This is a genomic window from Pseudomonas sp. C8002, assembly GCF_013385765.1.
Classification (GTDB): domain Bacteria; phylum Pseudomonadota; class Gammaproteobacteria; order Pseudomonadales; family Pseudomonadaceae; genus Aquipseudomonas.
This window is the reverse complement of sequence record NZ_JACAPJ010000002.1, coordinates 211,366-269,036: the sequence shown is the minus strand read 5'-3', so window position 1 is coordinate 269,036 and position 57,671 is coordinate 211,366. Positions and strand designations below refer to the sequence as shown.

Genomic DNA, 57,671 nt, shown 5'->3' with positions numbered 1-57,671 from the left:
GCATCGCGAGGAGATCTACCAACGTATCCAGGCGGGCCTGACGGCTCCGGATAAAAACCAGACACCTTGAAGCGCCTCCAGTAGCCAGCCCTTTCGTTCACTGTAACGGCTGGCGAAAACCTCTTTCAGCCTGCTCGCGGCTTCCCGCGGCCAGCGCGCCCTATTCCCTTGTTCCAGCGTCAGGCCAGCGTCATCCCAGGCCGACACCGCGTGCCATGCCACTCGCTGCAATCATCATCAGCACCAGCAGTAACGCCTGCACATGGCTGATGCGCGCAAAAAGACCTGCCTGGTGCAAATCGAGGCGCGTGCCACGCGCCAACGCGATGCGCCATTTGATAAAGCGAATCATCGGCGCGAGCTCCAGTAACAAAATTAATACAAGCAGCGTCATCTTCACGTGAAACAACGGCTGGTGCAGGTAATAATCACTGCCCTTTTCGTAGCCGCCGAAGGCCCGCAGGCCACCGGTTACCAATAACACCAGGGCACTGATTCCCCAGATGTTGTCCGCGATCAATACGCGGCGCAGGGTGGATGGGTCACTATCAGATACACCGCGCAATGCCTTGCCACGCGCAAGCACGGCCGACAAAGCCATGGCGAATGCCAGTAAATGGACTGCTGCAAGAAACCACTGAACCAACATAAGGCGTACTCCCTTTTGTATGACACATGGCAGGAACACTTCTCAGTAATAGTCGCTGGCTGCGTTCAACACATGAAACAGCCTGCAAACAAAGGGAACTTGTGGAGTTTTCCAGGGCCGAATCTCGTGACAAATCCCCTACAGTCTGCAGCGCGCCAAGGAGCACGTTGATGAGGCGTACCGTTAAACAGCCTTACTTATCCAAGTCTTGGTTGATTGTCACGCTGATCAGCGTGGCGTTTGTGGCGCTGGAGTATGGCCTCAAGTTCGAAATCGAAGGCTCCTCCGACAAAGCCTACTCATGGCTGGACCTGACGCTGTTCCTGAGCGCGTACTTGTTTTTCTTCTGCCTCAAGCCCATTCAGGTCGCCGTCCATCGCAGACTGTGCCGACGCGCGCCTCACAGTGATCGCCGCAAAGCCTCATCCTGACGGCTTTGGGTTTCATCTTGAAGTTCGTTGCCCCAGCGCGGTGTATCCCGCAAGCGGGTTGAAACCGCCGCCGCAGTTGCTATCAGATCGCCGGTATTTACAGCTGCGCGACACAACCTATGCTTGGGCATGCACGGTCGGTGAAAGGTTGTAGCGCTGATGGACACACTGAGTAAAAGCGAGATCGAATCAGCACTGGCAGCGCGCCTGCCGAGCTACAAAATCGTCTGCACCCTGCATGCCGATGGCACGCTTTCCGCGATTCTCAGCGGCCCGGAAGCTGATCACTTTGCGGTGACCGGCATCGTCCGCGCACACCATCGAGGGCCGGAGGCGATTGCCAGGCTTGCCAGCGAAATCCTCAAGGAAATGGTCTTGTCCCGCCAGGGGCTCAAGGGCAACCGCCTGCAGACGCTGACTGGAAACAGCTCCAACGTTGAACCGCCCCTTTACGAAGAAGGCCGATCCGGGTAACCGGGTCGGCCTTTTTTTACGCCAGGCGCTGTAGATGCAACAGCCCGGCTTCGTCCCGCTGAACCTGTAGACGCTCATACCCGTCAATCGACGGATGCGCGGTGACCATGGGCACAAGGTGGGTCGACGTCACCACCATCACATCGGCCCCCGCCGCCTCGCCGGCGCGAATCCCGACGCTGGCATCCTCAAACACCAGGCAGTCCTGTACCGGTACTCCCAGCCGTTGCGCACCGAGCACATAACAGGCCGGATCCGGCTTGCCGCTGGCGACATCCTCCGCGGTGACCAGCACCGCCGGCGGGTTGATCCCGGCCGCCTGCATACGGCGCAGAGCCAGTGCCTTGGGGGCAGACGTAACCAGCGCCCATTGATCGCCGGGCAATGCGTTGAGGAATTCCACCGCGCCCGCAATCGCCACCACCCCTTCCACATCCTCAAGTTCAGCCTCGGTAATCCACTGCGCCTCAGCCTGCGCGTCCACACCGGGCAATGCCTGGCGGGTGATGGTATCGATGGCCCGGGCACCATGGATGGTCTTCAGAAAGGCCTCGACATCCAGCCCATGGCGTTCAGCCCAGGTGGCCCATACGCGCTCGGCGGCGGCAATGGAGTTCAGGAGTGTGCCATCCATATCGAACAGAAAGGCGCGGTAACGGTGGGCGAATACAGCTGAATCGCGGGTGGACACTGCTCGGCTTCCTCTTGCTTTCGTCACCCGGTCTTGGGCGCTGACGAACCACTTGCCTGGTGCAATCTACGGATCGGCCCAAACGCTGTAAACCTTCCCGTGGTTTGTATCGGACTGTATGGGAACCCCGCCTGGATACGTGAACCCGCATTTCGCCATGCCTGGGCACACATGGCAGATACACCCCGGCGATTAACTACGACCACCAGCCAATCCGGCTGACTCACGCGTAGGAGCCTCATCATGTTCAATCTCTCGAAAGCTTCGTCCCTGGTACTCGGCCTGACTGTCATCGCGGGCCTCGGGCTGTCATCCATGGCGTCGGCCGACACCGACGCTGGCGCGGTCAAAGACCAGTCATCCCACCTGCTCGCCGAGGGCGGCGCAGATCGCCTGCACGAACGCGGCCTGGCGGAAGGCGGCGCTGAACGCCTGCAAGCAACCCGTACTGTCTGATGGGTCACCGTCCAACCAGGGCAGCCTTCCGGCTGCCCATTGCATTACAAACTTGTCATCAAGCTGTCAGTGTTGCCCGCACCCTCACTTCATACAGTGAAGTCGTCAGTCACCCACAGCGGGTGACCCAACTTCCCACTGAAAATGAAGCGAGCCCGCTCATGAAACCTGCAAGCAAACTCTGCCTGATCGCCGCCAGCCTGTTGATGCTGGGGACCGGCGCCGCCGTGGCCGGCCCGATTGCACCGGTGAAAGCCAATAACGTAGTGCTGGTACACGGCTCCTGGGCCGACGGTTCCAGTTGGTCCGAAGTGATTACCCGCCTGCAGGCCGCCGGCTTGCATGTAACCGCCGTGCAAAACCCGCTGACCTCGGTGGCGGATGACGTCGCTGCCACCAATCGCGTACTCGATCAACAGGACGGCCCTACCGTGCTGGTCGGCCATTCCTACGCCGGCACCGTGGTCAGCGACGCCGGGGCCAACCCCAAGGTCAGCTCCCTGGTATACGTCGCCGCCCGCGCTCCGGACGCCAACGAAGACTTCGTCGCCCTGTCCGCCAAGTACCCAAGCACACCCGTGCGGGCCGGTGTGGTGGAGCACGACGGTTACCTGACCCTGAACCAGGACGCCTTCCTCAAGTACTTTGCCGCCGATGTACCCCACGCCAAGGCCATGGAGCTGTACGCCGTGCAACAACCGATCGCCAAGACCCTGTTCAGCGGTCGCACCGTCAACGCCGCGTGGCACACCAAGCCGTCCTGGTATGCGGTGTCCAGCAATGACCAGACCATCAACCCCGACCTGGAACGCTTTCTCGCCAAGCGCATGAACGCCACCACCATCGAGCTGCCATCGAGCCACTTGTCCCTGGTTTCCCACGCCAAGGAAATCACCGACCTGATCCTCGAAGCGTCCGGCCGCCAGCCTTAAGCCCTTCATTACGATCTTGTCATCATCCTGTTGGCTGGCTGTTTGTGTCGCCTGGTTACTGTGAACTCACTGCCGGATACCGGCAGCCAACCCTTAAAGAGAGATACCGCCATGAAACTGTTTATCCTCGGCTTTGCTGCCCTCCTCGCCACCGGCTCGGCCTTTGCCGATACCACCGCCACCACCTCGGTGATCCATGACACCCCCGGCCTCTTCATGCACATGGACGTGGCCAAAGTACTGTCGAGCACCGATACCTACGGCCAGTGCGGCATTGTCCCTGCGCGCCTCGACTACCTCGACAGCCAGGGCCGCGAACACGTGCTGGACTATCAAGTACAGGGCATCGGCTGCCCCAATGACAATTGATCGGGCTACACTTGCGCCACGCAAGAACTGCACATCACCAGGGCGAATCCCATGAATATCCTCGTAGTCGAAGACGAGCCCAAGGCGGGCAACTACCTGCTTAACGGCCTGCAGGAACTGGGTTACTCCGTGAGCCTTGCCCGCGATGGCGTGGACGGGTTGCACCAGGCCCTGGAAACCCCGTTCGACGTGATCGTGCTGGACGTGATGATGCCGAAGATGGACGGCTGGGAAGTGCTGCGTCGCCTGCGCAAGGAAGCCGACACGCCGGTGCTGTTCCTGACCGCCCGGGACGATATTGCCGACCGCATCAAGGGCCTGGAACTGGGCGCCGACGATTACCTGATCAAACCGTTTTCCTTCGCCGAACTGGTGGCGCGCCTGCGCACCCTGACCCGGCGCGGGCCAAGCCGTGAAGAAGAACACTTGCAGATCGCCGACCTGCAGATCGACGTGCTCAAGCGCCGCGTCAGCCGTGGCGGCGTGCGCATCACCCTGACCAACAAGGAGTTCGCCTTGTTGCACTTGTTCGCCACCCATCAGGACCAGGTACTCTCGCGCTCGCTGATCGCCTCAAGGGTGTGGGACATGAATTTCGACAGCGACACCAATGTGGTCGACGTGGCCGTGCGCCGCCTGCGCCTGAAAATCGACGACCCGTTCCAGCTCAAGCTGATCCATAGCGTGCGCGGCATCGGCTATCGCTTCGATACGCAACCATGAGCAAGCCCCGGCATTACTCCCTGACGCTGCGCCTGGCGCTGATCTTCGCCCTGCTGGCGTTCGCCCTGCTGGCAACCCTCGGCGTGGCGCTGTACCGCGACCTTGAGCGCGAACTGATCCACCGTGACGACGCTGCGCTGATCTACCGCGTCGACCAACTGCGCAACCTGCTGAACGACAGCAACACCCTGGACCTGATCAAGACCAAGCCCGAACTGTTCCAGAACATGCTGGGCAACCGCGAATCGGTGCTGAGCATCGCCGCACCCGGGCAGAAACCGCTGCTGGAAGTGAACCCCGGCAACATCGACATGCCCGACGTTGCACCGGTGCCCCGGGACCACCCCCTGGAATTCGCCGACGTGCAGCATTTACCCGGCGTCAATGGCGTCCCCTTCTCCACCCTCGCCGCCACCATCGATTCAGGCGACCTGGGCAGCCTGCAAGTCACTACCGGGCGGTTGATGACCGAGCGCACCGCAGTGCTCGCCAGCTACCGGCTGAGTGTCTATATCCTCGCCAGCATCGCGGCATTGGTGCTGGCGGTGGTCGGTTACCTGATGGTGCATCGCGGCCTGCTGCCATTGCGGCGCCTGGCCGTGCATGCCCAGGGCATCGGCGTCGGCAACCTCGCCGCGCGCCTCGACAGCCACGGCGCCCCCAAAGAACTGCTGCCGATGATTGATTCGTTCAACACCATGCTCGAACGCCTGGCCAAGGGTTTTGTGCAACTGGGCCAGGTCTCCACCGACATGGCCCACGAACTGCGCACGCCGATCAATAACTTGCTCGGGGAAACCCAGGTGGCGCTGCAGCAACACCGTAGCATCGAAGCCTACCAGCAACTGCTGGCCTCCAACGTCGAAGAACTCGAACGCCTAGCGCGCATGCTCGACAACATGCTGTTCCTGGCCCGCACCGACCCGGCCAGTGCACTGCGCCAGCGCCAGGAACTGGACGCGGCCGATGAAGTGGAACGCATGGCCGACTACTTCGAAGGCCTGGCGGGCGATGTCGACATCAGCATCCTCGCCCAGGGCGCCGGTGTGATCTGGGCCGAGCCGATGCTGCTGCGCCGTGCCCTGGCCAACCTGTGCGCCAACGCCATCAAATATGGTGCGCCCGCCTCTGAACTGCTGATCCAGGCCACACCCTGCGCCGAAGGCATCAACCTGACAGTGACCAACCACGGCGCGACCATCCCGGCGGAGCACTTGCCCAGGTTGTTCGAGCGGTTTTATCGCGTGGATGAATCACGGGAGCGTTCGGCGCATTCCAATGGATTGGGGCTGTCGATTGTCGCGACCATCATGCAGTTGCATAACGGCCGATACAGCGTGAGCAGCGAGAACGGTGTGACCTGCTTCGCGTTGTTTTTCCCGGGACGCGAAGCCGAAAACCTCAGCTGACTTGCCCACCCGTTTCAGTGATATCCACCAGGGTATTCCAGGCCGTCAGCAGCGCAATCCGCAAGCCCTCGACCTGCATCGGCAACGCCATCGAGGCCGGCTCGGGTATTCGGCCCACCACCTGCTCGGGCAGCCACGGCACATGGATGAAACCGCTGCGTACCCCTGACCCGGCGAGCGCGTGCTGCAACAGATAGAACACCTGGTTGCACACGAAAGTGCCGGCGGTTTGCGACACGCTGGCCCCAATGCCGGCCTCGCGCACGGCCCTTACCATGGCCTTGCTCGGCAAGGTGCCGAAGTAGGCCGCAGGGCCGCCGGGCAGCACTTCCGTGTCGACAGGTTGCTCACCCAGGTTGTCCGGAATCCGCGCGTCATTGAGGTTGATCGCGACCCGCTCGATGGAAATATCACTGCGCCCGGGGCCCAGCCCGACAGCAATGACCATCTGCGGGCGGTGTTCGGCCAACAGCTGAGCCAGGCGCTCGCCCGCCGTGGCAAAGGCACAGGGTAACTGCCGCGCGACAATCCGCACATCAGCGCCCAGCTGCACACCCTCCAACAGGCGTACCGCCTCCCAGGACGGGTTGACAAGGTCTTGGTCAAACGGTTCGAAACCCGTCAGCAATACAGTGCGCATTACAGCCTCACATCAGCAGGTAGAGCAGGACAATATTGACCACCAGCATCATCAACGCGGTCGGCATCTGTGCCTTGATGACCGCGTTTTTATCCGGCAGCTCCAGCAACGCCGCCGGGACAATATTGAAGTTGGCCGCCATGGGTGTCATCAGCGTACCGCAGTAACCGGAGAACATGCCGATGGCAGCCATCACCGCCGGGTTGCCGCCGTAGATGCCCACCAGCACCGGTACGCCAACGCCGCCGGTCATCACCGGGAAGGCGGCAAAGCCATTGCCCATGATCACGGTAAACAGTGCCATGCCCAACACATACACCATCACCGCTACCAGCTTGTAATCCAGGTTGATATAGGTGGTGGTGATGTGCGCCACCGCTGTGCCCACGCCCGCTTCGTTGAACAACAGCCCGAGCATCGCCAGCATCTGCGGCAGCACCATCGCCCAGCCCAGCGCTTCGGTGAGGCGCCGGGATTCGCGAAGGGCTTGCACCGGGGTGTCCCGCGTCAGCCAGCAGGCCAGCGCCAGTGCAATCAGGCAGCCGATACCCAGGGAAACAAAGGTGGTGTTCTTCGGGTCCAGCAGCGGCACGCCGCCGATCTCGGTGTGTTTGAGCAATACCGAGCCGATCACCGTGGTCAACGGAATGGCCAATGCCGGGATAAACAGTTTATGCCCCAGGCGACCTGCGCTGGCCCGTGCGGCCTTGTCATGCAACTGGGCATGCGCGCCGCGGCCTACGCCGCCCAGGCCCGCGATGAGTGCCATCACCACCACGCCCACGCCGACCACCACCGAGGGCAGGCGCTCCCCCACCAGGAACGGAATGGCAAACAGCAGCCAGAACAACGAACTCGACCAGCGCTTGGGGTGGGTGCGATCCATCAGGATCATCCCGGCGGTGATCACCAGCAGAACGCCGGCCAGCCAGTACAGGTATTGAATGGAAATGATCATTGCGCCGCCTCCGCTGTGTTGGCCGGCAACAGCTCTCGGGTCAGCATTCGGTCAAAGCGGTGCAAGCGGATGGCGTGAATGATGAAGGCGCAGATCGCCGTCGGGATGCCCCAGACCGCAATGTGCAGAGGCTCGACATCAATCCCCGAACCCAGCAGGAAGGTGTGCATCAACGCAATCGCACCAAAGGCGACGAAGATATCCTCGCCAAAAAACAGCCCCACGTTGTCGGTCGCGGCACACATGGCCAGGACCTTGTGGCGAAGCTTGTCGGGGAGTTTGCCATAGCGTTTTTCCGCCGCGCCTTCCGCCATCGGCGCCAGCAACGGGCGCACCATCTGCGGGTGCCCGCCCAGGCTCGTCAGGCCCATGGCCGCTGTGGATTCACGCACAAACAGATAGATGATCAGCAAGCGCCCAACCGTGGCCCGCTCAAAGCGCGCGATCCAGTTTTGCGCATGCAGGCGCAAGCCATGGCGCTCCAGCAAGCCGATGACAGCCAGGGGCAACAACAGGATCAATTGCAAGGCGCGAGTCTGGAGAAAGCCGTCGCCCATGGTGGCGAGGATCTTTTCCAGTGGAAAGTGGGCGGCAAACCCGGTGGCAATCGCTGCCGCCGTGACGACCAGCAGCGGATTGAAGCGCAACACAAAGCCGACCACGATGACGAGTACGCCAATCAGCGGCCATAGGTTCACAACAGTTTGCATGGTGGTGAGGTCCTTAAGTGCGCGCTGCGGCGCCAGTAAAGCAGGTAGTGAACAAAGGGTTCACTGCAAGAAAACGGCGTGCAGCCCGGCTCGATTTTTTATTGTTGACCTGGAAGGTCGAGCGTCAGTGGCCGCATCTTTGCTGCTTGGGGAGGGAGGTGTCCAACAAGAAAAATTGTTGCTGCAATCCAATAAAGTTTGTGGGTGTTTGAAGCGTTAGAGGGCATTTGTCGGCCCGTTTGAAGAGAAGGCCCAGGCGCAGAACGTGCTCAGGTACTTGAAGTCCGATCAGGGCCTCGACGGCTTGGTCACGTGGTGAACGGTGACCCGCCAGCCCTCAGCCCAGGTGCTTCTGGAAAAAGTGGCGCGTGTGTCCTGGCGGGTACTCGGCAATATGCCCGAACTCGCTGAAACCCAGCTTCCGGTAGAACCCGGGCGCCTGGAAGCTGAAGGTGTCCAGCCAGATCCCCGCACACCCTTTCTCCCGTGCCAGCTCCTCAGCCGCGAGCATCAGCCGCGAGCCCATGCCTTGAGTGCGCATTGACTCAGGCACGCTCAACAGCTCAATGAACATCCAGCCATAGGAAATTTTCCCGTACAGGCCGCCCACCACTTCCTGGCTGGCGGGATCACGCAGTAACAGCCCAAACGTTTCGAACGGGTTCTCGCCGCATTGGCTGATGTTGTATGCCCTCAGCGGCTGAAGGATGGCCTGGCGCTCTTGCGCCGTAACTTCAAAAGACAACTCTATCGCTGATGCCATCTCAATCTTCCTGATGTGAATGCCCAATTCTGCGGACACTACCAGCGATAGCCACCTGTCGCATACAGGACAGTCTTTGCGCCCTCAGCTACACACAGGTCGCAACCGCCCGCGGGCATGCACTTCACCGCCAGTACTATTGGAGCACCACCCGGGAGATTTCCAATGACTCTACGCGCTTGCTTGGCCGCTCTATTGGTACTGACCGCCTCCACCGCCTTTGGCGCTCCCCGCTACGATCACCTCTATGCGTTCGGCGATAGCTACTCCGATAACGGTGCGGGTGAACGCTTCACCAAGACCCTGGCCACTCTGAAGGTCAAGGATGCCCAGGAACTGCCCGGCTCGTTGTACTGGAAGGGCCGCTGGAGCAATGGCCCGACTGCCGTCGAGAACCTGGCCCACGCCTTGAAAACACCCTTGACCGACTACGCAGTGGGCGGCGCCAAGAGTGGCAATGGCAACTACTACGCCTGGATGGAGCCCGCCCGCGACACCGGCGTTTCAGGCCAGATCGCTGACTACCTGAAGTCCGCCAACGCACATAAAGCCGACCCGAAGGCGCTGTATTTCATTTTCATCTCGGCCAACGACTTTTTTGAATGGGCCGACTTCTCGCACCCCGAGTCGGTTGCCGTACTCAGCCAGAACAGCGTGGCAAATATTCAGAAAGCCACCGAGACACTGATTACAGCGGGCGCAAAACACGTGATGGTAGTGGGCACCACGGATTTGAGTCATGTGCCAGCCGTGGTGCAGGGCAATCAAGTCGAGAACGCGAAAAACTACCAGCAGGTACTGGAACAAAAACTGCCGGTTGTGCTGAGCACATTGGCTAAGGCGCATCAGGTCAGCATCAGCTACTTCGACCACGTGGCGTTCAGCGACAAGCTGCGCGCAGCTCCCCAGGTGGCGGGGTTGAAAGACCTGGATATGCCCTGCCAACACACCTATCCGGACGTGAAGCCGGTGTGTGAAAACCCGGATGCGCATTACTACTGGGATGAATGGCATCCGACGCGCAAGGTGCATGCGCTGGCAGCACAGGCGATGCTTGAAACGTTGAAGGCCGGCCAGTGATTACCCAGGTGACGCCGTCCTACTGAGTCAAGGCGAACACCACCGATAACCGCTTCTCTTCTGAACGAATCGGGAGAGCCCCCGGTGCTTTTGTCGGTGACATCCACCACGCAGCCACTCACCGGCACGGACTGGACGACTTGATAAGTCGCACCAACGGCAGGGATAAAACTGACCAGGTTTGCGCAACTGCGAAGAGCGTTGGCGCCCTCCTTGTTGGCGCCACCGCTGCTCATGACATTCACGTAGATCCAATTAGACATCACCGCACACTGGTCGCCTGCCGATACTGGCGCGGCGTAAACCCGGTCAACGCCTTGAACTGCCGGGTAAACGCACTGTGGTCGGTATACCCGCACTGCAACGCCACCTCAGTGATCGGCAGCTCGGTATGCAGCAGCCGGTGCGCATGTTCCAGGCGTACCTTCTGGATCATCTGGCGCGGTGTCAGGTGGAACACGCGCTTGCAGTAGCGCTCCAGCTGCGCCACGGAAATCCCGGCGATCCGCGTCAGTTCACCCAACGTGACCCGCCGATTGAAATGCGCCCGGATGTGCTCGTCCACCGCCGCCAGCCGTTGATAGGCCGGGTGGGTTTCGCTGGCGGTTTGCAGGTCGACCGAGATGCCCGCCAGGCCGATGATTGCAGCGTCGCGGCTGTACAGCGGCCATTTGTGGGTCAGGCACCAACCCGGCTCGCGGGTACCGTACAAATGCAATTCCAACTGGTCTTCGAGGACAAATCCCTGCTCCAGCACCCGCCGATCCTGCTCGGTATAGCCGGGCCCCAACTGCGCGGGAAATACCTCGGCGCTGGTTTTTCCCAACAGCGGTTGCAAGTCCTTCAAGCCGCACCGCTGCACCAGGGTGCGGTTGGCCAATACGTAGCGCGCCTGCACGTCCTTGATAAAGATCGCGGCATTGGGAATCACGTCCAGCATCGGCAACAGCAACCCCACGCCGGCCAGTAATTCTTCGATGGTCTGTGGACGATTCGACCCGCTCCCTTGGCATAGGGTCGCGAACGCGCTCTGCATCATGACGCTCTCTCCTGCATTTTGCGGACAGGCCAGGCGCCCGGCGGGCGGTGCCTGGCGAGCAGATTGCCGCATGGCGGTGGCCCTGTCGAGCACTCGCAATTGTGCTGATTTCGTCATCGCAGCCTGCGCAAAACATCAATCGCGGCGCCGTTGATGGGTTCACTGTATGGCCACTGCATGCCTATCCAATAACCCACAAGAAGGCGCCGCCATGTCAGCCCAAGGCAAGTTCAAGAAACAGCTTTCATTGATCGACCTCACCTTTATCGGACTGGGAGCGATCTTCGGTTCGGGCTGGCTGTTCGCGGCCAGTCACGTCTCCGCCATCGCCGGGCCGGCGGGGATTTTTTCCTGGTTGCTGGGCGGCTTCGCCGTGTTGCTGCTGGGCATTGTGTACTGCGAACTGGGGGCGGCATTGCCCCGCGCCGGCGGCGTGGTGCGCTACCCGGTTTATTCCCACGGCCCGCTGCTGGGCTACCTGATGGGCTTTATCACGCTGATCGCGTTTTCAAGCCTGGTGGCAATTGAAGTGGTCGCCTCGCGCCAATACGCCGCGGCGTGGTTTCCCGAGTTGACGCAGGCGGGTTCCAGCAACCCCACCGTCCTCGGCTGGTTCGTGCAGTTTGCGCTGCTCTCGCTGTTTTTCGCCCTCAACTACCGCAGCGTGAAGACCTTCGCCATGGCCAATAACCTGGTCAGCGTGTTCAAGTTCATCGTGCCGCTGCTGGTGATCGGCGTGCTGTTCACCTTTTTCAAGCCGGAGAATTTCCACGCCCAGGGCTTCGCGCCGTTCGGCCTGTCGGGGATTGAAATGGCCGTGTCTGCCGGCGGGGTGATTTTCGCCTACCTGGGTCTGACGCCGATCATCTCGGTGGCCAGCGAAGTGAAGAACCCGCAACGCACCATTCCAATTGCACTGATCCTGTCGGTGCTGCTCTCCACTGCAATCTACGTGCTGTTGCAGACCGCTTTCCTCGGCGGCATTCCCACCGAAATGCTCGCCAACGGCTGGGCCGGCGTCGCCAAGGAACTGGCCCTGCCGTACCGCGACATCGCGCTCGCCCTGGGCGTGGGCTGGCTGGCGTACCTGGTGGTCGCCGATGCCGTGATCTCCCCCAGCGGCTGCGGCAATATCTACATGAACGCCACGCCACGGGTGATCTACGGCTGGGCGCAAACCGGAACCTTCTTCAAGATCTTCACCCGCATCGATGAAAAGTCCGGCATCCCGCGCCCGGCGCTGTGGCTGACCTTTGGCCTGTCTGTGTTCTGGACCCTGCCCTTCCCGTCGTGGGAAGCGCTGATCAACGTGGTGTCCGCCGCGCTGGTGTTGAGCTACGCCGTGGCGCCGGTATCCGTGGCCGCCCTGCGCCGCAATGCGCCTGACCTGCCGCGCCCGTTCCGGGTCAAGTGGATGGGCTTGCTCGGCCCGCTGTCGTTCATCATCGCCGCGCTGATCGTCTACTGGTCCGGCTGGAGCACCGTGTCGTGGCTGCTCGGCCTGCAAATCCTGATGTTCGTGGTGTACCTGCTGTGCGGGCGCTTTGTGCCGACCCTGCACCTGAGCCTGGGCCGCCAGGTTCGCTCCTCCGCCTGGCTGATCGGCTTCTACGCCGTGACCATCATCCTGTCGAAGCTCGGCAGCTTCGGTGGCCTGGGCATCCTCGGCCATCCCTTCGACACCGTGGTCGTCGCCGCTTGCGCGCTGGGGATTTATTACTGGGGCGCGGCCACCGGCGTGCCGGCGCACCTGGTTCGCCTGGAAACCGAAGACGACGAAAGCGAAGCCCCTGAGCCCGATATCGGCCGGGCACAGCTGGCTTCCTGAGCCTCAGCCAACCACTGAATGGATTGTTCTATGAAACGAGTGCACATCATTGATTCCCACACCGGCGGCGAGCCCACACGCCTGGTGATGACGGGGTTCCCGACGCTGGCCGGCGAGACCATGGTCGACAAACTCGACGACCTGCGCACCCGGCATGACCAATGGCGCAGGGCGTGCCTGCTGGAGCCCCGTGGCAACGATGTTCTGGTGGGCGCACTGTATTGCGCGCCGGTCTCGGCCGATGCCACCTGCGGCGTGATTTTCTTCAATAACGCCGGCTACCTCGGCATGTGCGGCCACGGCACCATCGGCCTGGTTGCCTCGTTGCACCACTTGGGGCAGATCGCGCCGGGGGTGCACAAGATCGACACGCCGGTCGGCCCGGTGAGCGCCACGTTGCACGCCGACGGCGCGGTCACGCTGCGCAATGTGCCCGCCTATCGCTATCGCCAGCATGTCTCGGTGCAAGTGCCTGGACATGGCTTGGTCTACGGCGATATCGCCTGGGGCGGCAATTGGTTCTTCCTGGTTTCCGATCATGGCCAAGCACTGGAAATGGACAACGTCGAAGCCCTGACCGACTACACCTGGACAATGCTCAAGGCCCTCGAAGCCCAGGGCATCCACGGCGAAGACGGCGCCCTGATCGACCATATCGAACTGTTCGCCGACGACCCCCAGGCCGACAGCCGCAACTTTGTCATGTGCCCAGGCAAGGCCTACGACCGCTCGCCCTGCGGCACCGGCACCAGCGCCAAGCTCGCATGCCTGGCGGCCGACGGGAAACTCGCCGCCGGTGAGCCGTGGATACAAGCCAGCATCACCGGCAGCCAATTCGAAGGCAGCTATGAATGGGAGGGCGAACGTGTGCGCCCTTCCATCACCGGCCGCGCCTACATGACCGCCGACAGCACCTTGCTGATCGACGAACAGGACCCCTTCGCGTGGGGCATCTGAACCGCCCCCGCCCCTTCAATCAAACTGGAGCTGAAACAATGAATACCACTATCTTCACCGGTTGCATCCCTGCATTGATGACGCCGTGCACCGCCCAGCGCAAACCGGACTTTGACGCACTGGTCGCCAAGGGCCGCGAACTGATCGATATCGGCATGAGCGCGGTGGTGTACTGCGGCTCCATGGGCGACTGGCCGTTGCTGACCGAGGCCGAGCGCCAGGAAGGCGTGGCGCGCCTGGTGGCCGCCGGTGTGCCGACCATCGTCGGCACCGGCGCGGTCAACAGCCGTGAAGCCGTGGCCCATGCAGCGCATGCGGCGAAGGTCGGCGCCCATGGTTTGATGGTCATCCCGCGGGTGCTGTCCCGTGGCGCATCGGCGACGGCGCAAAAGGATCACTTTGCAGCCATCCTCAAGGCGGCGCCAAACCTGCCGGCGGTGATCTACAACAGCCCTTACTACGGCTTCGCCACCCGCGCCGACCTGTTCTTCGAACTGCGTCGCGAGTACCCGAACCTGATCGGCTTCAAGGAATTCGGCGGTGCTGCAGACCTGCGCTACGCGGCCGAACACATCACCTCCAAGGACGATGACGTGACCTTGATGGTCGGCGTGGATACCCAAGTGGTGCACGGCTTCGTCAACTGCAACGCCACCGGCGCAATCACCGGCATCGGCAATGCACTGCCACGGGAAGTCCTGCAACTGGTGGCCTTGAGCAAGAAAGCCGCCAAGGGCGACGCCACTGCACGTCGCCAGGCGCGGGAGTTGGAGTCGGCGCTGGCGGTGCTGTCGTCCTTCGACGAAGGCTGCGACCTGGTGCTGTTCTACAAACATCTGATGGTGCTCAACGGCGACAAGGAATACACCCTGCACTTCAACGAGACCGATGCCCTCAGCGATGCCCAGCGTCGTTATGCAGAGAACCAGTACGCGCTGTTCCGCCAGTGGTACGCCAACTGGTCGGCCGAGCAGAACGTCGCTTAACACTATTCAAGGCAGCAAAAATCAAATGTGGGAGCTGTCGAGCTCCGGCGAGGCTGCGATGGGATCACTGCGGTGTACCTGCCAGACCGCAGCGCCTGCATCGCAGCCTCGCTGGGGCTCGACAGCTCCCACAGTGGATTCTCTTCGCCAAGCCAATCTTTACTTTCCAGGACTACGCCATGACTCTGACGGGCACCATGCTGATTGGTCAGCACTCCATTCCAGGCAGCCGCGAGGCCATCCGGGCGATCAATCCTGCCACCAACCTTGCGTTGGAACCCGCCTACGCCGGCGGCACCGCCGAACATGTCGAACACGCCTGTGCGTTGGCCTGGAGCGCCTTCGATAGCTATCGCGAAACGCCATTGGCCGCTCGCGCCGAATTCCTTGAAACCATCGCCAACGAAATCGAAGCCCTGGGCGATGAACTGATTCAACGGGCGATGGCCGAGACCGGCCTGCCGCGCCCACGCATCCAGGGCGAACGCGGGCGCACCTGCCAGCAATTGCGCACCTTTGCCCGCACCGTGCGCGCGGGTGAATGGCTGGATGTGCGGGTGGATACTGCACAACCGGAACGCCAGCCGCTGCCTCGCTCGGACCTGCGTCAACGCCACGTACCGCTGGGGCCGGTGGCCGTGTTCGGCGCGAGCAATTTTCCGCTGGCATTCTCGGTGGCGGGCGGTGATACAGCGTCGGCACTGGCGGCCGGTTGCCCGGTGATCGTGAAGGCACACGGCGCGCATCCTGGCACCAGCGAACTGGTGGGCCGCGCGGTGGCCCGGGCCGTTCAGCAATGTGGCCTGCCTGAGGGTGTGTTTTCGCTGTTGTATGGCTCGGGCCGCGAGGTCGGTATCGCGCTGGTGTGCGATCCGCGCATCAAGGCCGTGGGTTTCACCGGCTCGCGCAGCGGCGGTATTGCCTTGTGCCAGGCGGCCCAGGCGCGCCCCGAGCCGATCCCGGTGTATGCAGAGATGAGCTCGATCAATCCGGTCTACCTGTTTCCCGCTGCGTTGAGCGCACGCGGTGAAGCATTGGCACAAGGTTTTGTCGCGTCCCTGACCCAGGGTGCCGGCCAGTTCTGCACCAACCCCGGGCTGGTGATTGCCGTTGCAGGGCAAGCGCTGGACCACTTCGTCGGCACGGCTGCCAACCTGCTTCGATACAGCACTGCCCAGACCATGCTGACACCGGGGATCTTCAAGGCTTACGAATACGGCGTCAGCACCCTGACCCGGCATGCTCAGCTCGCAGGTACCGGTCTGCCGGCCGAAGGGCCGAACCAGGGCCAGGCCCAATTGTTCGTGACCCAGGCCCGGGACTTTCTCGCCAATCACAGCCTGCAAGCCGAGATATTCGGCGCCACGTCATTGATCGTGCAATGTGCCAACGTCGATGAGGTCCGCCAGGTCAGCGAACACCTGGAGGGCCAACTGACCGCAACCCTGCATCTGGATGACGACGACCTGGCAACTGCCCGCGCGCTGCTGCCGACCCTGGAACGCAAGGCCGGCCGCCTGCTGGTCAACGGCTGGCCGACCGGCGTTGAAGTGTGTGATGCGATGGTGCACGGAGGACCATTCCCGGCCACCTCGGACTCACGCACCACCTCGGTGGGCACCGCCGCGATCCTGCGATTCCTGCGGCCGGTGTGCTACCAGGATTTCCCGGATAGCTTGCTGCCGACGGCCCTGCAACACGGCAACCCATTGCTGCTGCGGCGCTTGCTCGACGGTCAGAGGGAAGCCTAGAACATGTCCGATAACGTCATGCCAGACATCGCCGTAGTGGGCGCCGGCATCATCGGCGTCGCCTGCGCGCTGCAACTGGCGCGCCAGGGCCGGCGGGTGGTCATCATCGATCAGCAGGAACCCGGCCACGGCGCCTCGTTCGGCAATGCCGGCCACCTGGCGACCGAGCAAGTGTTCCCCATCGCGGATGCGTCGATCCTGACGCGTTTGCCCGCCATGCTCATGGACCCGATGGGCCCGCTGCGCCTGGACTGGAAATACCTGCCGCGTGCACTGCCGTGGTTTACCCGGCTGCTGCTGAACCTGCGCCCGGCGCCCTTCCAGCGCACCGTCGCCGGGATCCGCGCGCTCAATGAAGGCAGCCTGGGCGCCTGGCACCGGCTGCTGGGCAGCATCGAGCGCCCGCACCTGATGCGCGAAGACGGCTCGTTGCTGGTCTTCGAGCGCGCCGAGTCGCGACAGGCCATTGATGCATTGCAGGCACGCATGAGTCAGCAGGAAGTGCCGGTGGACCACTGGCACGCCAGCGTGGTGCAGGACGCGGCGCCACAACTCAGCGAAGGGATTCAGGGCGGGTTGTTTTTTCCACGCACCGGGCATTTTCTCGATCCCTATGGGGTGGTTTGCGAGCTGATGGAGGCGGCCAAAGCCAGCGGGGTGCAATTTCTCAAGCGTCAGGTCGTGGGCGGGAAGCTGGACGAGCACGGTGTTTCATTGCGGACCGACCAAGGCACCGTGGCCGCGCGCCAGGTGTTGATCGCATGCGGTGCGCACTCAGCCAGCCTGACCGGCGCACTGACTGGCAAAAAGGTCCCGCTGGATACAGAGCGCGGCTATCACCTGATGTTGCCCCATGAGCATGGACGGTTGCCGTTTGCGGTCACGTCATTGGAGCGCAAGTTCATCATGACGCCCATGGACGGCGGATTGCGGCTGGCAGGTACCGTGGAGTTCGCCGGCCTTGATCGCCCACCGAACATGGAACGCGCGTGGCAGTTGCATCGACTGAGCCAGGGGCTGTTTCGTCGTGACTTGAGTGCCGAGGACGCGACGCCGTGGATGGGGTTTCGCCCTTCCCTGCCGGACTCGCTGCCGATTATCGACAAGGTGTGCAAGGGCAAGGTGCTGCTTGCCTTTGGGCATCAGCATCTGGGCCTGACGCAGGCTGCGGTGACGGCGGAGTTGATTGCACGGCTGGCATCGCCTGCGGCCGCGTCCAACAGGCTGCCGGCGCTTGAGCCCTACCGGCTGGATCGTTTCTGAGATCATCGGAAACGTCTTGCTACTGTTTCGCACTTTCGGCGATACAAGGCAGGTCATTATCGTGCATGACCTTACGGTTACGCTCCGTTGAGAACCTGCCTTGAACAACCACACCTGTATGCAGCCCCGTCCATCGATGCGCAGAACGCTCCGAAGCGTTGCTTGCGGCATGCTCGCCCTATTGCTCTGCACGACAGCCCTGGCAGAACCGGGCATGCCGCTTGGCCAGAAGTCATTCGAAGCGTATCGCGCCGCTACCTTGCAATGGCTGCGGGACCATCGTGACTTCCAGGGCACCGACAAGGATGCCGAACTCAACTGGAACGCCCCGCAGGAATGGCGCCCGGCGGGTGCCCCCAAGCGCGGGATCATTCTCGTGCATGGCCTGGGTGACTCACCCTGGTCTTTCCACGATATCGGCAGCGCACTGGCCGCCCGCGGCTTCCTGGTCAGGACCGTGCTGCTGCCCGGCCACGGCACGCAACCGGCTGACATGCTGCAGGTACGCATGGAAGACTGGCGCCGGGTGGTGGACGAACAGGCTGCGATCCTTCGCGCAGAGGTAGGAGAAATCTACCTCGGCGGCTTTTCCACCGGCGCCAACCTGGTACTCGACTACGCCTACAAACACGACGACGTCGCGGGGCTGCTGCTGTTCTCTCCCGCGTTCCAGTCCAGCATGACCTACGACTGGCTGACACCCCTGATCAGTTGGGCGCGCCCCTGGCTGCTGGCGCCAGACGCCAGCCGGCCACAACAGAGCCTGGTGCGCTATATGACAGTGCCCACCAACGGTTTTGCCCAGTTCTACCGCAGCAGCCGGCTAGCCCGCCAGGACCTGGAGCGGCGCCCCTATGACAAGCCGGTATTCATTGCCGTCGCAGCCCACGACTCAGTACTCGATACGCACTACGTGCTGGAGACCTTCCAGCAACGCTTCAGCAACCCCCATAGCCGCCTCGCCTGGTACGGCGCATTGCCAGAGAGCGCCTGGGATACTCGCCGTGTAAAAGCGCGTACCGACTACCTGCCGGAGTTGCGAATCAGCCAGTTCTCCCACATGGGGTTGCTGTTCTCACCCGACAACGCTCTGTATGGCGAACAGGGCAGCCTGCGGTTTTGCTGGAACGGCCAGACGGACGACGCAACCCGCGCCTGCGAACAGGGGGCCGACGTGTGGTATTCGGACTGGGGCTACCGTGAGCCGGGCAAGATGCACGCGCGGTTGACGTTCAATCCGTATTTCACCTGGCAGCTTGGGGTGATTGACGAGGTCCTGGGCAAGCAGGACCTGGCGAGTCATTAAACGGCAAAGCCGGTAAACCGCGTTTATCCCGCGACGCCCAGGAACGGCAGCGCCAGGTACAACTTGATCACGATCGCATTGGTGATATCGATGAAAAAGGCGCCCACCATCGGCACCACCAGAAATGCAATCTGCGATGGCCCGAAACGCTGGGTCACCGCCTGCATGTTCGCAATGGCAGTTGGCGTGGCACCGAGCCCGAAACCGCAGTGCCCCGCCGCCAGGACCGCCGCGTCATAGTTGCTCCCCATCACCCGGAACGTCACGAAAATCGCAAACAGCGCCATCATCAACGCCTGCGCAGCCAGCAGGATGAAAATCGGCAGGGCCAGCGCGGCGAGGTCCCAGAGCTTGAGCGACATCAATGCAATCGCCAGGAACAACGACAGGCTGACATTCCCTAGCACCGAGACTTCGCGCTCGAATACCTGGTGCCAGCCCAGCGCCGACAGACCATTACGCAACACCACACCGACAAACAAGACACACACAAACGTCGGCAGCTCAAAGGCCGTGCCCTGGATAAAACCGCTGAGGAATGTGCCCACTTGCAGGCTGATGGCGAGCAGCGCCAGGGTCTCGATAAACGAGAAGGAGGTGATCATGCGCTCTTGATTCGGCTGCTCGAACCCTTTTGGCCCTAGCGGTTGTACCGGCGCCAGGGCGGGCGTCTGGACGCGCTTGATCAGCAGGCGAGCGACCGGGCCGCCAATCAGGCCGCCGAGCACCAGGCCAAAGGTCGCGGAAGCAATGGCTAGTTCGGACGCCGACGCCACGCCATACTTCTCGCTGAACACCGCGCCCCAGGCCGCGCCGGTCCCGTGCCCACCCGACAGCGTAATGGAGCCCGCCAACAACCCCATCAACGGATCGAGCCCCAGCGCCTTGGCCAGCGCAATCCCCATCGCGTTCTGGACCACCAGGAGCGCCGTCACCACCAGCAGGAAAATCCCCAGCACCCGCCCGCCTTTCTTCAGACTGGCGAAATCCGCATTCAAACCAATGGTGGCAAAGAAAGCCAACATCAGTGGCGTCTGCAGCGACGAATCAAACCGGACCTCAATGCCAGCGAGCATACGCAGGACCAGGAGCAGCACCGCCACCACTAAACCGCCGGCCACCGGCTCCGGAATATTGTAAGTGCGCAGGAAACCGACTCGAGCGACCAGCCCGCGCCCAAGTAAAAGCACCAGGGAGGCGGCGACCAGCGTTGAATAGAAGTCGAGTTGAAGCATGGGGCAGCTCTCTGTAGTTATTTATGACGAATCGGGGCAGGCCTATCGATCCTTCGGAACAACACAGGAAGAGTAGTAGTACGACGCCATCTTTAACCTCGGAAAAGTCCTAACGTTGCCGAACGGAATCCCCAGGACATTCAGGCGAAAGACTTGCGAAGCGCAATCTGAAGGGGCAAGACGAGAAAATCGAGTGCATGACAAGGGCTGCAGAACTGCGTCTGGACGGGCGCTTTACAGGTTCCGCGGCATCCTGCCGACTCAGCGCCCATTCGAATCTGCCCTACCTGGCCGTGCTTCTGTGTTGGCCAATGATTACCAAGGGACAATTGCGGCCGCTCTGTTGCTGGGCGTCGCAACGGCGCTGGCCGCGAACCTATACCCTGGGAATAAATATTCCCAATAAAAAAGCCCGCTCAATGCGGGCTTTTTTTCCATGATTATCCGGAAAAAGGTATGGGTTCAACCATATAGCAATCAACGCAGTCTGAAGTGATGACGTTATCCAGGATCAGAGGGGATTCGGTCGCAGGTCGAAGGAACCCCGTACGAATGGATGCGGTATAGACCCCAACGTTTACTGTATTGAGGCGAGCCCTTGCGTTAATCGACACACAATCAATGCTGTAATTCATCCCCATCCCCAAGCCGCAATTTTCACCACCTGAATTAATCACGCGGGTAGAGTCCTGCCCCTCGATGACGACACCCCAGGCGGTCTGTTCAGGATCGACACCTGGCTCTGTAGCCGTGCAATAACTATCAAGAATGGTGTTGTACTCACCACCGTTGTCCAGCAGCAGCATGCAGCGCCCAGTCCAGTCGACCGACGTGATGTTCTCGATCACACAGTGTTGTGCGTAGTGCAGATGCAGCCCTACCGCAGCGTCCCCGGTGAATTCAAGGTTGCGGATGTACACGTTTTTAATCGGGTCACATAAAGCCACGATTGCGCCCTGGGGATGATCACGTTTGATTACGCGATTAACAATCAATGAGTTAGCCAGCACATAAATAACCTGGCGAACCTCCAGCGGGCCGTCGAGTGGCATCGGGTAGGTTGCAAAATCGGTTGAAGCATCCGAGATGACGATCCAGGAACCGTTTGTGTACGGAGTGGTATCAGCCACGGAGATTTCGGTCGTATTGACGTAGGCCGGCGCGGTCAGATAACTGCCCGGGCGAACATTACCCTGGTAGTCGATGGCGGCATAACTCGGATCTGTTGGGTCCAGCGGGTTACGACCGATCCCTGAAACGTCGATAGTGACCTTATCGATCCCTGGTGCTGGCTCGATGATCTGCCCACTGTAGGGCCAATTGTCATCACGGTTTAGCAGGACTGTTGTCCCGATCGGGCAGTCAGTGCCATTGATTTGAATCCAGCGGTATCCGGCCTTCATCACCGACTGGAGTTGAGGGCCGTTATCCGCAGAGGGATCCGGCGTAAAAACATAAGGGGTATCGCTGTAAATTGACATATGACTTCTCCCGATTTCCCATGGCCATTTTTTGGCGAAAAAAACTGTACATATATACAGCTAAAAATCCTACAAAAGCAGTATTCTCTAGCTCACTTTATTGCCCACCGACACCGCCATACGCATCACACGCGCCGGACGCGTGATCACTCCGTTGTCGCGTTCAGTGAGGCTGATCGGAGACGGGAAAAGAAGATGCCGAAGCACGCTCGAAAGAAGCACAACGGGATAAATCGAAAAGCCAGGGAGGGACGCCGAATTGTCATTTTGAGGAGGTAGGTTGCAAAGGCTTCGCACATCGCAACAAAAAAGGGCCCACCCTTCGGTGAGCCCTTCCAGACCGCCCAGAAGAGCGGATTTTGTTTGGTCGGCGCCATTGGACTCGAGCCAGCGACCCCCACCATTTGAAGGTGATCCCGAGAAATATGTAACCGATTGATCCACAGGGGAAAATTCTCCCTTTTGAAGGCTACGAATTTGCCGTTTCACCCTATAAGAATCAATAACTTAGGGTTGTATATTCCTACAGTAGTCACCCACTCCCAGTGTCCTGCCAACCGAGCAACTCGAAATCCTCTCGCTACACCGAAACACGTCTACAATTTCAGCAATTCGAACGGATCTTCGATTACCGCAATACAAAGGAACCATCATGCCACTTATTAATTTTCGATCACGTTTCGCGCTTTCGGCAAGCTTGCCATGACAAGTTGACTATTCTGGCGCGCAGATGGGCGGCATGACGCTGCCTCAAAAGGCGCTCAAGACAATAAAGAATGCATGAAGTGTGCTTTTTTAAGTTTTGTTACTACAGGGATAGTCGAACATGCTTTTATTTTTATCAGCTGTTTTACTGTGCATTCCACTAAGAATATTCGTGCCTGCTCTTGGCGTTGAAATTGCCCCATCTGACTTTCTATGCCTACTTATCCTCCCTTACATACTAATCATTCACCACAAGATAAATAAGTGGCTGCTACTCAGCATAATTTTCTCTTTCATCTCACTAATATACATACAATTATTTATCCAGCCGGGAAACATCGCCAGATCTATTTTCTCCATAGCGTTTTTCTTCAAGCCATACCTGGTCTATTTGCTGGGTAGAAACATTGGAGAGTCAAGCATTCACCCTGACAGGTTCAACAAGACATTAATCTATCTACTCACGGCAACCGCGCTTGCAGCAACGGTTGACGCGATTTTCATGAAGGGCCACGTTACTATATTTACTGAATTTGAGCGTATCCCAGGCGAAGTCATTTACGGCGCCGTCTTCGACCCTACATTTTTCGGTATGAAATTTCATGGTAGCAATGGAATAAATGGAATAGCTGTATTTTTTTCGACGGCATTCATGATTTGTCTAGCGCTAGGCGTAATCATGAAACCCAAAAAAAGCATACGGATTATTTCGTACACTGGAATGTTGTGCAGCTTGATACTCGTCCTAGGCAGTGGATCTAGACAAGCTGCATTTGGTTTAATCGTTAGTTGCTTATGTTGCTTCTTCGCGGGAAAAATGACAGTCGGCAGGATATTTAGAGCTGCTCTATACATCACGCTTGCCATCGTTACATCTGCAACCATAATAGCGATTTTTTCAGACTACTTTATTGAATTATTCGCCAAAATACTTTTGATGACAGACAACATCTACTCTGGAAATTGGGATGGAGTTTCATCAGGAAGATTAGGCCTGTACATGATAATTATTGATGACTTAATAAGCAGCCCGATATTTGGTACTGGCTTTGGTGGCTATGGGCTTTTTAACTCTGAGCTTGGCTACTTCGATAACGATGTGAGCACATCAGGTTATACGCCACACAATCAATATTTAGGTGCCATTTGGAAAATGGGAGGTCTTGCTGGATTGTTCTATCTGATATTCCTGTGGAGCATCGTAAAACCTTTCTTCAAAATCCCTCAAAGCGATGAATTTCAAAAGAGATTTTACATTGCAATGATGGCAATGGTCATACCATTCTTTACTGTATTCAATGTATTTCAAGATGGTCTTTCTTCCCCATCTACAGGCCCTATATTTCTGCTGATAATGGGTTTCTACTGGCGACGCGCATTCAACTTAAGCTCAAAAAATAATTCAACAATGCCTGCCCAACCTCACGCTGCATTCCATCCGGTCAATTAAATAAAAAGCATAAGCCGCACTAGGCATACGTATCGTTTTTTAGAGCGCCTCGCGAGAGGGAATGATCGCCAGTCCTAGGGAAGCCTTCGGGTTGGGGGCAAGAGAAAGCCATTCAGGGAATATTTCTTGAGCGAAGAAGGCAGAGAGCGCTCTGAAGACACCGCAGATCGAACTCGGCGAATTGAAGCGGGCGTCCACGGAGCCCGGCATTCTCAGCATGAAGCTTGCTGCCGACCAACGCGACTACCTGCTCAGGGAGAACCAGCAACTGCTGACGGAGCTAAAGAAATTCACAACATAGGCAGAATGACACCAGCTTTTGGCTTTACGAGTGCAATCTGTATAGAATTCGCCACAAAATCGAAACATGTCAGAAATAAAAAGGAAAAATCATGCAACGGATCGCTTTTGCGAACGCCTTACGCGGTATCGCAGCCATCTGTGTGGTCATTGCCCACTACATCCTGATGTTCAACTATCTCCGCGGTGAATTCGGCGGCCTTCCGGCACTTGCGGAGAACCCGTTTCCAGGCATGATGATCAGCGTCTTCAACCCGCTCGACAATTTGAACATGGGTGCGTTCGGTGTTGCTTTGTTCTTCCTGATCAGTGGCCTGGTGATTCCAATCTCAGTCGCCAGCCTGCAAGGCAAGCAGCTCGCAAAAACGAAGTTTGTCATAGGTCGGTTGTTCAGGATCTGGCCTACCTACATTGTCGGGCTGCTGATCACGCTTGGTGCGCTGGAGGTTGCTGCGGGCTACATGGGTTACACAACCTCATACACTGCACCACAAGTACTGATGCAGATGTCGTTGTTCCGTGACTGGTTCGGCAGCTCGACACCGTTGGACGGGGTTGTGTGGACGCTTGAAGTGGAAATCAAGTTTTACCTGGTGGTACTTCTGTGTTGGTCGATGATTGGCAGGGGCAAGCTCTTTCCTCTATTCGCCCTGGGTATCGCAACCATCCTGGCCGCGAACCTCTATCCGGGGAATATCTACCAAACGGGACCGCTTGCCGCCTTTGTTTACCCGATCAAATACATCTTCTTCATGCTGATCGGCGTGGCGTTTAATTATCACTTCCGAGGCCTGCTGAGTCTTGAACGGCTGTTTGCCATTTCCGCAGGAATGCTTTGCGTTTTCGGTTACAGCTGTATCACAGAGGGGTGGCAGATCGAGGTTATCGTTTCCTACTGTGCCGCCTTTGCACTGTTCACATCCTTCTACCTACTGGCCCAGGACTGGAGTGGCGGCCCGGTGTTCGACTTCCTGGCGAATATCAGCTACCCCCTGTATGCATGCCATGGTGCCTTTGGCATCGTAGGAATGCGCATCATGATCGACCAAGGTATCAGCGAAATTCCGGCATTGATTATTCAAACAGCTATAACGATCCTGTTATCTTGGTTGATACACAAGGCCATCGAAAACCCGACACATATCCTTGGCAAGAAGATCGCGAGGTCACTCGACGATCCTAAAAACCTGCAGCACGTTCCGCTGTAACATGAAAAAGCCCGCAAAATGCGGGCTTTTTAATGCCTGTTTTTAGGAAAACGGCTGTGGATTAACGATGTAACAATCGACGCTATCATCACTGATGTATGTGTTCAGGGCGAGCGGGCTGCCTACTTTTGGCCTCAAGAATCCGCTACGGATAGATGCAAACGTTACAGCGGCGTTCACCGTATTCAGCCTGGCCCGGGTGTTTACGAACACGGTGTCAATGCTATAGGTCATCGCCGCACCGTTGCCGCACCGCTCGCCGCCAGAGTTAACTATTTTGGTCGAGTCCTGCCCCTCCACCACCACACCCCAGGCATTTTGCTCAGGGCCTACGCCTGCTTCGGTACCGGTACAGTAGCTATTCAGGATCAGGTTGTTCTCACCGCCGTTGTCGAGCAACAGCATGCATCGACCTCTCCAATCCACCGACGTAATGTTTTCAAGTACGCACTGCTGCGCGTAGTGCATATGCAGGCCGACGGTGGCGTTACCGGTGAACTCAAGGTTGCGGATGTATACGTTTTGGATCGGCGTGCACTTGGCGACAATGGCGCCCAGCGGGTGTTCACGCTTGATCACGCGGTTGATGATCAACGATCCAGCCAGAACAAAGATGACCTGGCGGACTTCCATAGGGCCATCGAGTGGCAGCGGCATATTGGGGAAGTCAGTCGACGCGTCGGAAATAACGATCCAGTCGCCGTTGGTGTACTTCGATGAGTCACCGACAAAGATCTGGGTCGTATTCACATGCGCGATGGCGGTCAGGTAGCTGGCCGGACGCACGTTGCCCTGATAGTCGATAGCCGCATAGCTAGGGTTAGACGGCTGATCCGGGTGTCTGCCCACGCCTGTGCAGTCGATTGTCACCTTGTCGATGCCAGGTGCTGGCTCAATGATCTGCCCGCTATACGGCCATTTGTCGTCACGATTCAGAAGAACGGTGGTGCCGATTGGGCATTCGGTGCCGTTGATTTGGAGCCAACGGTAACCGGCTTTCAACAGCGCTTGGATCCGTGGCCCATTATCATTCTCAGGGTCCGGGGTGAAGACGTAAGGGGTATCTCTGTAAATCGGCATGAACTCTCTCTTAATTCTTTTATTGGCGCCAAATCGGCACCGACTAACTGTACATCCATACAGTTATTTTATAAAGGTCTTGCGCAAGCAATTGATAATATTGTTTTTTATCGTGCCTTCTGTGAGAAGGAATCTCTGTCCTGTCAAGACCTACCGTTTATACATTTGATCGCAATCAACGAGCAATCGCTCCGGCGTACGCCTGCCAAGCCGCAGCGCGGTCACGGCGTTCCCCCCATTCGTCGGTGATGGCGATAATTCGTTGAGCATGCGCTGAGTAACGTTTGGCTCAACGGACTGCATGAAATCCTGTTGTCGCTCAGGCAGAAGCGCCGCCCTCAAGATCCCGTTGACCCGCTCTGCCAAAGCATTTTGGTAGCAGTCATAGCCGCCCGTCATGGAACACCGGATGCCGTGTTTCGCGTGCTGTTCCTGGTATATTCCCAAGCGATACTGGCCGGCTCTGTCCGAGTGATGAACCAGTGGCTGCGCGGTTTGATCCTGATTCACGGCTCGACGTAACCTGCACTACCGACTCGGTGTGCAGACTTTCATGGACCTGGTAACCACGACCTTTCGCGAAAAAGCATCCGTCACAAGTCTCAGATAGGCCACACCTTCCTGAACGGGCAGTTAGGTGATGTCAGCTACCCGGATTTTTTCCGGACCGATTGGAACAACCTGATCAGGACCCGGTTTAAGTAGGTGCGGATGGCGCAGAAAGCGATGATGACTGTCGGTCGTCTTGTGCTACGCCCGCTCGCGGACCACCAGTAAACGCCTTCGGTGCAGGATCGAAAACAGCCGATCTCGCCCCACTTGCAGTTCAAGTTGAGGCTGGCAACGCAGCAAGTGGTGCGGCTTTCGGGTACCCAGACGCGGCCGACGCTGACTTTTTTGTTGAACGAAGTCGGCAACTTTCTGATCCAGAACCAGGCGAGTTGCATCGGTGCGATTGCGTTTGCAGTAAGCCTGTCGGCTTATCCCCAAGCACTGGCAAGCCCTGCTGATGCTCAGGTTCTGGATTGGTTTATGCGCGAGGAATTGCCGGGACGCTTTTTTACGACAGAGAGACCGTAGGCGTTTTTCAAGACATCCACGACCGCCTCGAAAAACTGCGCTTTCTGATTGGAAAACGCCAACTGTTCTTCAAGCATCTTTGATGCGTTGCCATGGCGTTAGTGGTCGGTTTCTGTCGGGCACAGACCCAATCCCGGCGAGCCAATCTATGTGCCGGGGCTACACTCTTGCCGACCACGCTTGCGTAACCGCGTCAGAACGGTGGTTTTGCCTTGAATCCGGTAGCGCTCTTGAGCCTATTTACAGCCCAGCTCGCCGTTTCGACTTGGTCGACGACCGACAATTTAAAGGTCAGCGTGTAGTCTCGATGGCTACGCCTTTTTCCTGTCTCCATTACGCCCTCCTGGAAATAGATCAGAAGGTGTAGACCTCATTCAGGACGAAACACAGGCAACAAAAAAGGGCTCACCTTTCGGTGAGCCCTTCTAGACCGCCCAGCAGAGCGGATTTTGTTTGGTAGGCGCGATTGGACTCGAACCAACGACCCCCACCATGTCAAGGTGGTGCTCTAACCAACTGAGCTACGTGCCTGCTGTGAGGCGGCATTCTACGGAATTCCCGAGGGGTGTCAACACCTTTTTTGCAGCTAAGCCTATGAATATGCGAATTTTTTATTTGTGGCCAGCACAACCGTATTTTCCGGCGGCTGGCAGCGGATTTTCAACTCAGGTAGGATCGGCGCACTCGTAAAAAATATAAAACAGAGGTTCCAGGATGGCGAACACCCCCTACCCCCAGTCGTATTACGCCGCGTCTGCGAATGCGGTACCTCCTCGCCCAGAGCTGCAAGGTGAAGTCGAAACCGATGTGTGCGTGATTGGCGCCGGTTATACCGGCCTGTCCAGTGCGCTGTTCCTGCTGGAAAACGGCTTTCGCGTGACAGTGCTGGAAGCTGCCAAGGTAGGCTTTGGCGCGTCGGGCCGCAATGGTGGGCAGATCGTCAACAGCTACAGCCGTGATATCGATGTGATCGAGCGCAGTGTCGGCCCCCAGCAGGCGAAATTACTCGGCGACATGGCATTTGAAGGCGGCAGGATCATTCGGGAGCGGGTGGCCAAGTATCAGATCCAGTGCGATCTGAAGGACGGCGGTGTGTTCGCGGCACTGAACAGCAAGCACATGGGCCACCTGGAGTCGCAGAAGCGCCTGTGGGAGCGCTACGGCCACACTCAGTTGGAGTTGCTGGACGAGCGGCGCATTCGCGAGGTGGTCGCCTGTGACAACTATGTGGGCGGCCTGCTCGACATGAGCGGCGGGCACATTCACCCGCTGAACCTGGCGCTGGGCGAAGCGGCAGCCGTGGAGTCCCTGGGCGGCACGATTTATGAGCAGTCGGCGGCGACTCGCATCGAGCGCGGCGCCAATCCGGTGGTGCATACGGCGCACGGCAAGGTCAGGGCCAAGTTCATTATTGTCGCGGGCAACGCCTATCTGGGGAACCTGGTTCCGGAACTGGCGGCCAAGTCGATGCCGTGTGGTACGCAGGTGATTACCACCGCACCACTGGGCGATGAACTGGCGAAGACGCTGCTGCCACAGGATTACTGCGTCGAGGACTGCAATTACCTGCTGGACTACTACCGCCTGACGAGCGACAAGCGCCTGATCTTCGGCGGTGGCGTGGTGTACGGCGCGCGTGACCCGGCGAATATCGAGGCGATCATCCGGCCGAAGATGCTCAAGGCCTTCCCGCAGCTCAAGGACGTGAAGATCGACTACGCCTGGACCGGCAATTTCCTGCTGACCTTGTCGCGCCTGCCGCAGGTTGGTCGCCTGGGGGATAACATCTACTACTCCCAGGGCTGTAGCGGCCATGGCGTGACGTATACCCACTTGGCGGGCAAGGTACTGGCGGAAGCGCTGAGGGGCCAGGCAGAACGTTTTGATGCGTTTGCCGGCCTGCCGCACTACCCCTTCCCCGGCGGACAACTGTTGCGCACGCCGTTTGCGGCGCTGGGGGCATGGTATTACGGGTTGCGGGACAAGCTGGGATTCTGACCCCGGACCACGGGGCTGGCTTGCCGGCCCCTGTACTTGCCGCGCCGGCACCCAATCGCAGACACAAAAAACCCCGGTCTTTCGACCAGGGTCTTTGCTATCGATCCAACCAAGCCAGCGGCTTGCTTTGGCGTCTCAGGGCGTTCAGTGGGCCCTGGAACAGATATGGCGCAGCGGACGGGACTCGAACCCGCGACCCCCGGCGTGACAGGCCGGTATTCTAACCGACTGAACTACCGCTGCGTATCGCTCAGACTGCTGAAGTGTCACCTTCAACCGCCTTCAAACATCTGACTGACCAGCCTTGGCTGTTCAATCTCAAATCTGAAACATCAGACCTGGAAAATATGGCGCAGCGGACGGGACTCGAACCCGCGACCCCCGGCGTGACAGGCCGGTATTCTAACCGACTGAACTACCGCTGCGCGTCGGTGCAACCTTTAACGTTGCGTCTTGCCCTAGGGCAAAACTCTCAAGAAGTGGTGGGTGATGACGGGATCGAACCGCCGACCCTCTGCTTGTAAGGCAGATGCTCTCCCAGCTGAGCTAATCACCCTTTGCTTCGTTGAGGCCGCGAAATTTACGCAGGTAGCGGACCTAAGTCAATAGCCTGCTTGAAGTTTTTCTGAAAAAGACAAAATGGCTTCAGGACCGCGACCCGCCCTACTCGGTGTAAATCATCTTCTTGCTCATGCCGCCGTCGACGACGAACTCTTGCCCGGTGACAAACCCGGCATTGCGCGACAGCAACCACGCCACCATCGCCGCTACGTCTTCCACAGTGCCTACCCTGCCCGCCGGGTGCTGGGCGTGATCCGCATCCGTCAGCGGCTCGGCACGGCGTGCAGCCGGGTCACGGGCATCGATCCAGCCCGGGCTGACGGCATTGACCCGTACTTCCGGCCCGAGGCTGATAGCCAACGCGTGGGTCAGGGCCAGCAAACCGCCCTTGCTCGCCGCATAGGCTTCGGTGTCCGGTTCCGACTGGCGTGCCCGGGTCGACGCCAGGTTGACGATGGCGCCGCCGTGGGCCCGCAGGTAGGGCGCACAGTGCTTGGCCAGCAACATGGGACCACTGAGGTTCACCGCCAGTACACGATTCCAGTAAACCAGGTCGAGACTTTCCAGGGTGATGTTGCGCGGGCCGGCCACGGCGGCATTGCACACCAGCGCATCCAGGCGCCCGAACTGGCCAAGTACCTCGGCCACGCCCTGGGCAACCTGCCGCTCATCGGCCACGTCCATGGTAATAAACCAGGCGTTGTCGCCGAGCACCTTGGACACCTTGGAACCGCGCTCTCGGTCCAGGTCCGTCAATACCACCTGCCAGCCTTCGCTGATCAACCAGGCGGCAATCCCCAGGCCGATGCCCCGCGCCGCGCCGGTCACCAGCGCGACCCGCCCGTTACTGGCGCTCGCCGCCTCCATGGACCACTCGATCACAGGGCAGCCAACCCACGGGCCAGGTCGGCCTGCAGGTCAGCGACGTCTTCCAGGCCCACGGCAATGCGGATCAGGCTGTCACGAATCCCGGCAGCTTCACGCTCCTGCGGCGCCAGGCGGCCGTGGGAGGTGGTGCTCGGGTGAGTGATAGTGGTCTTGCTGTCACCCAGGTTGGCGGTGATGGAGATCAGGCGAGTCGCATCGATAAAGCGCCAGGCGCCCTCTTTGCCGCCCTTGACCTCGAAACTCACCACGGCGCCGAAACCACGCTGCTGGCGCTGGGCCAACTCGTGTTGCGGGTGGCTCTTGAGGCCGGCGTAGTGGACTTTCTCGATGCCGTCCTGCTGCTCCAGCCACTCGGCCAGGGCCTGGGCGTTGGCACAATGGGCCTTCATCCGCAGGCTCAAGGTCTCCAGGCCTTTAAGGAAGATCCAGGCGTTGAACGGGCTCAGGGTCGGGCCGGCGGTGCGCAAGAAGCCCACCACTTCCTTCATCTGCTCGCTGCGGCCGGCAACCACGCCACCCATGCAACGGCCCTGGCCGTCGATGAACTTGGTGGCCGAGTGCACAACGATGTCTGCGCCCAGCTTCAGCGGCTGCTGCAATGCAGGGGTGCAGAAGCAGTTGTCGACGATCAGCATCGCGCCCTTGGCGTGGGCCACTTCGGACAATGCGGCAATGTCCACCAGCTCGGCCAATGGATTGGACGGCGACTCGACGAACAGCAATTTGGTGTTGGCCTTGATGGCCGCGTCCCAGCCGGACAGGTCCGCCAGCGGCACGTAGTCGACTTCAATACCAAAACGCTTGAAGTACTTTTCGAACAGGCTGATGGTCGAACCAAACACGCTGCGCGATACCAGGACGTGGTCACCGGCACTGCACAGGCTCATGACTACCGCGAGAATCGCGGCCATGCCCGTGGCAGTGGCGACAGCTTGCTCGGCGCCTTCCAGCGCGGCGATACGCTCTTCGAACGCGCGCACGGTCGGGTTGGTGTAACGCGAATAAACGTTGCCCGGTACTTCACCGGCAAAACGCGCAGCGGCGTCGGCCGCAGTGCGGAACACATAGCTGGAGGTAAAGAACATCGGGTCACCGTGCTCACCTTCCGGGGTGCGGTGCTGGCCGGCGCGCACAGCCAGGGTATCGAAAGCTACGCCATCGAGGTCGCTGTCCAAGCGACCGGCATCCCATTCCTGACTCATGCTCTACTCCTCAACTCGAATGCTTTATCAAAGATACAAAACCGGCCCCTCAGGGCCGGTGTCTACTCAGTTGTTGTACAGGTCGATGATCGCGCTGACCGCCTGGGTCTTGATCTTCGAGGAATCGTTACGGGCCTGCTCGATCTTGTTCAGGTAGGCCTCGTCGACATCGCCGGTGACGTACTTGCCGTCGAACACCGCGCAATCGAACTCCTCGATCTTGATCTTGCCACCACCGACGGCTTCGATCAGGTCCGGCAGGTCCTGGTAGATCAGCCAGTCGGCGCCGATCAGGTCCGCAACGTCCTGGGTCGAACGATTGTGGGCGATCAGTTCGTGGGCGCTCGGCATGTCGATGCCGTACACGTTCGGGTAACGCACGGCAGGCGCGGCGGAACAGAAGTAAACGTTCTTCGCACCGGCTTCGCGGGCCATCTGGATGATCTGCTTGCAGGTGGTGCCGCGTACGATGGAGTCATCCACCAGCATCACGTTCTTGCCGCGGAACTCCAGCTCGATCGCGTTGAGCTTCTGGCGCACCGACTTCTTGCGCGCAGCCTGGCCAGGCATGATGAAGGTACGGCCGATGTAACGGTTTTTGACGAAGCCTTCGCGGAATTTCACGCCCAGGTGGTTCGCCAACTCCAGCGCAGCGGTGCGGCTGGTGTCCGGGATCGGGATAACCACGTCGATGTCGTGATCCGGGCGCTCGCGCAGGATCTTGTCCGCCAGCTTCTCGCCCATGCGCAGGCGCGCCTTGTACACCGAAACACCGTCGATGATCGAATCCGGACGCGCCAGGTAGACGTGTTCGAAGATGCACGGGGTGAGTTTCGGGTTCAGTGCGCACTGACGGGTGTGCAGCTTGCCGTCTTCAGTGATGTAGACCGCTTCGCCCGGCGCCAGGTCGCGAATCAGGGTAAAGCCCAGCACGTCCAGGGACACGCTTTCGGAAGCGATCATGTACTCGACGCCTTCGTCGGTATGACGCTGGCCGAACACGATCGGGCGGATGCCGTGGGGGTCGCGGAAACCGACGATACCGTAGCCGGTCACCATCGCCACTACCGCATAGCCACCGACGCAACGGTTGTGCACGTCAGTCACGGCAGCGAACACGTCTTCTTCGGTCGGCTGCAGCTTGCCGCGCTGGGCCAGCTCGTGGGCGAACACGTTCAGCAGTACTTCGGAGTCCGAGTTGGTGTTGACGTGGCGCAGGTCAGATTCGTAAATCTCCTTGGCCAGTTGTTCAACGTTGGTCAGGTTGCCGTTGTGCGCCAGGGTGATGCCATAGGGCGAGTTGACGTAGAACGGCTGGGCTTCGGCCGAGGTCGAGCTGCCCGCTGTCGGGTAGCGCACGTGGCCAATGCCCATGTGCCCGACCAGGCGCTGCATGTGGCGCTGATGGAACACGTCACGCACCAGACCATTGTCCTTGCGCAGGAATAACCGGCCGTCGTGGCTGGTCACAATACCGGCAGCATCCTGGCCGCGGTGCTGGAGGACGGTTAGCGCGTCATACAGCGCCTGATTCACGTTCGACTTACCGACGATACCGACGATGCCACACATGCGACGCAACCCCTACTTAATGAATCTTGACTGAACACAACTTACTGAGGCGTTTTGGCCGGCAAGAGGTGTTCCTTGAACGGAAGATCAGCGGGTACGCTGATCCCGCTGGCCAGCCACTGACTGCTCCACCCCAAAATGAGGTTTTTGGACCAATCTGCAACCAATAGAAATTTTGGCACGAGTACCGACTCCTGCCACCACGAATCCTGCTGTACCGGCCCCAGGCTCAACAGCCCGACCGCCACGACCACCAGCAAGCCGCCACGCGCGGCGCCGAAGGCCATGCCGAGAAATCGATCGGTCCCGGAGAGGCCGGTGACGCGTATCAATTCGCCGATAAGATAATTGACCATTGCCCCCACCAACAACGTGGCGATGAACATGATGGCGCAGCCCGCGATGACGCGAGCCGAAGGTGTCTCGATGTATCCGGCCAGATAGACAGACAATGAACCGCCGAACATCCAGGCTACAACTCCTGCGATGATCCATGTCAGCAGCGACAATGCTTCTTTGACGAAGCCGCGGCTCAGACTGATCAAAGCGGAGATGGCGACGATTGCAACGATCGCCCAATCAACCCAGGTAAATGGCACAGTTCAGCCTACAGACGGATAAGGCGGCGCATTTTAGCAGAGCGCTGGGCTATCGGTAAGCTGTGATTGGCAGTGCATTTGAAATCAATGAGTTATAGGGGAAACCGGCCTGTTGCGGCACACCCAAAACACTTGCGGGAGCGGGCCTGCTCGCGAAGGCGGTGGGGCAGCCAATAAATCTGCTGACTGATACACCGCTTCGCGAGCAAGCCCGCTCCCACATTGACCGCATCCCAGCTTGAATCCTTGCAGCCTCAGCCTTTTTCGGGCTGGAAGCGAACCACAAAACCCTTGAGGTTCTGCTGGCGATCCAACAGGTCCCGCAGGCGATCGGCTTCGGCGCGCTCGATCAGCGGCCCGATGAATACCCGGTTCTTGCCATCGGCGCTGCGGATATAGGCGTTGTAACCCTGGGTGCGCAGCTTCTTCTGCAACGCATCAGCACTTTCGCGGTTAGCCAGGCTGGCCAGCTGGATCGACCAACTGATCGGCAAGCCATTCGGGTCAATACGGCTCTGGCCCACGTCCGGCTTGCCTGGTGCCGCAGGTTGCGGGGCCACAGGTTTTGGCGCTGGCGCCGGCGCCGCAGGCTTCGCAGCAACTGCAGGAGCAGCAGGCGCAGGCTTAACCACCGGCACGCTCGGCTGCACCGGCATCGACGGCGCTTGCTGTGCAGCCACTTCGTCATCGGTCGGCACCGGCTCTTCTTCCGGCAGCGCTTGCGGCTCGGGAACCACCACCGGCTCAACCTGAACCTGAGGCACCGCAGGCGCCTGGGGCGCAGCTGGCGCTTCAACGGTCACTTGGCGCTGCTCATCCTGACGGGAAAACAGCATCGGCAGGAAAATCACCGCCAACGCCACCAGGACCAGGGCTCCAACCATTCGCTGCTTGTATGCGCTATCCAGTAATGCCATGTGCAGCTTCCTCCGTGGAGCGCCGGGCCAACCATTCGAGCGCCTCGGCAACACAATAAAATGATCCGAACAACAGAATCTCATCCTCAGGCGTCGCAACCGCGCACTGGGCTTCCAGGGCGGCTGTCACGCTTGCATGGGACGTCACGGACGCGCCAAGGTTCTGCAAGGCAACCTGCAACTCGATGGCAGGACGACTGCGGGACGTATCCAGCGGTGCAACCGCCCAGGCCTGGACGTCGCCCAGCAAGGGTGCAACCACGCCGTCCAGGTCCTTGTCGGACAACAACCCGAACACCGCGAGGCGGCGACCGGCGGGCGGCGTGCGTGCCAGGCGCCTGGCCAGGTATTCAGCGGCGTGAGGGTTATGCCCCACGTCCAGCAGCAGGTTCAGGCGCTTGCCCTCCCAGTCGAACGTGCGCCGGTCAAGGCGCCCCACCACGCGAGTAGCCTGCAACGTAGCGGCAATCTGCTCGGCATGCCAGGGCAAATCCAGCAACAGGTAGGCTTGCAGCGCGAGCGCGGCGTTTTCCATCGGCAGGTTCAGCAGTGGCAAGTCGCGCAACTCGACGGTTTGACCGCGCGCGTCAAGCCCGCGCCATTGCCAGAATTGGTCGCCAATCTCGAGATTGAAATCACGCCCGCGCAGGAAGAACGGGCAATCCAGCTCGCGCACCTTGTCCAGCAAGGTATGCGGCGGGTCCAGGTCGCCGCACAGTGCAGGCTTGCCCTGGCGGAAGATCCCGGCTTTTTCATAGGCCACGGACTCACGGGTGTTACCCAGGTAGTCCGCATGGTCGACACCAATACTGGTAATCAGCGCCAGGTCGGCATCCACCACGTTGACCGTGTCCAGACGCCCACCCAGGCCGACTTCCAGCACCACCACATCCAGCTGCGCACGCTCGAACAGCCAGAACGCCGCCAGGGTGCCCATCTCGAAATAGGTCAGGGAAATCTCGCCACGCCCGGCATCAAGTGCGGCGAAGGCTTCGCAGAGTTGCTCGTCAGTGGCTTCGACGCCATTGAGCTGCACCCGTTCGTTGTAGCGCAGCAGGTGCGGCGAGTTGTACACCCCGACCTTCAGGCCCTGGGCTTGCAGCAAGGCCGCGACGAAGGCGCAGGTAGAGCCCTTGCCGTTGGTGCCGGTCACCGTGATCACACGCGGCGCCGGCCGGCCCAACCCGAGGCGGGCCGCTACCTGTTGCGAGCGCTCCAGGCCCATGTCGATGGCTGACGGATGCAACTGCTCAAGGTAGGCGAGCCATTCGCCCAGGGTACGTTGGGTCATATGTTTGCAGGCACCGGTGGCACGACAATCGGCTCGATTTTAGGCGCGACGTACACAGGTGTCGGCAGGCCCATCATTTGCGCCAGCAGGCTACCCAGGCGCGGACGCAGTTCGCCGCGCGGAATGATCAGATCGATCGCGCCGTGCTCCAGCAGGAACTCGCTGCGCTGGAAGCCTTCCGGCAGTTTTTCGCGAACGGTTTGCTCGATAACACGCGGGCCGGCAAAGCCGATCAGCGCCTTCGGCTCACCGACGATCACGTCACCCAGCATCGCCAGGCTGGCGGACACACCGCCGTAGACCGGGTCGGTCAGCACGGAGATGAACGGAATACCTTCTTCGCGCAGACGCGCCAGTACCGCGGAGGTCTTGGCCATTTGCATCAGGGAGATCAGTGCTTCCTGCATCCGCGCACCACCGGAGGCGGCGAAGCAGATCATCGGGCAACGGTTTTCCAGCGCGTAGTTGGCGGCACGTACGAAACGCTCACCGACGATGGCGCCCATCGAGCCGCCCATGAAGGAGAATTCGAAGGCCGAAACCACCACCGGCATGCCCAGCAGCTTGCCGCTGACGGAAATCAGCGCGTCCTTTTCACCGGTCTGCTTCTGGGCCGCGGTCAGGCGGTCCTTGTACTTCTTGCCGTCGCGGAACTTCAAACGGTCAACCGGCTCCAGGTCAGCGCCCAGTTCGGAGCGACCATCGGCGTCGAGGAAAATATCAATGCGGGCGCGGGCGCCGATACGCATGTGGTGATTGCACTTGGGGCAAACGTCCAGGGTCTTTTCCAGCTCCGGGCGGTACAGCACCGCGTCGCAGGATGGGCACTTGTGCCAAAGACCTTCAGGAACCGAGCTTTTCTTCACCTCGGAACGCATGATCGAAGGGATCAGTTTGTCTACTAACCAGTTGCTCATGCTTTCTTTCTCCAGTACCGGTGGCTTGAACACAGCCCCGCGTATGCCCTTGAGCTAAATTCATATGTGGCGATGACACAAACTGGACGGGGTCAGACGTTCGACCAGCCATTTCCTGCCTGTGCCCTCAGCCTTCCAGACAACCTGCCGTGCAGGGTTGCCACTTCATTTCCGGGCCTCCCACAGGCGGCGCCGGGCTGTTTTACACAGTGGTAGTTATGGACGGCGGCAGACTGCCAGCCGTCACATCGTCCCGCTGCTGTCGCGCACGGCCTGCATGAATGCGCGAATCCTTGCGTGATCCTTGATGCCCTTGCCCTGCTCTACCCCGCCGCTGACGTCCACGGCATACGGCCGAACCTGCTGGATGGCACTGGCCACGTTGTCCGGATTCAGGCCGCCCGCGAGGATAATCGGCTTGCTCAACCCCTCGGGAATCAACGACCAGTCAAACGCCTCGCCCGTACCACCGGGAACGCCTTCGACGTAGGTGTCGAGAAGAATCCCGCGAGCCCCGCCATAGGCAGCGCATGCCGCAGCAATATCGTCCCCGGCCTTGACCCGCAGCGCCTTGATGTACGGGCGCTGGTAGCTCTCGCACTCGTCCGGACTCTCATCGCCATGGAACTGCAGCATGTCCAGTTGCACGGCGTCGAGGGTTTCATTGAGCTCGCAGCGGCTGGCGTTGACGAACAACCCCACGGTGGTCACGAACGGCGGCAACGCGGCAATGATCGCCCGCGCCTGCAACACATTCACCGCCCGCGGGCTTTTGGCATAAAACACGAAACCGATGGCATCGGCCCCCGCCTCGACCGCCGCCAACGCGTCTTCTATGCGGGTAATCCCGCAAATCTTGCTGCGAACGGCAGACATGTCGATGAAACCTCAGGGCGTGTCCGGGAAAGTCCCGGATGGTAACAAATGCTTTTGAGGGCGTCAGCCGCCAAGTTCGCTGAAACCTGTGAGGAAGTGTGGCCCGATGAATCGCTGGGGCAATTCGAACTCGTCGCGGTACTCCACATCCACCAGGTACAGGCCGAACGGATGCGCCGTGACGCCGCCGGTACGGCGAATCCGGCTTTCCAGGACTTCCCTGGCCCATTCCACCGGGCGTTCGCCGGTACCGATGGTCATCAGCACCCCGGCGATATTGCGCACCATATGGTGCAGGAACGCGCCGGCGCGGATATCCAGCACGATCATCTTGCCGTGGCGCGTCACCCGCAGGTGGTGGACTTCCTTGATCGGCGACTTGGCCTGGCACTGCCCGGCACGGAACGCGCTGAAATCGTGGATACCTACAAGATGCTGGGCCGCCTCGGCCATGCGCTCGGCGTCCAGCGGGCGGTGGTTCCAGGTGATTTCTTCGTTGAGATGGGCCGGGCGGATCTGATCGTTGTAGATCACATAGCGATAACGCCGGGCGATGGCCTTGAAGCGCGCGTGAAAGTCCGCCGGCATCACCTTGGCCCAACTGACGCTGACGTCGTGGGGCAAGTTGATATTCGCGCCCATCACCCATGCCTTCATCGAGCGCTCGGCCTGAGTGTCAAAGTGCACCACTTGCCCGCAAGCGTGCACGCCGGCATCAGTACGCCCGGCGCACATCAGCGACACCGGTGAGTCGGCGACTTTCGACAGGGCCTTCTCCAGGGTTTCCTGCACCGTCGGCACACCGGAGGCCTGGCGTTGCCAGCCACGATAGCGCGAGCCTTTGTATTCCACGCCCAGGGCGATTCTGAAAAAGCCTGCGGCCGCCATTTCGGCGGCCGCGTTATCTATATTTGCCAAGAACTGAGAGCCTGATGAGTTGCGCAAAGGCGGCCATTATAAGGCCGCGCGCCTGGGACGCCATGGATTTGGTGCCTGGATGGCAAAACGGCAGCCCGAAGGCTGCCGTTGTATTTACCGCGCGTATCAAGCCAGCCGGCTGAGCATTTCCTTGGCCTCGCCCTTCTGACCGTCATCGCCTTCCTTGAGCACCTCGCCAAGAATGTCCCGCGCACCGTCGGCATCGCCCATGTCGATGTAGGCCTGCGCCAGGTCGAGCTTGGTGGCCACTTCGTCGGTACCGGAGAGGAAGTCGAATTCCGGCTCATCGCCACCCAACGCCGCGTCGTCGGCGGTGAAGGACGGTTCGATTGGCGGATGTTCCAGGCTTTGCGAAAGGCGATCCAGCTCGGCGTTGACATCATCAAGCTCCGACGCAAACGCGTCCGGCTTGGCCGCTGCAGGCGCCTCGGGCTCGTCGGCCAGGGACAGGTCGAAATCCTCCGGCAGGTCGAGGTCGTCCAGGTCGGCCGGCGTCAGTGTCGGCGGCTCTACCGGCGGCAGGTCCTTCATCTGGTCTTCAAGGCCGGAGAGGAAGTCGTCGTCGGACTGGGCCGACGAGGGTGGATCGAGTTGCAGGTCCAGGTCGAAATCCGAGAGGTCTTCCGCACTGGCCTTGGCCTCGGTCTGCTGTTGCAGCACCGATTCAAAGCTAAGGTCGTCGTCCGACGTCGGGCGGACCACGGCTGGCGAAGCAGCCTCCAGATCGTCCAGGCTGAGGTCGAAGTCAGTGTCAAACGCGTCCGGCGCAGGCTCAGGTGCAGGCGGTGCCGGGTCGTCCTTGAGCAGGTCCTTGACGTATTGGGCGTCGAGAGCGGCAGCGGCAACGGCAGCGCTGACGCCTGCTGCGAACACGGCCATGGCCGGGAAGCGGCTTTTCAGTTGTTCGACCTGGGCATGGTTGTCGCCATTGGCGACCAACTGGCGCTCCTGGGTGACAAACCCGTCCTTGTTGCCCTGCAAGCCGTGGACTTCCATCAGCTTGAGACGCAGGTCACTGCGGGCGGGCTCTTGCTTGATTGCATCTTCCAGCACTTCCGCAGCCTGGTTCAGGTGGCCACGGTCGATATGCGACTGGGCTTGCGCCAGGGCGTCGGTCGGACGCTGCACAGCAACAGGTGCGACCACCGGGGCAATCACCGGGGCAACCACCGCCGCCGAGGCTGGAGCTGGAGCTGGAGCTGGAGCTGGAGCCAGCTTGACGTTCGGCGGCGGTACATCAAGGCCTTCGAAACTGTCAGATGGCAGATCGTGATCAATGTTCGGCGCAAATTCCGGCTCTTCAGCCAGGGCCCGTGCCATGCGCAGGTGCTTTTCTTCTTCAAGCCGCGCATTGCGATGACGGGCCCACAGCAGCAGAAGCAACAGCACCAGCAAACCCGCTGCGCCGCCGATCACCCCCAGCACGATCGGGTTGGTCAGCAGGTCGTTGAATTTACCTTCAGTGCTGGCAGGTGCCGCATCCGGCTTGACCGGGGTCTCGACCGGCGCAGCCGCGGGGGTTGCTGCCGGAGCTGCCGCTGCCGCCGCCGGTTGTGCAGCCAGCTCGGCCGGCATCGCCGCCGTTGCAGCAGGCTGCGCCGCAGCGCCACCCGGGGTCTGCAACTTGGCCAGTTGGTTGTTCTTGAGCTCGATCAGCCGCTGCAGCTTGTCCAGCTGACTTTGCAGGTCAGCCATGCGGCTTTTCAGTTCTTCATTCTCGCGACGGGTCGAATCCAGGCTTTCCTGGGTCACCGCCAGCTTGTTGTTCAAGGCCCGGCTGTCGCCCGCCGCGCCCTTCCCGCCTTTCCTGGCCGCTTCGGCCGAGACCAGGCTCAAATTGTCCTTGGTATTGGTCTGCGACGGCGCATTACCCGCCTGGGTACGCTTGGTCGCGTCCAGCTGCGCCTTGCCGGCGAGCTGATTGCCGCCACGGCGGCCCTCGCGCCACGCCGCGTTTTGCGCCGTCACTTCAGCAATCGCCTCGGGCTGCGGCAGGCTGGTGCTTTGCCCCGAATCCGGCAGGCGCAGGACCTGGCCGGTTTTCATGCGGTTGATGTTGCCGTCGATAAAGGCGTCAGGGTTCAGCGCCTGAATGGCCAGCATGGTCTGCTGCACCGAGGCGCCATTGCGGTTTTTCGCGGCGATTTCCCACAAGGTGTCACGGGAAGTCGTGGTGTGTTCCTTGGCCTTGGTGACTGCCGGAGCCGTCGTCGCAGGCGCACTCAAGCGTGGCGCGGGTGCAGGTGCACCGGCGGCCGGGGTCGACTGGTCGAACTTGGCCGGGTCCAGCAACACGCTGTAGTCGCGCATCAGGCGGCCGTTGGGCCATTGCACCTGCAGCAGGAAACGCACGTAGGAATCCGGCAGCGGCTTGCTGGAGGTGACACGCACCACACTGCGGCCGTTGGGATTGACCACCGGGGTAAAGGTCAGGTCGTTCAGGAACGCCTGGCGATCGACGCCCGCATCCACAAAGGCCTGGGACGACGCGAGGCTGGGGGTGATCTCGGAGGCGGTCAGGCCACCGACATCGAGCAACTCGATTTCCACCGACAGCGGCTGGTTCAGCTTCGACTTGAGGGTCATCTCCCCAAGCTGCAGTGCTTGCGCCATACCGGAGGACAGCGCCGAGGCGGCCGCTATTGCTAACACCAGTTTGCGAACTTGAACCATAGCCTCATCCTTTTTGAACACTCCCCGGCCGGCGAGAAGGTGGGTAACCGCTGCCATTAGGCATGGCGAGCCGATAGGTCACCGACGCGCAATTTTTCCAGCTTGGGCCAAGCATAGCGCTTGGCTAGAATCAATCTACAAATTGCCGCCAAGTATCTTTTACACAAGGCCTTTTATCAACAACTGCGCCAGCTGTACGGCGTTCAGTGCCGCCCCTTTGCGTACGTTATCTGACGCCAGCCACATATTTAGTTCCGCGGGGTCATCAACACCGGCACGAACCCGGCCCACGTAGACCACGTCCTGACCGACCGCATCGCCCACAGCCGTGGGGTAATCGCCCTCTTCCACCAATTCGACACCCGGTGCCGAGTCCAGGGCACGGTTGACGGCAGCGAGATCCACCGCTGCCCCCAATTGCAGTGACACAGTCAGGCTATCACCAAAAAACACCGGGGCTTGAACGCAAGTGACGGAAATCTTTAGCAAAGGCATTTCCAGCACGGCGCGCAATTCGTGCACCAGGCGTTTTTCCAGGGCAGTGTGGCCTTGCGCGTCAGGCTTGCCGACCTGGGCCAGCAGGTTAAAGGCCATTTGCCGGTCGAAGAACTTCGGCTCCAGCGGGCGCACATTCAGCAACTCGGCGGTCTGCCGGGCGAGTTCGCTGACAGCCTCACGGCCCTGGGCGGAAACGGCGAGGTTGGCGGTGACGTTAACGCGCTGAATGTCCAGCAAGCCGCGCAGTGGCGCCAGCACCACGGCCAGGGCAGTCGCCGACGGGCTTGGGCTGCTGACCTGATAAGGTTTTTTCAGGCCATCGAGGATCTGCGCGTTGGCTTCCGGCACTACCTGCGGCGCCTGATCGGCCGGCAAGGCGCCGGACAAGTCGATCAGGGTGCAGCCCGCAGCGGTGGCGCGCGGGGCAAAACTCAAGGTGACCGCAGGGCCGGCGGCGAAGAACACCAGTTGGACTTTGCTGAAATCGAATTCATCGACTTCCCGCACCCGCACGTTCTTGCCACGAAACGGCACCGAATGCCCGGCCGACTCGCTGCTGGCCAACAGGTGCAGGCTGCCTACCGGGAAGTCCTGCTCTTCGAGGATCTGCACCAGGGTTTCGCCAACGGTGCCGGTGGCGCCGATCACGGCAATATCAAAGGTCTGGGTCATGGGGGCTGCCTCGGGCATTGCGGGGGGAGCGGCACTTTACCGGGTGGCTGGGGGTGAGGCAATTAACCTGGGGGTTGTGGTGTGGCTGATGGCCTCTTCGCGAGCAAGCCCGCTCCCACATTTGATCGCATTTCAACTGAAGAAACTCGCTCGAATGTGGGAGCGGGCTTGCTCGCGAAGAGGCCCGAGCGCGCAATAAAAAACCCGCGCCTGTCACCAGAACGCGGGTTTCTTATTACCAGCAGCGATTACCGCTCCAGCAAGATCCGCAGCATGCGACGCAACGGCTCAGCCGCGCCCCACAGCAGTTGGTCGCCGACGGTGAACGCACCCAGGTACTGCGTACCCATGTTCAGCTTGCGCAGACGGCCAACCGGCACATTCAGGGTACCGGTCACCTTGTTCGGGCTAAGTTCCTGGATGCTGATATCACGGTTGTTCGGCACCAGCTTGACCCAAGGGTTGTGCTGGCTGATCAGCCCTTCGATATCGGCGATCGGCACGTCTTTGTTCAGCTTGATGGTCAACGCCTGGCTGTGGCAACGCATGGCGCCGATGCGCACGCAGATACCGTCCACCGGGATCGGGCTCTTGAAGCGACCGAGGATCTTGTTGGTCTCGGCCTGGGCCTTCCACTCTTCACGGCTCTGGCCGTTAGGCAGTTCCTTGTCGATCCACGGGATCAGGCTGCCGGCCAATGGCACACCGAAGTTCTCGGTCGGGTAGGCCTCGCTGCGCATGGCCTCGGCCACACGGCGGTCGATGTCGAGGATCGCGCTGGCCGGGTCAGCCAGTTGATCGGCGACAGCGGCGTGGGTCGCGCCCATCTGCTTGATCAGTTCACGCATGTTCTGCGCGCCGGCACCGGAGGCCGCCTGATAGGTCATGGCGCTCATCCACTCCACCAGGCCGGCTTCGAACAAGCCGCCCAGGCCCATCAGCATCAGGCTGACGGTGCAGTTGCCGCCGATGTAGTTCCTGGTGCCCGCGTCCAGTTGCTGGTCGATCACCTTGCGGTTGACCGGGTCCAGCACGATCACCGCGTCATCCTGCATGCGCAGGCTGGAAGCGGCGTCGATCCAGTAACCCTGCCAGCCGGCTTCGCGCAGCTTGGGGAAGACTTCGCTGGTGTAGTCGCCACCCTGGCAGGTCAGAATGACGTCGAGGGTCTTCAGTTCTTCAATGTTGTAGGCGTCCTTGAGCGGAGCAATGTCCTTGCCCACGGACGGCCCTTGACCACCTACATTGGAGGTGGTGAAAAACACCGGCTCAATAAGATCGAAATCCTGCTCTTCCAGCATCCGCTGCATGAGCACGGAACCGACCATACCGCGCCAACCGATCAGACCTACACGTTTCATCGCAACTACACCTTGTTCAAAAGTGGGCCGCCTTGCAGCAACATCTGCAAGCGGGCCCGAGAGATTACAGATTCCGCAGCGCGGCGACTACTGCGTCGCCCATTTCTTGCGTACCGACCTTGGTGCAACCCTGGGACCAGATGTCGCCAGTGCGCAGGCCCTGGTCGAGCACCAGGCTCACGGCCTGCTCGATGGCATCCGCGGCGTCGGTTAGGTTGAAGCTGTAACGCAGCATCATCGACACCGACAAAATGGTCGCCAACGGGTTGGCAATGCCCTGCCCGGCGATGTCCGGCGCCGAACCGTGGCACGGTTCGTACATGCCCTTGTTGTTGGCATCCAGGGAGGCCGACGGCAGCATGCCGATGGAACCGGTAAGCATCGAGGCCTGGTCGGACAGGATGTCGCCGAACAGGTTGTCGGTGACGATCACGTCGAACTGCTTCGGTGCACGCACCAACTGCATGGCGGCGTTGTCGACGTACATGTGGCTCAGCTCGACGTCCGGGTAGTCCTTGGCGACTTCCTCGACGATTTCACGCCACAGCTGGCTGGACGCCAATACGTTGGCCTTGTCCACCGAGCAGACCTTCTTGCCACGCACACGGGCCATGTCGAAACCGACACGGGCGATACGGCGGATTTCACTCTCGCTGTACGGCAGGGTGTCGTAGGCCTGACGCTCGCCATTCTCCAACTCGCGCACGCCCCGTGGCGAGCCGAAGTAGATACCGCCGGTCAGTTCGCGGACGATCAGGATGTCCAGGCCCGCGACGATTTCCGGCTTCAGGCTGGAAGCGTCCGCCAGTTGCGGGTAAAGGATCGCCGGGCGCAGGTTGCCGAACAGGCCCAGTTGCGCACGGATCTTCAGCAGGCCGCGCTCAGGGCGGATGTCACGTTCGATCTTGTCCCATTTCGGGCCACCCACGGCGCCCAGCAGCACGGCGTCGGCTGCGCGGGCACGCTCCAGGGTTTCGTCGGCCAGAGGCACGCCGTGCTTGTCGATGGCCGCGCCGCCGATCACGTCGTGGCTCAGTTCGAAGCCCAGGCTGTACTTGGCGTTAGCCACTTCCAGCACCTTGACCGCTTCGGCCATGATTTCCGGACCAATGCCGTCGCCAGGGAGAATCAGAATCTGCTTGCTCATGCGTTCCTCATTTCATCAAGCGACCCGCCCGTGGGCAGGTCGGGAAAAATTAATCAGCGTTCGGCCCACACCACCAGCACGTCGGTGCTGAAGGTGCCGTCGGCTTGAATCTCGAAATAATCGCGCACTTCCTGGCCCATTGCCTTTTGCAGCTCCAGGATCGCGGCACGCAATACCTCTGGGGTGCGCATGCGCTCGACCCACGAGGTGTATTCCAGGCGCAGGCGCTGGCGGCTGCTGTTGCGCACATGCAAACCGGCTTCGCTGAGCTGGCGCATCCACTCGCCGGCGGAATAGTCACGCACGTGGCTGGTGTCGCGCAGCACTTCGACGGTTTGCAGGTAAGTGTCCAACAGCGGGCTGCCCGGTGACAAGACGTCCACGAAAGCGGCCACGCCACCCGGTTTGAGCACCCGGCGCACTTCACGCAGGGCCAGGCCCAGGTCGCTCCAATGGTGCGCCGAGTAGCGGCTGAACACGAAGTCGAATTCGCCATCGGCAAACGGCAGGCGCTCGGCGGCGCCGTGCACGGTGCGGATGTTGTCCAGGCCACGGTCCACGGCAGCGGCGGCCACCACGTCAAGCATCTGTTGGGACAGGTCGTACGCCACCACTTCTTTAACCAACGGTGCCACGTTGAAACTCACGTGACCGGCGCCGCAACCCAGGTCCAGCAGTCGTGCAGCGCCCTGCCCGGCCAGTTCGGCCTGGAGCAGCGCGAACTCGGTGCCTTGAGCATGTACTGCGCTGCTCAGGTAGGCCGAGGCCTGTTCGCCGAATTGTTTTTGCACGACTTGGGTGTGGGCAGTGCTGGTCATGATGATGTCCCTGGTTTTTGTGTTGCTGTTGCTGGCCCTTTCGCGAGCAAGCCCGCTCCCACATTCGACCGAGTTCCTTCAGTTGAAATGCAATCAAATGTGGGAGCGGGCTTGCTCGCGAAGGGGCCAGTCCGGTCTACATGGAATCAAGCGTCGCGAAACAACCAAGGCTGGCTGGCCCGGTGTTTGGTTTCAAACGCGGCAATCGCATCGCCGTCCTGCAAGGTCAGGCCGATGTCGTCCAGGCCATTGATCAGGCAGTGCTTGCGGAAGGCGTCCACTTCAAAGTGATACACCTTGCCGTCCGGACGGGTCACGGTCTGCGCCGCCAGGTCGATGGTCAACTGGTAGCCCACATCGGCTTCCACCTGCTGGAACAACTCATCCACTTCGGCATCGCTCAAGATGATCGGCAGCAAGCCGTTCTTGAAGCTGTTGTTGAAGAAGATGTCGGCGTAGCTCGGCGCGATGATGCTGCGAAAGCCATATTCTTCCAGGGCCCACGGCGCGTGCTCACGGCTGGAGCCGCAACCGAAGTTTTCCCGGGCGAGCAACACGCTGGCACCCTGGTAACGCTCGGCGTTGAGCACAAAGTCCTTGTTCAGCGGGCGCTTGGAGTTGTCCTGGTAGGCGTAGCCCACGTCCAGGTAGCGCCACTCGTCGAACAGGTTCGGGCCAAAACCGGTGCGCTTGATCGATTTCAAGAACTGCTTGGGAATGATCTGGTCGGTGTCCACGTTGGCACGGTCCAACGGCGCGACTAAACCGGTGTGTTGAGTAAAAGCTTTCATCGGGTATTCCTCAGATCAATTCGCGAACGTCGATGAAACGACCGTTGACGGCAGCCGCAGCAGCCATGGCCGGGCTGACGAGGTGGGTACGGCCACCGGCGCCCTGACGCCCTTCGAAGTTACGGTTGGAGGTGGACGCGCAATGCTCGCCCGACTCCAAACGGTCCGGGTTCATCGCCAGGCACATCGAGCAACCCGGCTCGCGCCATTCAAAACCGGCTTCGAGGAAGATCTTGTCGAGGCCTTCGGCTTCAGCCTGGGCCTTGACTAGGCCCGAACCTGGCACCACGATCGCCTGCTTGATGGTGGAGGCGACTTTGCGGCCCTTGGCGATCACCGCCGCAGCGCGCAAATCCTCGATCCGCGAGTTGGTGCAGGAGCCGATGAATACGCGATCCAGCTGGATGTCGGTAATCGCCTGATTGGCTTTCAAGCCCATGTACTTCAAGGCGCGCTCAATGGAACCACGCTTGACCAGGTCGGTTTCCTTGGCCGGGTCCGGCACGTTCTGGTCAACGGCCAACACCATTTCCGGCGAGGTGCCCCAGCTGACTTGCGGCTTGATCTGGGCGGCATCGAGGGTAACCACGGTGTCGAACACCGCATCGGCGTCGGAAACCAGGTCTTTCCAGGCTTCGACAGCGGCGTCCCAATCAGCACCGGCAGGTGCGAACGGGCGACCCTTGACGTAGGCAATGGTCTTTTCGTCCGCCGCCACCATGCCCACGCGGGCACCGGCTTCGATGGACATGTTGCAGATGGTCATGCGGCCTTCGATGGACAGGTCGCGAATCGCGCTGCCGGCGAATTCGATGGCGTGGCCATTACCGCCGGCGGTGCCGATCTTGCCGATCACCGCGAGGACGATGTCTTTGGCGGTGACGCCGAAAGGCAACTCACCTTCCACCGACACCAACATGTTCTTCATTTTCTTGGCGACGAGGCACTGGGTGGCGAATACATGTTCCACCTCGGAAGTGCCGATGCCATGCGCCAACGCGCCAAACGCACCGTGGGTAGAGGTGTGGGAGTCACCGCAGACCACGGTCATGCCAGGCAAGGTGGCGCCCTGCTCCGGGCCGATCACGTGAACGATGCCCTGGCGCACGTCATTCATCTTGAATTCGGTGATGCCGTATTCGTCGCAGTAATCATCGAGGGTCTGCACCTGGAGGCGCGACACGGTGTCGACGATGGCGTCGATCCCGCCTTTACGCTCCGGTGTGGTCGGCACGTTGTGGTCCGGGGTGGCGATGATCGAGTCGACGCGCCAAGGCTTGCGCCCGGCCAGTCGCAGGCCTTCGAACGCTTGGGGCGAGGTCACTTCATGGATGATGTGACGGTCGATGTAGATCAGCGACGACCCATCATCGCGCCGTTTCACTTCATGGGAATCCCAAAGCTTGTCGTAAAGCGTTTTGCCGGCCATCACGCGGTCCTCATCAGGTGTTTCTATGCCCCGGGCCTTGAACGATTCAATAACCCTTTGGCTTGTGAGGCTGATGGTATGGCGCTACATTAAATAACTCAAATTCATATTTTTTATGCTTTGGATTACCAACTGGAATAGCACAATGGACCTGGCCAACCTCAATGCCTTTATCGCCATCGCCGAGACCGGCAGCTTCTCCGGTGCCGGTGAACGCCTGCACCTGACCCAACCGGCCATCAGCAAGCGCATCGCCGGCCTGGAGCAACAATTAAAGGTGCGCCTGTTCGACCGGCTGGGGCGTGAAGTCGGCCTCACCGAAGCCGGACGGGCGCTGCTGCCCCGGGCGTATCAGATTCTCAATGTACTGGACGACACCCGCCGCGCCCTGACCAACCTGACCGGCGAGGTCAGCGGTCGTCTCACTCTGGCCACCAGCCATCACATCGGCCTGCACCGCTTGCCACCGGTCCTGCGCACGTTCACCCGGGAATACCCGAATGTCGCGCTGGACATTCAGTTTCTCGATTCGGAAGTGGCCTACGAAGAAATCCTCCATGGCCGCGCCGAAGTGGCCGTAATAACCCTGGCGCCGGAGCCCCACACGCTGGTGCGGGCCACCCCGGTGTGGGACGACCCACTGGATTTCGTGGTGGCGCCGGAACACAGCCTGATCAGCAACGGCAGCGTCAGCCTGGCGGACATCGCCCGGCACCCGGCGGTGTTTCCCGGCGGCAACACCTTTACCCACCATATCGTGCAGCGGCTGTTCGAGGCCCAGGGCCTGACGCCAAACATCGCCATGAGCACCAACTACCTGGAAACCATCAAGATGATGGTCTCCATTGGCCTTGCCTGGAGCGTGTTGCCGCGCACCATGCTCGATGACCAGGTGGCACGCATCGCTTTGCCGGGCATACAGCTCAGTCGCCAGCTAGGCTATATCGTGCACACCGAAAGGACGCTGTCGAACGCTGCGCGGGCTTTCATGAGCCTATTGGATGCACAGGTCGATCTGCCAGGGAATCAGGCTTGAATCGCCGTGGCCCGTAGACCGTGGAACCCGCGCCGAACGCCCATCGAGCCAAGGCCCTTTGATAATGCGCAACCCCGTCGATACCGTGCCACCCCTGCCCCGCATCTACGCCCTGGACCCACAGGAGGCGGAGCAAAGCTGGGACAGCGCGCCGCAACTGCTGGCGGCGCTCAACGCTGCCCGGCTGGGCGCCTGGAGCTGGGAAATCGATACCGGCCGGATCAGCTGGTCCCGAGGCACTCAGGCCCTGTTCGGCTTCGACCCGCGCCAGCCGCTGCCTGAAGACCTGGAGTACCTGGACCTGCTGGCCCCCGAGGACCGCGCCAAGGTGGTCCGGGCCTTTCATGCGGTGCTGGCCGGCGAACCCGCTGTCCAGGCCATGCACCACCGTATCCAATGGCCCGATGGCAGCCTGCACTGGCTGGAAATCAACGGCAGCCTGCTACCGGACAAGGCCGGGCGTCGTCGAATGATCGGGGTGATCCGCGAAATCACCCACCAGCGCGAGCGCGAACACGCCCTCAGCCATTCGGAAAAGCGCTTCGCCACCCTGTTCCATTTGTGCCCGCTGATGGTCCTGCTGACCCGCCAGGCGGACGGCCTGATCAGCGAAGCCAACCAGTATTTCGAGAGCCTGTTCGGCTGGCCGTTGGCCGATGCCATTGGCCGCAGCACATTGGAGCTGGGCCTCTGGGTACACCCGGAACAACGCGCGCATCTGGTCAAGGCCACCCAGCGCAAAGGCGCCCCCATCACCATGGAAGTGCAGTTTCGCGCCAGCAACGGGCAGGTCCACGATGGCACCCTCAGCGCCCAGAAAGTCGAGCTGGACGGCGAGGACTACCTGATCAGCACCTTCCTCGACACCACCGAGCGCAAGAATGCCGAGCAGGCCCTCAAGGACAGCCAGGAACGCCTGGACCTGGCCCTGGACTCGGCGCAACTGGGCACCTGGGACTGGCACATCCCCAGCGGCATGCTCTATGGCTCGGCCCGCGCCGCCCAATTGCACGGGCTGGAACCCCAACCGTTCCACGAATCCTTCGAGGCCTTCTTTGAAGGCATGCCCCAGGAAGAGCGCGAGAGCATGCGCAACGCCTACCGCACCCTGCGCGAAGGCCCGGCGGGCAACTACCAACTGACCTACCGCGTGCAACTGGAAGACGGCAGTTCGCGCTACCTGGAAAGCCGCGCCCGCCTGTATCGCGATGACACGGGCGTACCGTTGCGAATGGCCGGGACCCTGCTCGACATCACCGACCAGGTTGAACGGGAGCAGCGCCTGATCGCATCCGAAGAAAAATTCGCCAGCCTGTTCCTCGCCAGCCCCGACCCAATCTGCGTGACGCGCCTGGAGACCGGCCAGTTTATCGAGATCAACCCGGCCTTCACCCAGACCTTCGGCTGGACCGCCGCCGAGGTGCTCAACAACAACGCCGAGCAGATCGGCTTGTGGGAGGAGTCCAGCCAACGCCTGCAGCGCATCGAGCAGGTGATCCGCGAACAATCCCTGAGCAACGTGGCAATCACCGTTCATCACAAGAACGGCCAGACCCTGAACTGTGTGATATCCAGCCGCCTGATCCAGGTCAGCGACCAACCCTGCATCGTCACCACCCTGCGGGACATCACCCAACAGCAACGCTCGGAAGCGGCGCTCAAGGCCAGCGAAGAGAAATTCGCCAAGGCCTTTCATTCCAGCCCCGATGCGGTGTCGATCACCGAGCGCGATACCGGGCGCTACGTGGAGGTCAATGACGGCTTCTGCCGCCTCACCGGCTACCGCGCCGAAGAAGCGATCGGCCTGACGCTCTACCAGATCGGCATCTGGGCCGATGAAAACCAGCGCGCGGCGTTATTGGCCGAGTTGCAGATCAAGGGCCGCATTCATCACCTGGAAATGCTCTGGCACAACAAGCGCGGCGAAGTGCTGGCGGTTGAAGTGTCGGTGGAGCCCATCACCCTCAATGAAACCCCCTGCCTGTTGCTGACCGCCCGGGACGTCAGCCTGCTGAAAAACGCCCAGGCGCAGATTCGCCACCTGGCCTATCACGACCCCCTGACCAACCTGCCCAACCGCGCCCTGCTGATGGACCGCCTGAGCCAGCAGATCGCCCTGCTCAAGCGCCACAACCTGCGGGGCGCCCTGCTGTTTCTTGACCTGGACCATTTCAAGCACATCAACGATTCCCTCGGCCACCCGGTCGGCGACACGGTGCTGAAGATCGTCACTGCACGCCTTGAAGCCAGTGTGCGCATGGAAGACACCGTGGCACGCCTGGGCGGCGATGAGTTTGTGGTGCTGCTCAGCGGCCTGGAAGGCACGCGCCCGCAAGTCAGCACTCAGGTCCAGGAGCTGGCCGATACCCTGCGCGAACTGTTATCCGAACCGATGTTCCTGGATGGCCACCGCCTGCAAGTCACCCCGAGCATCGGTGTGGCGCTGATCCCCGATCACGGCTCAACCCCGGCAGATTTGCTCAAGCGCGCCGACATCGCCCTGTACCGGGCCAAGGATTCAGGGCGCAACACCATCCAGATGTTCCACAACAGCATGCAGAAAACCGCCAGCGAGCGGCTGCGCATGGAAACCGACCTGCGCCTGGCCCTGTCCCGCGGCGAGTTCAGCGTGCATTACCAACCTCAGGTGGATGCGCGCGGCAACACCATCGTCGGCGCCGAGGCCCTGGTGCGCTGGCAACATCCGCAGTTGGGCGCACAGTCCCCGACGGAATTCATCAAGGTCCTGGAAGACAGCGGCCTGATCCTTGAAGTGGGCACCTGGATCCTCGACGAAGCCTGCAGCACCTTCGCGCAGTTGATTGCCGAGGGGCTGGTAGACCCGCTGAACTTCAGCCTGTGCGTCAACATCAGCCCGCGGCAGTTTCGCCAGAATGATTTTGTCGAACGGGTAGAACGCAGCCTGCGCACCCACCACCTGCCTTATACCCTGCTGAAGCTGGAAATCACCGAAGGCATCGTGATCCAGAATCTGGACGACACCATCAGCAAAATGCGCCGCCTGAAAAAGCTCGGCGTGAGTTTTGCGATGGATGATTTCGGCACCGGCTATTCGTCGCTGACCTACCTCAAGCGCCTGCCGGTGGATGCGCTGAAGATCGACCAGTCGTTTGTGCGCGACGCCACCCATGACCCCAACGATGCGGAGATCATCCGCGCCATTGTGGCCATGGCGCGCAGCTTGAACCTGGACGTCATTGCCGAAGGAGTGGAAACCCCTGAGCAACTGGCGTTTTTGCAGGGGCTTGGGTGTCATTTGTATCAGGGGTATCTGCACAGTCGGCCCTTGCCGGTGGAAGGGTTCAGGCAGGTACTGAAGCGAATGCCCCAGGCCACTTCATCGGAATAAGTTGCACCGGATTTTCCTGATGGGCAGCTGCTTTTTGAGCCTGTAGGTTCAAGTGCTTTCCATTTTCGGGCACACCTACCATGCAGGATGCAAAGCACTCCCCGGCGCTGCTGGGCGGCGCGACGCGTATGCCTGCGGTGCAACGGATGGTTACCGCATTGTTTGGCCGTCTCCCCTACCGTCACCCATTGATGGTAGGCCTCGTTGAGGTGACGTGCATGGCCGTTGTCCGCCAGGGACAACATGCCGAACAACTGGTCGCGATCATTGATTCCCCAACTGCCTTCGAGATCAATAGGGGAAGGACCCGCATAGAAAGCCGGCTCGAGATAACCGGCGCCAGGGTTGATGGACACCATGGGAGCAGACAGGGCATACAGCCAATGCTGTTGAATTTCATCCATGAGCAGGAGGTTCCAGAGTCGATGAGAGTAGCCGAGGCCAACTACGTATGCGGACACAGATTGCAAGGCATATGCAGCCGGCTACCATCGGACTTGTCTTTTCTGCGCGCAGAAAAAAGACCACGAGATCTCGTGGCCTGTGTTTCTCAAACTCTGCACCTTTAAACCTAAACCAGCGTTAGCGCGGTGCCCTCTTCATCCATCCAGCTTGATGATTTCAGTGGGTGTTTATACCCGTAATCATCAAAAGCCCCATCAACGACGACAACAGAATGCATGAAGTTCGCCAACGTGCCGGTTGCACCATCTGCCAGCGCCTGGACGCTGCTGCTTCGGGTAAAGGCGAACAAACCCAGACGCCGCAGTGCATCACCGGGGGTCTCGCCATCATTGAGCGTGCTCATCGCCGCTTCAAAGCTCTCGCCGGCACGAAACTCGTGGTTCTCCATTTGCGCCCGCTTGGCGCTGACGGCGTACAGGAAATTCGCATCCTTGAGCAGGCCGGCGTCGGTGCCTTTGAAATTCGAGTGTTCCCGGGCTGTTTTCAGTTCTGCATGGGTCAAGCTGACCTTGCTGGAATCGCGCATCGTCACGGTGTAACCGTCGCGGGTCTCGGTGATGTTTTTATAGATGCCCCGGGGACTTTGCCCATACTTCATCATCGCCGCCTTGATCGCCGATACCGTGACACAGTTCCCCTCGACACCTTGATAGAATCCACTCCAGATATCCCCAGGCTTGACCCCGACCGGTACATTGGAAATAGGCGGGGGCCGCGAGCTTGAACCAACGGGCACTCCGTCCGGTACCTCCTCGGCGAGCATGTAGCCATAAGATTTGACGATCGATGGCTTGTCACCATTGCTGTGCTGCAGGCCATCCAGTACCAAGGCACTCGAATAGCCAAAAGTACTGACCACCCCCACCGCGCCCTGCTCCTGCATCTTGGCGGGTGGCACGATGCGCAAGAAGCCAGTCATGCCCAAGCCCTTCAACACGCGGTATTCCGTATCGCCTTTGAGCGTGTTCGATAAAACCTTTTCAAACGATGCCCCAGGGTCCTGGTCACCGCGGGTCATCTGCTTGCGCTTCGTGTACGCCGCCAGCATGAAGTTGGCCTGCTTCACCGCGTCGGGGTTGTTCCCAGCGAATCGCGAGGCCGTGGTCGCTTGCTGCAACTCTTGCCGGGAAAAATGCAGTTCGAAACCGTCCTTCATCGTGATGTCATAACCGTCTCCCGCCGGGCTGACTTTCTCGAACATATCCGTGGCGTCTGGACCAAACCTCATCATCATCATTTTTATGACGCAGGCATGGCTGCTGCCATCAACAACCTCACCGAATCCTCGCTCGGCCGCGTTAAATCCGCTGAGAATGTCAACGGGCTTGCGGCCACGCCGGGTGGACGGCGTATCGACGTGGGGAACATCGACCGGAGCAACCGGCACATCTCGCTTGACCGGCTTAGCCGTTTGCCCCTCCTTGTCCAGCACGTAGACGTAGGGACGGTCGGGGCGATATTGACGGTCAAACCGATGCGCCACCCCATCCCGAATCAACGCGGCACCGAAGTTATGCGCCTCCATGACGCCGACGGAGTTCCTGCCGACGAGTTGCTCCGAAGGGATCTGCTGCATAAAACGGCCCATGCCCATGCCCTTGAGCAGGTTCGATGCAGTCTCACCCTGTAAGGACGTGGTCAAGGCCGCGTTAAAGCTGCTGCTGATACGGCTGTCGGAACTGGACAATTGTTTGCGCTTGACGAAGACAGCCAATGCGAAATTCGCGTTTTCCACTGTATTGGCATCACCACCGACAAATCTCGACGCTGAGGCAGTGCCATGCACTTCATGATCGGAAACATGCAACTTATAACCGTCTTTCAGCGTAACGTCATACCCCGAGCCAACGCGCTTTACTTCATCAAATAGATCAGCGCGCGCAGGACCGAAGGTCGATATCATCATCTGGATAACAGCAGAATGGCTGCTCGTATCAAAATGCTCACCGAACTGTCGCTCGGTAGAATTCAAAGTACTTACACTGTCGACGGATTTATTTTCACCCCCGTATACACGCGCAGGATGATGGACCGCCGTACTCATTGCATAACCCGTATTCATCGTAATCATGGAGCACTCCTTTAAAGGGCGAACACACAATAGCCCGTGGTAAACGCTGCCACCTGCACGTTGCGTTCAGGCATAAAAAGAAAGTGCATGAACACGGCATACAGTATTTTCTGCACGCGATGAACTGCACTCAGTCAGATAATAAGTTCAACAAGATCTAGTTATAGATTTAACGTGTTGCGCAGCAACGATCATCTTCTTATTGTTTTATGGACGGCCCGTTAGCCAACCAATGCAATAGCCCGTCCAAACCGCGGTCTTCCCGCTTTAGTCCCATACATCTCCTCACACCCATCAACCACTGCTACAGAGTGCCTGCTCCTGTTGACCATACCGATCAATGATTTATCAGCAAACGCACTGACCGGAACTTCTTTCATATGCTGGCGCAAGCCCAGACGCTTGAAGCCTTCCCCGGGCCCCGTTTCGTCCTCACCGTCGTTGAGGCTGTTTATCGCGGATTGAAAGCTCCTGCCTGCAGTCCCGTCATTGTTTTCCAGCATCGCTCGCTTGGCGCTGACGGCAAATAGAAAGTGCGCATCCTTGAGCATGCCGGGATCGCGCATCGGGACAAACTTCGAGCCACGCCTGGCTTGGGCCAATTCATCCTTGCTCAAATCCAGCGCGTACCCGTCACGCATGACAATGTGATAGCCATCACCCTTGGCTTGAACAGACTTGAAGATATCGGTCGGGCTTTGACCGAACTTCGCCATCGCCGCCTTGATCGCCGAAATGGTCACGCAATTACCGTCAGGGCCCTGGCGAAAACCGTTCCATATATTTGCCGGCTTGGCGCCGTTGCGCTTATCGGACAGATCAGGGAGCGGCTGCTGTGTTGGATCCGGCAGGGGTGCATCCGGCTTGGGCAGCACTGCCGGCGGGGGTGCAGGCGTTACCTTGGTCGCCACTGTATTCGCCAGTTCCTTGCCCGCCAGCAGGCCTTGCAACTGTGTAAAAAACTGGGTGAACAGTTCGAGGAGCTTTGCTAACAGCGGGGTGTCGCTGGCTGTGTTCCCAACGGTACTTTGATCGTTATTACCGAACGATGAGAGGACCTGGTTATTAACGAATACCGGCTGCACGGGAACCGATCGTCCTGGTGTGTTGCCGGTTTGCGAATGTTGATAATAGTTTCTGACCGCGCCCGCATTATTGATTTCTGAACAAGACATATAACCATCCTTCATCAAGGGCCCCCCGACGTTTTTTATCGGGAGCGCCTTGTTGAAAAAAACTGAGGAAGTGGCCGACTTACCTGCTTATCCGGCGGCCGGGATTAAACCGCCAGTCGTTGTCGAACGCTCGACGCCTGCCGCTGGTTTCGAACTCAAAGAAATCCTCAGACGGCCCTGGCGAAGTGATGTCCGGCTCCGGCTTATCCGGCTTCGGAGCATCTGGTTTAGGCGCATCCGGCTTCGGTGGGACCGGAGCGTCTGGCTTCGGCGGGACCGGGGCATCGGGCTTCGGTGGGACTGGCACGTCCGGCTTCGGCGGAACCGGTGCATCGGGCTTCGGCGGGACCTGTGCATCGGGCTTCGGCGGAACTGGCACGTCTGCCTTCGGCGGAACCGGTGCATCGGGCTTAGGCGGAACCGGCACGTCCGGCTTCGGCGGGACCGGTGC

At 60.1% G+C, this 57,671-nt stretch carries 49 protein-coding genes, 4 tRNA genes and 2 pseudogenes (1 of these 55 running past the window's edge); 21 read left to right on the top strand and 34 right to left on the bottom strand.

Going from position 1 to position 57,671, the window contains the following annotated elements; all coding sequences use genetic code 11:
- On the top strand, positions 1-70 hold the 3' end of the coding sequence (gene csrA / locus HX814_RS03100; RefSeq protein WP_003192511.1) for a carbon storage regulator CsrA. 125 nt of this gene lie to the left of the window's left edge; the window shows 70 of its 195 coding nt (coding positions 126-195); its start codon lies beyond the left edge, outside the window; its stop codon occupies positions 68-70.
- 120 nt (positions 71-190) lie between these two features.
- Here the strand turns inward: csrA and HX814_RS03095 are convergent, their stop codons facing one another.
- On the bottom strand, positions 191-649 hold the full coding sequence (locus HX814_RS03095) for a DUF2214 family protein (RefSeq protein ID WP_008438699.1): 459 nt from the start codon (positions 647-649) through the stop codon (positions 191-193).
- A 170-nt stretch (positions 650-819) separates the two neighbouring features.
- Between HX814_RS03095 and HX814_RS03090 the strand changes: the two genes are divergently transcribed.
- Positions 820-1,080, top strand: a complete 261-nt coding sequence (locus HX814_RS03090; RefSeq protein ID WP_003219977.1) for a hypothetical protein — start codon at positions 820-822, stop codon at positions 1,078-1,080.
- A 159-nt stretch (positions 1,081-1,239) separates the two neighbouring features.
- The gene (locus HX814_RS03085; protein ID WP_003219980.1) at positions 1,240-1,554 is read left to right on the top strand and encodes a hypothetical protein; all 315 of its coding nucleotides are present in this window, start codon (positions 1,240-1,242) and stop codon (positions 1,552-1,554) included.
- 16 nt (positions 1,555-1,570) lie between these two features.
- Here the strand turns inward: HX814_RS03085 and HX814_RS03080 are convergent, their stop codons facing one another.
- A complete protein-coding gene (locus tag HX814_RS03080; RefSeq protein WP_003219982.1) occupies positions 1,571-2,245 on the bottom strand; it encodes an HAD-IA family hydrolase in 675 nt (224 codons plus the stop codon).
- Between the two features lie 243 nt (positions 2,246-2,488).
- On the opposite strand from HX814_RS03080, the gene HX814_RS03075 reads away from it, so the two are divergent.
- The 5 genes from HX814_RS03075 to HX814_RS03055 all read left to right on the top strand — a co-directional run bounded on the left by HX814_RS03075 (position 2,489) and on the right by HX814_RS03055 (position 6,134).
- Positions 2,489-2,701 carry a phage infection protein gene (locus tag HX814_RS03075; RefSeq protein WP_177009392.1) on the top strand — a complete coding sequence of 71 codons (213 nt, stop codon included), beginning with the start codon at positions 2,489-2,491 and terminating at the stop codon, positions 2,699-2,701.
- 161 nt (positions 2,702-2,862) lie between these two features.
- Entirely contained in the window at positions 2,863-3,633 is a 771-nt protein-coding gene (locus HX814_RS03070) for an alpha/beta fold hydrolase (protein WP_003219984.1), read from the top strand.
- A gap of 111 nt (positions 3,634-3,744) precedes the next feature.
- Positions 3,745-4,002: a DUF2790 domain-containing protein gene (locus HX814_RS03065; RefSeq protein ID WP_177009391.1), complete on the top strand. Its 258-nt coding sequence runs from the start codon at positions 3,745-3,747 to the stop codon at positions 4,000-4,002.
- Positions 4,003-4,053: 51 nt separating this feature from the next.
- Complete coding sequence (locus tag HX814_RS03060; RefSeq protein WP_003219986.1) at positions 4,054-4,725, top strand: heavy metal response regulator transcription factor; 672 nt, start codon at positions 4,054-4,056, stop codon at positions 4,723-4,725.
- A complete protein-coding gene (locus tag HX814_RS03055) occupies positions 4,722-6,134 on the top strand; it encodes a heavy metal sensor histidine kinase (RefSeq protein ID WP_177009390.1) in 1,413 nt (470 codons plus the stop codon). The genes HX814_RS03060 and HX814_RS03055 overlap by 4 nt, the downstream gene beginning before the upstream one ends.
- Here HX814_RS03055 and pcp read toward each other — a convergent pair.
- From pcp to HX814_RS03040, 3 genes are read right to left on the bottom strand one after another with little or no spacing between them, the layout of a single operon-like run.
- Complete coding sequence (gene pcp / locus HX814_RS03050) at positions 6,127-6,774, bottom strand: pyroglutamyl-peptidase I (RefSeq protein ID WP_008438704.1); 648 nt, start codon at positions 6,772-6,774, stop codon at positions 6,127-6,129. The two genes, HX814_RS03055 and pcp, sit on opposite strands and share 8 nt — an antisense overlap.
- 7 nt (positions 6,775-6,781) lie before the next feature.
- Positions 6,782-7,732 carry a DUF979 domain-containing protein gene (locus tag HX814_RS03045; protein WP_003219989.1) on the bottom strand — a complete coding sequence of 317 codons (951 nt, stop codon included), beginning with the start codon at positions 7,730-7,732 and terminating at the stop codon, positions 6,782-6,784.
- Complete coding sequence (locus tag HX814_RS03040; protein ID WP_003219990.1) at positions 7,729-8,442, bottom strand: DUF969 domain-containing protein; 714 nt, start codon at positions 8,440-8,442, stop codon at positions 7,729-7,731. The genes HX814_RS03045 and HX814_RS03040 overlap by 4 nt, the downstream gene beginning before the upstream one ends.
- 232 nt (positions 8,443-8,674) lie before the next feature.
- Between HX814_RS03040 and HX814_RS31650 the strand changes: the two are divergent.
- Positions 8,675-8,761 (top strand): annotated as a pseudogene (locus HX814_RS31650) (SPOR domain-containing protein); the annotation flags it as partial.
- An 18-nt stretch (positions 8,762-8,779) separates the two neighbouring features.
- On the opposite strand, the gene HX814_RS03035 reads toward HX814_RS31650, so the two are convergent.
- Positions 8,780-9,205: a GNAT family N-acetyltransferase gene (locus HX814_RS03035; RefSeq protein WP_177009389.1), complete on the bottom strand. Its 426-nt coding sequence runs from the start codon at positions 9,203-9,205 to the stop codon at positions 8,780-8,782.
- 165 nt (positions 9,206-9,370) lie between these two features.
- Here HX814_RS03035 and HX814_RS03030 point away from each other — a divergent pair, with 165 nt between their 5' ends.
- Positions 9,371-10,285, top strand: coding sequence for an SGNH/GDSL hydrolase family protein (locus HX814_RS03030; RefSeq protein WP_177015380.1), 915 nt, complete (start codon positions 9,371-9,373; stop codon positions 10,283-10,285).
- 262 nt (positions 10,286-10,547) lie between these two features.
- Here HX814_RS03030 and HX814_RS03025 read toward each other — a convergent pair whose 3' ends face one another.
- On the bottom strand, positions 10,548-11,324 hold the full coding sequence (locus HX814_RS03025) for an AraC family transcriptional regulator (protein WP_177009388.1): 777 nt from the start codon (positions 11,322-11,324) through the stop codon (positions 10,548-10,550).
- Between the two features lie 211 nt (positions 11,325-11,535).
- On the opposite strand from HX814_RS03025, the gene HX814_RS03020 reads away from it, so the two are divergent.
- From HX814_RS03020 to HX814_RS02995, 6 genes are all read left to right on the top strand, one after another.
- Positions 11,536-13,152 (top strand): APC family permease, encoded by a 1,617-nt coding sequence (locus tag HX814_RS03020; RefSeq protein ID WP_102605124.1) that lies wholly within the window; start codon positions 11,536-11,538, stop codon positions 13,150-13,152.
- Between the two features lie 30 nt (positions 13,153-13,182).
- Positions 13,183-14,109: a 4-hydroxyproline epimerase gene (locus HX814_RS03015; protein WP_177009387.1), complete on the top strand. Its 927-nt coding sequence runs from the start codon at positions 13,183-13,185 to the stop codon at positions 14,107-14,109.
- A 38-nt stretch (positions 14,110-14,147) separates the two neighbouring features.
- On the top strand, positions 14,148-15,095 hold the full coding sequence (locus HX814_RS03010; RefSeq protein WP_087693960.1) for a dihydrodipicolinate synthase family protein: 948 nt from the start codon (positions 14,148-14,150) through the stop codon (positions 15,093-15,095).
- Positions 15,096-15,274: 179 nt separating this feature from the next.
- Positions 15,275-16,846 (top strand): aldehyde dehydrogenase (NADP(+)), encoded by a 1,572-nt coding sequence (locus HX814_RS03005; RefSeq protein ID WP_177009386.1) that lies wholly within the window; start codon positions 15,275-15,277, stop codon positions 16,844-16,846.
- Between the two features lie 3 nt (positions 16,847-16,849).
- Complete coding sequence (locus HX814_RS03000; RefSeq protein ID WP_177009385.1) at positions 16,850-18,109, top strand: FAD-binding oxidoreductase; 1,260 nt, start codon at positions 16,850-16,852, stop codon at positions 18,107-18,109.
- Between the two features lie 214 nt (positions 18,110-18,323).
- Entirely contained in the window at positions 18,324-19,415 is a 1,092-nt protein-coding gene (locus tag HX814_RS02995) for a carboxylesterase (protein ID WP_008438736.1), read from the top strand.
- A gap of 23 nt (positions 19,416-19,438) precedes the next feature.
- Here the strand turns inward: HX814_RS02995 and gltS are convergent, their stop codons facing one another.
- Positions 19,439-20,650 carry a sodium/glutamate symporter gene (gene gltS / locus HX814_RS02990; protein ID WP_102368526.1) on the bottom strand — a complete coding sequence of 404 codons (1,212 nt, stop codon included), beginning with the start codon at positions 20,648-20,650 and terminating at the stop codon, positions 19,439-19,441.
- A 440-nt stretch (positions 20,651-21,090) separates the two neighbouring features.
- A complete protein-coding gene (locus HX814_RS02985; RefSeq protein ID WP_177009384.1) occupies positions 21,091-22,131 on the bottom strand; it encodes a hypothetical protein in 1,041 nt (346 codons plus the stop codon).
- Positions 22,132-23,008: 877 nt separating this feature from the next.
- Between HX814_RS02985 and HX814_RS31645 the strand changes: the two genes are divergently transcribed.
- Positions 23,009-24,286 (top strand): O-antigen ligase family protein, encoded by a 1,278-nt coding sequence (locus tag HX814_RS31645; protein ID WP_177009383.1) that lies wholly within the window; start codon positions 23,009-23,011, stop codon positions 24,284-24,286.
- A gap of 392 nt (positions 24,287-24,678) precedes the next feature.
- On the top strand, positions 24,679-25,794 hold the full coding sequence (locus HX814_RS02975; protein ID WP_177009382.1) for an acyltransferase: 1,116 nt from the start codon (positions 24,679-24,681) through the stop codon (positions 25,792-25,794).
- Positions 25,795-25,836: 42 nt separating this feature from the next.
- Here the strand turns inward: HX814_RS02975 and HX814_RS02970 are convergent, their stop codons facing one another.
- From HX814_RS02970 to HX814_RS02955, 3 genes and pseudogenes are all read right to left on the bottom strand, one after another.
- Positions 25,837-26,874: a hypothetical protein gene (locus HX814_RS02970; RefSeq protein WP_177009381.1), complete on the bottom strand. Its 1,038-nt coding sequence runs from the start codon at positions 26,872-26,874 to the stop codon at positions 25,837-25,839.
- 288 nt (positions 26,875-27,162) lie between these two features.
- A pseudogene (locus HX814_RS31415) lies at positions 27,163-28,288 on the bottom strand (IS3 family transposase); the annotation flags it as partial.
- 120 nt (positions 28,289-28,408) lie between these two features.
- Positions 28,409-28,485, bottom strand: a tRNA-Val gene (locus HX814_RS02955).
- A gap of 183 nt (positions 28,486-28,668) precedes the next feature.
- On the opposite strand from HX814_RS02955, the gene HX814_RS02950 reads away from it, so the two are divergent.
- Positions 28,669-29,952: an FAD-binding oxidoreductase gene (locus tag HX814_RS02950; protein ID WP_003212689.1), complete on the top strand. Its 1,284-nt coding sequence runs from the start codon at positions 28,669-28,671 to the stop codon at positions 29,950-29,952.
- 166 nt (positions 29,953-30,118) lie between these two features.
- Here HX814_RS02950 and HX814_RS02945 read toward each other — a convergent pair.
- From HX814_RS02945 to leuC, 19 genes are all read right to left on the bottom strand, one after another.
- Positions 30,119-30,195: transfer RNA gene (locus tag HX814_RS02945), tRNA-Asp, on the bottom strand.
- A 105-nt stretch (positions 30,196-30,300) separates the two neighbouring features.
- Positions 30,301-30,377, bottom strand: a tRNA-Asp gene (locus HX814_RS02940).
- A 55-nt stretch (positions 30,378-30,432) separates the two neighbouring features.
- Positions 30,433-30,508 (bottom strand) — tRNA-Val (locus tag HX814_RS02935).
- A 107-nt stretch (positions 30,509-30,615) separates the two neighbouring features.
- Entirely contained in the window at positions 30,616-31,380 is a 765-nt protein-coding gene (locus tag HX814_RS02930) for an SDR family oxidoreductase (protein ID WP_177009378.1), read from the bottom strand.
- Positions 31,381-31,391: 11 nt separating this feature from the next.
- Positions 31,392-32,603, bottom strand: coding sequence for an O-succinylhomoserine sulfhydrylase (locus HX814_RS02925; RefSeq protein WP_008438742.1), 1,212 nt, complete (start codon positions 32,601-32,603; stop codon positions 31,392-31,394).
- Positions 32,604-32,669: 66 nt separating this feature from the next.
- Positions 32,670-34,175 (bottom strand): amidophosphoribosyltransferase, encoded by a 1,506-nt coding sequence (gene purF, locus HX814_RS02920; protein WP_003212683.1) that lies wholly within the window; start codon positions 34,173-34,175, stop codon positions 32,670-32,672.
- Positions 34,176-34,216: 41 nt separating this feature from the next.
- On the bottom strand, positions 34,217-34,774 hold the full coding sequence (locus HX814_RS02915) for a CvpA family protein (RefSeq protein ID WP_003212681.1): 558 nt from the start codon (positions 34,772-34,774) through the stop codon (positions 34,217-34,219).
- Positions 34,775-35,028: 254 nt separating this feature from the next.
- Positions 35,029-35,691 (bottom strand): SPOR domain-containing protein, encoded by a 663-nt coding sequence (locus HX814_RS02910; RefSeq protein ID WP_087693954.1) that lies wholly within the window; start codon positions 35,689-35,691, stop codon positions 35,029-35,031.
- Complete coding sequence (folC, locus tag HX814_RS02905) at positions 35,675-36,982, bottom strand: bifunctional tetrahydrofolate synthase/dihydrofolate synthase (RefSeq protein WP_008438745.1); 1,308 nt, start codon at positions 36,980-36,982, stop codon at positions 35,675-35,677. The genes HX814_RS02910 and folC overlap by 17 nt, the downstream gene beginning before the upstream one ends.
- Positions 36,979-37,899 (bottom strand): acetyl-CoA carboxylase, carboxyltransferase subunit beta, encoded by a 921-nt coding sequence (gene accD / locus HX814_RS02900; protein ID WP_003212675.1) that lies wholly within the window; start codon positions 37,897-37,899, stop codon positions 36,979-36,981. Before accD ends, folC begins: the two co-directional genes overlap by 4 nt.
- A gap of 243 nt (positions 37,900-38,142) precedes the next feature.
- Positions 38,143-38,775, bottom strand: coding sequence for a phosphoribosylanthranilate isomerase (locus HX814_RS02895; RefSeq protein ID WP_003212673.1), 633 nt, complete (start codon positions 38,773-38,775; stop codon positions 38,143-38,145).
- 63 nt (positions 38,776-38,838) lie between these two features.
- A complete protein-coding gene (gene truA, locus HX814_RS02890) occupies positions 38,839-39,663 on the bottom strand; it encodes a tRNA pseudouridine(38-40) synthase TruA (protein ID WP_003212671.1) in 825 nt (274 codons plus the stop codon).
- 156 nt (positions 39,664-39,819) lie between these two features.
- Positions 39,820-42,387 carry a FimV family protein gene (locus HX814_RS02885; RefSeq protein WP_177009377.1) on the bottom strand — a complete coding sequence of 856 codons (2,568 nt, stop codon included), beginning with the start codon at positions 42,385-42,387 and terminating at the stop codon, positions 39,820-39,822.
- Between the two features lie 159 nt (positions 42,388-42,546).
- Positions 42,547-43,557 carry an aspartate-semialdehyde dehydrogenase gene (locus HX814_RS02880; protein WP_003212668.1) on the bottom strand — a complete coding sequence of 337 codons (1,011 nt, stop codon included), beginning with the start codon at positions 43,555-43,557 and terminating at the stop codon, positions 42,547-42,549.
- A 248-nt stretch (positions 43,558-43,805) separates the two neighbouring features.
- Positions 43,806-44,918 (bottom strand): aspartate-semialdehyde dehydrogenase, encoded by a 1,113-nt coding sequence (asd, locus tag HX814_RS02875; RefSeq protein ID WP_003212667.1) that lies wholly within the window; start codon positions 44,916-44,918, stop codon positions 43,806-43,808.
- Between the two features lie 64 nt (positions 44,919-44,982).
- Positions 44,983-46,065, bottom strand: coding sequence for a 3-isopropylmalate dehydrogenase (gene leuB / locus HX814_RS02870; protein WP_003212664.1), 1,083 nt, complete (start codon positions 46,063-46,065; stop codon positions 44,983-44,985).
- A 53-nt stretch (positions 46,066-46,118) separates the two neighbouring features.
- Positions 46,119-46,883: a class I SAM-dependent methyltransferase gene (locus HX814_RS02865; RefSeq protein ID WP_003212662.1), complete on the bottom strand. Its 765-nt coding sequence runs from the start codon at positions 46,881-46,883 to the stop codon at positions 46,119-46,121.
- A 146-nt stretch (positions 46,884-47,029) separates the two neighbouring features.
- Positions 47,030-47,674, bottom strand: coding sequence for a 3-isopropylmalate dehydratase small subunit (gene leuD, locus HX814_RS02860; RefSeq protein WP_003212660.1), 645 nt, complete (start codon positions 47,672-47,674; stop codon positions 47,030-47,032).
- A gap of 10 nt (positions 47,675-47,684) precedes the next feature.
- Positions 47,685-49,103: a 3-isopropylmalate dehydratase large subunit gene (leuC, locus tag HX814_RS02855; protein WP_008438759.1), complete on the bottom strand. Its 1,419-nt coding sequence runs from the start codon at positions 49,101-49,103 to the stop codon at positions 47,685-47,687.
- Positions 49,104-49,248: 145 nt separating this feature from the next.
- Between leuC and HX814_RS02850 the strand changes: the two genes are divergently transcribed.
- Together HX814_RS02850 and HX814_RS02845 are read left to right on the top strand one after the other, a co-directional pair.
- Complete coding sequence (locus HX814_RS02850) at positions 49,249-50,139, top strand: LysR family transcriptional regulator (protein WP_003212656.1); 891 nt, start codon at positions 49,249-49,251, stop codon at positions 50,137-50,139.
- A 64-nt stretch (positions 50,140-50,203) separates the two neighbouring features.
- Positions 50,204-53,509 (top strand): bifunctional diguanylate cyclase/phosphodiesterase, encoded by a 3,306-nt coding sequence (locus HX814_RS02845; protein WP_003212653.1) that lies wholly within the window; start codon positions 50,204-50,206, stop codon positions 53,507-53,509.
- Here the strand turns inward: HX814_RS02845 and HX814_RS02840 are convergent.
- The 3 genes from HX814_RS02840 to HX814_RS02830 all read right to left on the bottom strand — a co-directional run bounded on the left by HX814_RS02840 (position 53,422) and on the right by HX814_RS02830 (position 57,220).
- The gene (locus HX814_RS02840) at positions 53,422-53,913 is read right to left on the bottom strand and encodes a DUF1266 domain-containing protein (RefSeq protein WP_177009376.1); all 492 of its coding nucleotides are present in this window, start codon (positions 53,911-53,913) and stop codon (positions 53,422-53,424) included. The genes HX814_RS02845 and HX814_RS02840 overlap by 88 nt on opposite strands.
- A 167-nt stretch (positions 53,914-54,080) precedes the next feature.
- Complete coding sequence (locus HX814_RS02835) at positions 54,081-56,045, bottom strand: hypothetical protein (RefSeq protein WP_177009375.1); 1,965 nt, start codon at positions 56,043-56,045, stop codon at positions 54,081-54,083.
- Positions 56,046-56,266: 221 nt separating this feature from the next.
- A complete protein-coding gene (locus HX814_RS02830) occupies positions 56,267-57,220 on the bottom strand; it encodes a hypothetical protein (protein WP_218174974.1) in 954 nt (317 codons plus the stop codon).
- Between the last annotated feature and the right edge of the window lie 451 nt (positions 57,221-57,671).

Excerpts from the sequence above, each read along its gene's own strand:
- gltS (WP_102368526.1), bottom strand. The coding sequence starts at position 20,650 with ATGCTTCAACTCGACTTCTATTCAACGCTGGTCGCCGCCTCCCTGGTG.
- purF (WP_003212683.1), bottom strand. The coding sequence starts at position 34,175 with ATGTGTGGCATCGTCGGTATCGTCGGTAAGTCGAACGTGAATCAGGCG.
- HX814_RS03075 (WP_177009392.1), top strand. The coding sequence starts at position 2,489 with ATGTTCAATCTCTCGAAAGCTTCGTCCCTGGTACTCGGCCTGACTGTC.
- HX814_RS02970 (WP_177009381.1), bottom strand. The coding sequence starts at position 26,874 with ATGCCGATTTACAGAGATACCCCTTACGTCTTCACCCCGGACCCTGAG.
- HX814_RS03060 (WP_003219986.1), top strand. The coding sequence starts at position 4,054 with ATGAATATCCTCGTAGTCGAAGACGAGCCCAAGGCGGGCAACTACCTG.
- HX814_RS02865 (WP_003212662.1), bottom strand. The coding sequence starts at position 46,883 with ATGACCAGCACTGCCCACACCCAAGTCGTGCAAAAACAATTCGGCGAA.
- HX814_RS03010 (WP_087693960.1), top strand. The coding sequence starts at position 14,148 with ATGAATACCACTATCTTCACCGGTTGCATCCCTGCATTGATGACGCCG.
- HX814_RS02885 (WP_177009377.1), bottom strand. The coding sequence starts at position 42,387 with ATGGTTCAAGTTCGCAAACTGGTGTTAGCAATAGCGGCCGCCTCGGCG.
- leuC (WP_008438759.1), bottom strand. The coding sequence starts at position 49,103 with ATGGCCGGCAAAACGCTTTACGACAAGCTTTGGGATTCCCATGAAGTG.
- HX814_RS02880 (WP_003212668.1), bottom strand. The coding sequence starts at position 43,557 with ATGACCCAGACCTTTGATATTGCCGTGATCGGCGCCACCGGCACCGTT.
- HX814_RS03070 (WP_003219984.1), top strand. The coding sequence starts at position 2,863 with ATGAAACCTGCAAGCAAACTCTGCCTGATCGCCGCCAGCCTGTTGATG.
- HX814_RS03090 (WP_003219977.1), top strand. The coding sequence starts at position 820 with ATGAGGCGTACCGTTAAACAGCCTTACTTATCCAAGTCTTGGTTGATT.
- HX814_RS02910 (WP_087693954.1), bottom strand. The coding sequence starts at position 35,691 with ATGGCATTACTGGATAGCGCATACAAGCAGCGAATGGTTGGAGCCCTG.
- HX814_RS03085 (WP_003219980.1), top strand. The coding sequence starts at position 1,240 with ATGGACACACTGAGTAAAAGCGAGATCGAATCAGCACTGGCAGCGCGC.
- HX814_RS02850 (WP_003212656.1), top strand. The coding sequence starts at position 49,249 with ATGGACCTGGCCAACCTCAATGCCTTTATCGCCATCGCCGAGACCGGC.
- HX814_RS02895 (WP_003212673.1), bottom strand. The coding sequence starts at position 38,775 with ATGTCTGCCGTTCGCAGCAAGATTTGCGGGATTACCCGCATAGAAGAC.
- HX814_RS02830 (WP_218174974.1), bottom strand. The coding sequence starts at position 57,220 with ATGTCTTGTTCAGAAATCAATAATGCGGGCGCGGTCAGAAACTATTAT.
- HX814_RS03000 (WP_177009385.1), top strand. The coding sequence starts at position 16,850 with ATGTCCGATAACGTCATGCCAGACATCGCCGTAGTGGGCGCCGGCATC.
- pcp (WP_008438704.1), bottom strand. The coding sequence starts at position 6,774 with ATGCGCACTGTATTGCTGACGGGTTTCGAACCGTTTGACCAAGACCTT.
- HX814_RS03065 (WP_177009391.1), top strand. The coding sequence starts at position 3,745 with ATGAAACTGTTTATCCTCGGCTTTGCTGCCCTCCTCGCCACCGGCTCG.
- HX814_RS02930 (WP_177009378.1), bottom strand. The coding sequence starts at position 31,380 with ATGGAGGCGGCGAGCGCCAGTAACGGGCGGGTCGCGCTGGTGACCGGC.
- asd (WP_003212667.1), bottom strand. The coding sequence starts at position 44,918 with ATGAAACGTGTAGGTCTGATCGGTTGGCGCGGTATGGTCGGTTCCGTG.
- leuD (WP_003212660.1), bottom strand. The coding sequence starts at position 47,674 with ATGAAAGCTTTTACTCAACACACCGGTTTAGTCGCGCCGTTGGACCGT.
- folC (WP_008438745.1), bottom strand. The coding sequence starts at position 36,982 with ATGACCCAACGTACCCTGGGCGAATGGCTCGCCTACCTTGAGCAGTTG.
- HX814_RS03040 (WP_003219990.1), bottom strand. The coding sequence starts at position 8,442 with ATGCAAACTGTTGTGAACCTATGGCCGCTGATTGGCGTACTCGTCATC.
- HX814_RS03015 (WP_177009387.1), top strand. The coding sequence starts at position 13,183 with ATGAAACGAGTGCACATCATTGATTCCCACACCGGCGGCGAGCCCACA.
- HX814_RS03020 (WP_102605124.1), top strand. The coding sequence starts at position 11,536 with ATGTCAGCCCAAGGCAAGTTCAAGAAACAGCTTTCATTGATCGACCTC.
- HX814_RS03055 (WP_177009390.1), top strand. The coding sequence starts at position 4,722 with ATGAGCAAGCCCCGGCATTACTCCCTGACGCTGCGCCTGGCGCTGATC.
- HX814_RS02840 (WP_177009376.1), bottom strand. The coding sequence starts at position 53,913 with ATGGATGAAATTCAACAGCATTGGCTGTATGCCCTGTCTGCTCCCATG.
- HX814_RS03095 (WP_008438699.1), bottom strand. The coding sequence starts at position 649 with ATGTTGGTTCAGTGGTTTCTTGCAGCAGTCCATTTACTGGCATTCGCC.
- HX814_RS03035 (WP_177009389.1), bottom strand. The coding sequence starts at position 9,205 with ATGGCATCAGCGATAGAGTTGTCTTTTGAAGTTACGGCGCAAGAGCGC.
- HX814_RS03030 (WP_177015380.1), top strand. The coding sequence starts at position 9,371 with ATGACTCTACGCGCTTGCTTGGCCGCTCTATTGGTACTGACCGCCTCC.
- HX814_RS02985 (WP_177009384.1), bottom strand. The coding sequence starts at position 22,131 with ATGTCAATTTACAGCGATACCCCTTATGTTTTTACGCCGGATCCCTCT.
- accD (WP_003212675.1), bottom strand. The coding sequence starts at position 37,899 with ATGAGCAACTGGTTAGTAGACAAACTGATCCCTTCGATCATGCGTTCC.
- HX814_RS03025 (WP_177009388.1), bottom strand. The coding sequence starts at position 11,324 with ATGATGCAGAGCGCGTTCGCGACCCTATGCCAAGGGAGCGGGTCGAAT.
- HX814_RS02995 (WP_008438736.1), top strand. The coding sequence starts at position 18,324 with ATGCCGCTTGGCCAGAAGTCATTCGAAGCGTATCGCGCCGCTACCTTG.
- HX814_RS02950 (WP_003212689.1), top strand. The coding sequence starts at position 28,669 with ATGGCGAACACCCCCTACCCCCAGTCGTATTACGCCGCGTCTGCGAAT.
- HX814_RS02835 (WP_177009375.1), bottom strand. The coding sequence starts at position 56,045 with ATGATTACGATGAATACGGGTTATGCAATGAGTACGGCGGTCCATCAT.
- HX814_RS03045 (WP_003219989.1), bottom strand. The coding sequence starts at position 7,732 with ATGATCATTTCCATTCAATACCTGTACTGGCTGGCCGGCGTTCTGCTG.
- truA (WP_003212671.1), bottom strand. The coding sequence starts at position 39,663 with ATGGCGGCCGCAGGCTTTTTCAGAATCGCCCTGGGCGTGGAATACAAA.
- leuB (WP_003212664.1), bottom strand. The coding sequence starts at position 46,065 with ATGAGCAAGCAGATTCTGATTCTCCCTGGCGACGGCATTGGTCCGGAA.
- HX814_RS02845 (WP_003212653.1), top strand. The coding sequence starts at position 50,204 with ATGCGCAACCCCGTCGATACCGTGCCACCCCTGCCCCGCATCTACGCC.
- HX814_RS03005 (WP_177009386.1), top strand. The coding sequence starts at position 15,275 with ATGACTCTGACGGGCACCATGCTGATTGGTCAGCACTCCATTCCAGGC.
- HX814_RS02925 (WP_008438742.1), bottom strand. The coding sequence starts at position 32,603 with ATGAGTCAGGAATGGGATGCCGGTCGCTTGGACAGCGACCTCGATGGC.
- HX814_RS02975 (WP_177009382.1), top strand. The coding sequence starts at position 24,679 with ATGCAACGGATCGCTTTTGCGAACGCCTTACGCGGTATCGCAGCCATC.